Source organism: Streptomyces sp. CNP082, assembly GCF_059570535.1.
Genome location: NZ_JCANSZ010000021.1, coordinates 1 through 57,671 on the forward strand (window position 1 = coordinate 1; position 57,671 = coordinate 57,671).

Annotated in this window: 47 protein-coding genes and 2 pseudogenes (1 of these 49 running past the window's edge); 31 read left to right on the forward strand and 18 right to left on the reverse strand. The window is 71.8% G+C overall.

Features of this window, described 5'->3' with window-relative positions; genetic code table 11:
• Positions 1–236: 236 nt before the first annotated feature.
• Positions 237–440, forward strand: coding sequence for a DUF397 domain-containing protein (locus B124_RS18160; protein WP_496503916.1), 204 nt, complete (start codon positions 237–239; stop codon positions 438–440).
• Here the strand turns inward: B124_RS18160 and B124_RS18165 are convergent.
• Entirely contained in the window at positions 344–2,164 is a 1,821-nt protein-coding gene (locus B124_RS18165) for an ALF repeat-containing protein (protein WP_496503917.1), read from the reverse strand. The two genes, B124_RS18160 and B124_RS18165, sit on opposite strands and share 97 nt — an antisense overlap.
• 259 nt (positions 2,165–2,423) lie before the next feature.
• Here B124_RS18165 and B124_RS18170 point away from each other — a divergent pair, with 259 nt between their 5' ends.
• A complete protein-coding gene (locus tag B124_RS18170) occupies positions 2,424–2,792 on the forward strand; it encodes a DUF6247 family protein (RefSeq protein WP_496503918.1) in 369 nt (122 codons plus the stop codon).
• The gene (locus B124_RS18175) at positions 2,789–3,049 is read left to right on the forward strand and encodes a hypothetical protein (protein ID WP_496503919.1); all 261 of its coding nucleotides are present in this window, start codon (positions 2,789–2,791) and stop codon (positions 3,047–3,049) included. The genes B124_RS18170 and B124_RS18175 overlap by 4 nt, the downstream gene beginning before the upstream one ends.
• 199 nt (positions 3,050–3,248) lie before the next feature.
• On the opposite strand, the gene B124_RS18180 is transcribed toward B124_RS18175, so the two are convergent.
• Positions 3,249–4,040 carry an SDR family NAD(P)-dependent oxidoreductase gene (locus B124_RS18180; RefSeq protein ID WP_496503920.1) on the reverse strand — a complete coding sequence of 264 codons (792 nt, stop codon included), beginning with the start codon at positions 4,038–4,040 and terminating at the stop codon, positions 3,249–3,251.
• Positions 4,041–4,152: 112 nt separating this feature from the next.
• Positions 4,153–5,274 (reverse strand): SDR family NAD(P)-dependent oxidoreductase, encoded by a 1,122-nt coding sequence (locus B124_RS18185; RefSeq protein WP_496503921.1) that lies wholly within the window; start codon positions 5,272–5,274, stop codon positions 4,153–4,155.
• A 73-nt stretch (positions 5,275–5,347) separates the two neighbouring features.
• On the opposite strand from B124_RS18185, the gene B124_RS18190 reads away from it, so the two are divergent.
• The 3 genes from B124_RS18190 to pspAB are packed head-to-tail and all read left to right on the forward strand — an operon-like array spanning position 5,348 to position 8,129.
• Positions 5,348–6,619, forward strand: a complete 1,272-nt coding sequence (locus tag B124_RS18190) for a cupin domain-containing protein (RefSeq protein WP_496503922.1) — start codon at positions 5,348–5,350, stop codon at positions 6,617–6,619.
• Entirely contained in the window at positions 6,619–7,533 is a 915-nt protein-coding gene (htpX, locus tag B124_RS18195; RefSeq protein ID WP_496503923.1) for a zinc metalloprotease HtpX, read from the forward strand. Before B124_RS18190 ends, htpX begins: the two co-directional genes overlap by 1 nt.
• A gap of 17 nt (positions 7,534–7,550) precedes the next feature.
• Positions 7,551–8,129: a PspA-associated protein PspAB gene (gene pspAB / locus B124_RS18200; RefSeq protein WP_496503924.1), complete on the forward strand. Its 579-nt coding sequence runs from the start codon at positions 7,551–7,553 to the stop codon at positions 8,127–8,129.
• Positions 8,130–8,146: 17 nt separating this feature from the next.
• Here the strand turns inward: pspAB and B124_RS18205 are convergent, their stop codons facing one another.
• The 5 genes from B124_RS18205 to B124_RS18225 all read right to left on the reverse strand — a co-directional run bounded on the left by B124_RS18205 (position 8,147) and on the right by B124_RS18225 (position 15,159).
• Entirely contained in the window at positions 8,147–9,061 is a 915-nt protein-coding gene (locus tag B124_RS18205; protein WP_496503925.1) for an NAD-dependent epimerase/dehydratase family protein, read from the reverse strand.
• A 237-nt stretch (positions 9,062–9,298) separates the two neighbouring features.
• Positions 9,299–11,131, reverse strand: a complete 1,833-nt coding sequence (locus B124_RS18210) for a bifunctional metallophosphatase/5'-nucleotidase (protein ID WP_496503926.1) — start codon at positions 11,129–11,131, stop codon at positions 9,299–9,301.
• Between the two features lie 273 nt (positions 11,132–11,404).
• Positions 11,405–11,668, reverse strand: a complete 264-nt coding sequence (locus tag B124_RS18215) for a hypothetical protein (RefSeq protein WP_496503927.1) — start codon at positions 11,666–11,668, stop codon at positions 11,405–11,407.
• 60 nt (positions 11,669–11,728) lie between these two features.
• Positions 11,729–14,284 carry an AAA family ATPase gene (locus B124_RS18220; RefSeq protein WP_496503928.1) on the reverse strand — a complete coding sequence of 852 codons (2,556 nt, stop codon included), beginning with the start codon at positions 14,282–14,284 and terminating at the stop codon, positions 11,729–11,731.
• A gap of 137 nt (positions 14,285–14,421) precedes the next feature.
• Positions 14,422–15,159 carry a Crp/Fnr family transcriptional regulator gene (locus B124_RS18225; RefSeq protein WP_496503929.1) on the reverse strand — a complete coding sequence of 246 codons (738 nt, stop codon included), beginning with the start codon at positions 15,157–15,159 and terminating at the stop codon, positions 14,422–14,424.
• A gap of 188 nt (positions 15,160–15,347) precedes the next feature.
• Here B124_RS18225 and B124_RS18230 point away from each other — a divergent pair, with 188 nt between their 5' ends.
• Both B124_RS18230 and B124_RS18235 read left to right on the forward strand, forming a co-directional pair.
• Positions 15,348–16,109, forward strand: coding sequence for a hypothetical protein (locus B124_RS18230; protein ID WP_496503930.1), 762 nt, complete (start codon positions 15,348–15,350; stop codon positions 16,107–16,109).
• A gap of 10 nt (positions 16,110–16,119) precedes the next feature.
• Positions 16,120–16,587, forward strand: a complete 468-nt coding sequence (locus B124_RS18235) for a hypothetical protein (protein WP_496503931.1) — start codon at positions 16,120–16,122, stop codon at positions 16,585–16,587.
• Between the two features lie 72 nt (positions 16,588–16,659).
• Here B124_RS18235 and B124_RS18240 read toward each other — a convergent pair whose 3' ends face one another.
• Positions 16,660–18,093, reverse strand: a complete 1,434-nt coding sequence (locus B124_RS18240) for an endo-1,4-beta-xylanase (RefSeq protein WP_496503932.1) — start codon at positions 18,091–18,093, stop codon at positions 16,660–16,662.
• Positions 18,094–18,288: 195 nt separating this feature from the next.
• Here B124_RS18240 and B124_RS18245 point away from each other — a divergent pair, with 195 nt between their 5' ends.
• From B124_RS18245 to B124_RS18255, 3 genes are all read left to right on the forward strand, one after another.
• Positions 18,289–19,101: an SAM-dependent methyltransferase gene (locus B124_RS18245; protein ID WP_496503933.1), complete on the forward strand. Its 813-nt coding sequence runs from the start codon at positions 18,289–18,291 to the stop codon at positions 19,099–19,101.
• A gap of 154 nt (positions 19,102–19,255) precedes the next feature.
• Positions 19,256–19,933 (forward strand): response regulator transcription factor, encoded by a 678-nt coding sequence (locus B124_RS18250; protein ID WP_496503934.1) that lies wholly within the window; start codon positions 19,256–19,258, stop codon positions 19,931–19,933.
• Entirely contained in the window at positions 19,930–21,135 is a 1,206-nt protein-coding gene (locus tag B124_RS18255) for a sensor histidine kinase (RefSeq protein ID WP_496503935.1), read from the forward strand. Before B124_RS18250 ends, B124_RS18255 begins: the two co-directional genes overlap by 4 nt.
• Positions 21,136–21,234: 99 nt before the next feature.
• Here the strand turns inward: B124_RS18255 and B124_RS18260 are convergent, their stop codons facing one another.
• Positions 21,235–22,716, reverse strand: a complete 1,482-nt coding sequence (locus tag B124_RS18260; protein WP_496503936.1) for an HAL/PAL/TAL family ammonia-lyase — start codon at positions 22,714–22,716, stop codon at positions 21,235–21,237.
• 62 nt (positions 22,717–22,778) lie between these two features.
• Between B124_RS18260 and B124_RS18265 the strand changes: the two genes are divergently transcribed.
• From B124_RS18265 to B124_RS18280, 4 genes are read left to right on the forward strand one after another with little or no spacing between them, the layout of a single operon-like run.
• Positions 22,779–24,353 (forward strand): NAD(P)-binding domain-containing protein, encoded by a 1,575-nt coding sequence (locus B124_RS18265; protein WP_496503937.1) that lies wholly within the window; start codon positions 22,779–22,781, stop codon positions 24,351–24,353.
• Positions 24,350–25,408, forward strand: coding sequence for an alpha-hydroxy acid oxidase (locus B124_RS18270; RefSeq protein ID WP_496503938.1), 1,059 nt, complete (start codon positions 24,350–24,352; stop codon positions 25,406–25,408). The genes B124_RS18265 and B124_RS18270 overlap by 4 nt, the downstream gene beginning before the upstream one ends.
• Positions 25,405–26,799, forward strand: a complete 1,395-nt coding sequence (locus B124_RS18275) for a cytochrome P450 (RefSeq protein ID WP_496503939.1) — start codon at positions 25,405–25,407, stop codon at positions 26,797–26,799. Before B124_RS18270 ends, B124_RS18275 begins: the two co-directional genes overlap by 4 nt.
• Positions 26,796–28,412 (forward strand): MFS transporter, encoded by a 1,617-nt coding sequence (locus B124_RS18280; protein ID WP_496503940.1) that lies wholly within the window; start codon positions 26,796–26,798, stop codon positions 28,410–28,412. Before B124_RS18275 ends, B124_RS18280 begins: the two co-directional genes overlap by 4 nt.
• A gap of 36 nt (positions 28,413–28,448) precedes the next feature.
• Here the strand turns inward: B124_RS18280 and B124_RS18285 are convergent, their stop codons facing one another.
• Together B124_RS18285 and B124_RS18290 are read right to left on the reverse strand one after the other, a co-directional pair.
• Positions 28,449–29,894, reverse strand: coding sequence for a class I adenylate-forming enzyme family protein (locus B124_RS18285; RefSeq protein ID WP_496503941.1), 1,446 nt, complete (start codon positions 29,892–29,894; stop codon positions 28,449–28,451).
• Positions 29,887–31,431: an FAD-dependent oxidoreductase gene (locus tag B124_RS18290; RefSeq protein ID WP_496503942.1), complete on the reverse strand. Its 1,545-nt coding sequence runs from the start codon at positions 31,429–31,431 to the stop codon at positions 29,887–29,889. Before B124_RS18290 ends, B124_RS18285 begins: the two co-directional genes overlap by 8 nt.
• Before the next feature lie 175 nt (positions 31,432–31,606).
• Between B124_RS18290 and B124_RS18295 the strand changes: the two genes are divergently transcribed.
• The 9 genes from B124_RS18295 to B124_RS18335 all read left to right on the forward strand — a co-directional run bounded on the left by B124_RS18295 (position 31,607) and on the right by B124_RS18335 (position 44,065).
• Complete coding sequence (locus tag B124_RS18295; RefSeq protein ID WP_496503943.1) at positions 31,607–32,449, forward strand: alpha/beta fold hydrolase; 843 nt, start codon at positions 31,607–31,609, stop codon at positions 32,447–32,449.
• Positions 32,450–33,056: 607 nt separating this feature from the next.
• On the forward strand, positions 33,057–34,394 hold the full coding sequence (locus tag B124_RS18300) for an arylsulfotransferase family protein (RefSeq protein WP_496503944.1): 1,338 nt from the start codon (positions 33,057–33,059) through the stop codon (positions 34,392–34,394).
• A 227-nt stretch (positions 34,395–34,621) separates the two neighbouring features.
• Positions 34,622–36,073, forward strand: coding sequence for an arylsulfotransferase family protein (locus B124_RS18305; protein WP_496503945.1), 1,452 nt, complete (start codon positions 34,622–34,624; stop codon positions 36,071–36,073).
• Positions 36,074–36,075: 2 nt separating this feature from the next.
• Positions 36,076–37,128, forward strand: coding sequence for a type III polyketide synthase (locus B124_RS18310; RefSeq protein WP_496503946.1), 1,053 nt, complete (start codon positions 36,076–36,078; stop codon positions 37,126–37,128).
• Between the two features lie 45 nt (positions 37,129–37,173).
• Complete coding sequence (locus B124_RS18315) at positions 37,174–37,827, forward strand: sulfotransferase family protein (RefSeq protein ID WP_496503947.1); 654 nt, start codon at positions 37,174–37,176, stop codon at positions 37,825–37,827.
• A gap of 103 nt (positions 37,828–37,930) precedes the next feature.
• The gene (locus tag B124_RS18320; RefSeq protein ID WP_496503948.1) at positions 37,931–39,433 is read left to right on the forward strand and encodes an MFS transporter; all 1,503 of its coding nucleotides are present in this window, start codon (positions 37,931–37,933) and stop codon (positions 39,431–39,433) included.
• Positions 39,434–39,915: 482 nt separating this feature from the next.
• The gene (locus B124_RS18325) at positions 39,916–41,511 is read left to right on the forward strand and encodes an MFS transporter (RefSeq protein ID WP_496503949.1); all 1,596 of its coding nucleotides are present in this window, start codon (positions 39,916–39,918) and stop codon (positions 41,509–41,511) included.
• 195 nt (positions 41,512–41,706) lie between these two features.
• Positions 41,707–42,660 (forward strand): sigma-70 family RNA polymerase sigma factor, encoded by a 954-nt coding sequence (locus tag B124_RS18330; protein WP_496503950.1) that lies wholly within the window; start codon positions 41,707–41,709, stop codon positions 42,658–42,660.
• A gap of 178 nt (positions 42,661–42,838) precedes the next feature.
• The gene (locus tag B124_RS18335) at positions 42,839–44,065 is read left to right on the forward strand and encodes a sensor histidine kinase (RefSeq protein WP_496503951.1); all 1,227 of its coding nucleotides are present in this window, start codon (positions 42,839–42,841) and stop codon (positions 44,063–44,065) included.
• A gap of 27 nt (positions 44,066–44,092) precedes the next feature.
• Here the strand turns inward: B124_RS18335 and B124_RS18340 are convergent, their stop codons facing one another.
• Positions 44,093–44,767, reverse strand: a complete 675-nt coding sequence (locus B124_RS18340) for a response regulator (protein WP_496503952.1) — start codon at positions 44,765–44,767, stop codon at positions 44,093–44,095.
• Positions 44,768–45,142: 375 nt separating this feature from the next.
• On the opposite strand from B124_RS18340, the gene B124_RS18345 reads away from it, so the two are divergent.
• The 4 genes and pseudogenes from B124_RS18345 to B124_RS18360 all read left to right on the forward strand — a co-directional run.
• Entirely contained in the window at positions 45,143–47,371 is a 2,229-nt protein-coding gene (locus tag B124_RS18345) for an MMPL family transporter (RefSeq protein WP_496503953.1), read from the forward strand.
• A gap of 491 nt (positions 47,372–47,862) precedes the next feature.
• Positions 47,863–48,057: a hypothetical protein gene (locus tag B124_RS18350; protein WP_496504001.1), complete on the forward strand. Its 195-nt coding sequence runs from the start codon at positions 47,863–47,865 to the stop codon at positions 48,055–48,057.
• 140 nt (positions 48,058–48,197) lie between these two features.
• Positions 48,198–48,344: pseudogene (locus tag B124_RS18355) on the forward strand (DNA-binding response regulator); the annotation flags it as partial.
• A 63-nt stretch (positions 48,345–48,407) separates the two neighbouring features.
• A pseudogene (locus B124_RS18360) lies at positions 48,408–49,141 on the forward strand (IS630 family transposase); the annotation flags it as partial.
• Between the two features lie 84 nt (positions 49,142–49,225).
• Here B124_RS18360 and B124_RS18365 read toward each other — a convergent pair.
• Both B124_RS18365 and B124_RS18370 read right to left on the reverse strand, forming a co-directional pair.
• Positions 49,226–49,921 (reverse strand): type 1 glutamine amidotransferase domain-containing protein, encoded by a 696-nt coding sequence (locus B124_RS18365; protein WP_496503954.1) that lies wholly within the window; start codon positions 49,919–49,921, stop codon positions 49,226–49,228.
• A gap of 23 nt (positions 49,922–49,944) precedes the next feature.
• A complete protein-coding gene (locus B124_RS18370) occupies positions 49,945–50,628 on the reverse strand; it encodes a type 1 glutamine amidotransferase domain-containing protein (protein WP_496503955.1) in 684 nt (227 codons plus the stop codon).
• A gap of 183 nt (positions 50,629–50,811) precedes the next feature.
• On the opposite strand from B124_RS18370, the gene B124_RS18375 reads away from it, so the two are divergent.
• Positions 50,812–51,720 carry a LysR family transcriptional regulator gene (locus B124_RS18375; RefSeq protein WP_496503956.1) on the forward strand — a complete coding sequence of 303 codons (909 nt, stop codon included), beginning with the start codon at positions 50,812–50,814 and terminating at the stop codon, positions 51,718–51,720.
• Between the two features lie 392 nt (positions 51,721–52,112).
• On the opposite strand, the gene B124_RS18380 is transcribed toward B124_RS18375, so the two are convergent.
• Positions 52,113–52,730 carry a BPL-N domain-containing protein gene (locus B124_RS18380; RefSeq protein WP_496503957.1) on the reverse strand — a complete coding sequence of 206 codons (618 nt, stop codon included), beginning with the start codon at positions 52,728–52,730 and terminating at the stop codon, positions 52,113–52,115.
• A 732-nt stretch (positions 52,731–53,462) separates the two neighbouring features.
• Complete coding sequence (locus B124_RS18385) at positions 53,463–54,686, reverse strand: PP2C family protein-serine/threonine phosphatase (protein WP_496503958.1); 1,224 nt, start codon at positions 54,684–54,686, stop codon at positions 53,463–53,465.
• Positions 54,687–55,979: 1,293 nt separating this feature from the next.
• Here B124_RS18385 and B124_RS18390 point away from each other — a divergent pair.
• On the forward strand, positions 55,980–56,606 hold the full coding sequence (locus B124_RS18390; RefSeq protein WP_496503959.1) for a hypothetical protein: 627 nt from the start codon (positions 55,980–55,982) through the stop codon (positions 56,604–56,606).
• Positions 56,561–56,764: a hypothetical protein gene (locus B124_RS18395; RefSeq protein WP_496503960.1), complete on the forward strand. Its 204-nt coding sequence runs from the start codon at positions 56,561–56,563 to the stop codon at positions 56,762–56,764. The genes B124_RS18390 and B124_RS18395 overlap by 46 nt, the downstream gene beginning before the upstream one ends.
• A 187-nt stretch (positions 56,765–56,951) precedes the next feature.
• Here B124_RS18395 and B124_RS18400 read toward each other — a convergent pair whose 3' ends face one another.
• Positions 56,952–57,671 carry the 3' portion of a Dyp-type peroxidase gene (locus B124_RS18400; protein WP_496503961.1) on the reverse strand. The gene runs 687 nt beyond the window's last position, so 720 of the gene's 1,407 nt are visible here — the last part of the coding sequence; the start codon falls outside the window, past its right edge; it ends in the stop codon at positions 56,952–56,954.

A 57,671-nucleotide genomic window follows, 5' to 3' on the forward strand; every position in this document is an offset into this window, starting at 1 on the left:
ACCTCCGCCAGCTCGTCGCGCGTTCACAGCCCAGCAGACGACCTCGCCGACGTTGCCCTACGCAGCGATCGAGTCGCATCTCCCAATTGGCGGTCGAGTCGTCGCGGGGCTCCGGGCGGCCAAGCTCCTTAAGCCATCACGGGCGCAACCCATGCAGCCATACCCAGAGCCCCTGGGCCCACCGATCTTACGAATGACCAGTTCGAACCCACGACTTGAAAGGTAGGGCACAGACCATGACCCAGAACCGTCCCCCCGCCTCGGACCTCGCCGCAGCCGCATGGCACGTCAGCAGTCACAGCGGCGGGCAGGGTGAGTGCGTGGAGGTGGCCGACAACCTAGGTCACATAGTCGCGGTCCGCGACAGCAAGGACCGCGAGGGCCCGGTGCTCGTCTTCAGCCGCGCCGCATGGGCCGCCTTCCTCCACCACCTTCGCTGAGCCGGCCGAGCTGGACGCCCCAGCAGCGCCGCCTCCTCCTGCGCGAGCACCCCGGCCTCCTCGACACCGATCTGGGTGTCCTCGGCCAGCTTGGCCATGTCGGCGTCCCGGGCCGCCTGTTCCACCTCCCCGGCCTCTTTGACCGCGGCGGAGTCCGTGTCGGCCGCCAGCACCGCAGCCTTCGCGAACTCGGTGGACCGCTTGGCGTACTCGATCGCCTCGCCTGCGTGCTCCGCCGCCTCCTCGGCGGCAGCCGCCGCCTTCTCGGCGTGGTCCGCCGCGCTGTTGGCGGCGTCGCGTGCCACGCGTGCCGCGGCAGCCGCCCTGTTCGACAGCGCCTGGGAGGTGTTCGCGGCCCGGGTGGCCCGGGCAGCGGCGGCGTTGGCCTCGGCGGCGGCCCGGCGGGCCTCGGCCGCCTGCGCCTGGGCGGCGCCCGCGGACGTGGCGGCGGCAGCGGCGGCACACGCCGCCGCGGCGGCGTTCTGGGCCGCGCTCGCGGCGGCGGAGCCGGCGGACGAAGCCCTGGACGAGGCGATGGCGGCCTGGTCGGCCGCCGCCGCGGCGGTACGTGCCCGGCGCGCGGCGTCACGGGCACCCTCGGCGGCAGCGCGGGCGGCCGACGCCTGGGAGGCGTCCTTGGACGCGGCGATGGCGGACCGGTAGGCCCGCGCGGCGGCCCGGCCGGCCGCCGCGGCGGAGGCGGCGGCTGCCTGCGCCGCCCGCGCGGCCCGCTGGGAGGCGTTCTGCGCCTGCCGGGACGCGGCGATGGCCGTACGGGCGGCACTCGCGGCTCCCCGGGCGGCACTCGCGGCGTTGTTCGCGGCCCGCGCCGACCTGCGCACGTCCCCCTCGGCGGCGGCCGCCTCCTCGGCGGCCTCCAGAGCGGCGGCCTTGGCCTTCGCGGCGGCCTCCTTCGCCTTGTCGGAAGCGGCGACGGCCTGCTCCGTATTGAGCTTGGCCTTCTCGCCCTCCCGCGCCACGATCTCGACCAACTGCGCGATCTCCGCGGCCTCTTCGTCGCGGGCGCGGGCGATGTTCTGGCCGGAGACGAGGAACTGGTGCACCGCCTCGGGCGATCCGTCGTCCAGGGCGCGCTGTGCGTACTCCCGCACCCACGGCGTGGCCGTCGCGAGGAGGTAGACGACCTCCACCCGCTCGTCCTCGTTCCTGGCGGTGTACTGGATGTCGTCCAGGAAGTCCCGCAGGGCGGTCTCGGTGCCCGCGTCCAATGCCTCCGACGCCTTCTGCCGGACCGTGGTGCCGGAGTTGTTCATGATGACGGTGACCGCGACCCGCAGATCCTCCATCAGCGAGGGCTGGAAACCTCCCGCCAGATAGGCGGTGACCGCGTCGTCCCCGCCGGACAGAGCCGCGCCCGCCGACGCCTGCACGGCCCGGTCGGCGGAGGGGAGAGCGGCGACGACGGCGAAGCGGTTGTCCTCCGCCTGCAGCACGGGCAGTTCGGCGGTGAGGAATGCGGTGATCGCAGCAGAGTCGCCCGCCAGGGCGACGGCCGCGGCCTCCTGCACCCGGCGCCCGCCGGTCTTGTACGCCCAGACGGCTTGGCCCCGTTCGGTGTCCGGCAGACCGGTGTCCGTGCTGCTGGTGCCGACGGCGTGGGCCGTGGTGGCGGACCAGGCGGCGATGGCGGGCAGAGCGGGGGCCGCGGCTGCGCCGGCGAGGGTGGCGAGCACCCGGCGTCTGCTCCATAACCATTGAGACATGACGGGCATCCTTCCCGTGAGCAATCCATGGGGATTGAGGATGCGGTGTCCCAGCCACAGGGCGGGCCGTCGCGGTCGAGTACCGCGCCGCATCCTGTGGGGATGCGATTGACTGTACATGCCAAAGCCGGGGAGGTGGCAGATTGCGCGGCAGAGAGACCAGTGCCATGGCTCACTCAAAAGAGTGGTCTGTTACGGAATGCGACCGTCCTGTGCCTGGGCCGGGCGACGCTGGCGCTCACCTGCAAAGGAGGGCAGCATGACGGTTATGGCCGGACGACCCACTGAAGACCCCGGGACAGAACTGATCCCCCGCCCGGAGCGGACGCCGGACGCCCTCCGCACGGCTCTCGCACAGGTTGCCCCCCACCGCCTGGCCGAGATGGAGCAGCAAAAGAACGAGGCGATCGCCTTGTCGGTCAACTCGGGCTCGATCGCCCCGCTGCGCGGCTTCTTGATCACGTGGGCCACCCACATCGAGATCGCGCGGGACCTCGCCACCGCCCAGCAGTTGCGCGCCGCCGAACACGCTGCCCAGGCCCTGGAGCGCGACGATCCCGCGTGGAAGGTCGCCATGGACGACATCCGGGCGATCTTCGATGCGGCCCGCACGGCGGTGGGTGAATGACCTGGGCTTGGGAGTACGAGCCCAACGAACAGTTCGTCATCGGAGGAGAGAAGCCCGTTCCACCGGCCCTGGTTGTGCAGGTCGAGAAGAAGGCGGAGGAAATCGTACGTGCCGCCGAATCCTTGTACCTCCACGGCGCCGCCTACCAGGGAACCAGTGAGGGCACGAAGACGGCCACGGTCACCGACGGGTTCTTTCTCTACCTCGTCGTCCCGCGTCACGAGCGCCTTTACGTCCTTCAGGTCACCGCCCTCTGACAAGCGGAGCGCCGTCACCTCGACCGGCGCCACCGTCGGTCCATTGAGGCCCCCCGAACCGGCACCCGTTCGGCCGCCTCCCCGTCCCCGCGGGCCTGTGCGGTCGCCTCCTGTTCGGCCTGCTGCCAGTGCCGGCGCCGCTCCCGACGTCGCCGATGTCCGCCGGCTCTCGGGGAACCCCGGCCCAGGGCTGTTCATTTCAGGCGCCGGCGCCGCCGTCCACCGGCATGATCGCGCCGGTCACCCACGAGGCCCGGTCGCTGAGCAGCCACGCGGCCACCTCGGCGATCTCCCTGGGCTCGGCCATCCGGCCGAGTGGGGTGGAGGCGCTGATGCGCTCGACGACCCCGGGGGTCGCCTCCTCCCACGAGTCGATCATCTCCGTGGCGGTGCCGCCGGGCATGATGCCGTTCACCCGGATGCCCTCGCGGGCCCAGCTCACCGCGGCGGTCTCGGTGATGCTGTTGAGCGCACGCTTCATGGCGCCGTACGCGGGGAGGGCGGGGTTCGCGCGGCGGCTGCCGATGCTTGAGGTGTTGACGATCGCCCCGCCGCCGTTGCGGCGCATGACCTCGGCCTCGGCGGTCATGGCCGTCCAGTGCGCGCGGAAGTTCACCGCGAACTGCTCGTCGACGTCCTCGCCGCTCGTCGTGTCGAGCGGGCCGGGCCGCTGGATCGCCGCGCCGTTGTTGAAGGCGCCGTCGAGCCGGCCGTGCAGTTCCTCGACGCGGTCGACGGCGGCGCGGATGGTCGCGGAGTCGGCGAGGTCCATGGCGACGCTGTCGGCGACGCCTCCGTCGGCGCGGATACCGTCGACGATGCGGTCGAGGGCGCCGGTGCTGCGGGCGGCCAGTACGACGGCGGCGCCCTCGGCGGCGCAGAGCCTGGCCGCAGCCGCCCCGATGCCGCGGCTGGCGCCGGTGATGAACACGACCTTGCCGGTGAGCAGGCCGATGGGGGTGGTGTCAGGGTGGTGCGTGTCGTTCGTCATGGCATCAGTGTCAGGTCGCACCCGGACCGGATACAGGCACAGCCGGTACCAGGCTCACCGCGTGTCGGCGGGCCCGTTCACCGTATGAGCGGACAGGAACCCCGGGGTGCCTTCACCCCCGTCGGGAGCGGATCGGCCACAGGACGCCGGGCTGCCCGCCGGGCCGCGACGCCGGGCGCCGGGGCTTCGCCGCGACGCCCTGGCCGTGGAGCAGCCGCTCGCTCAGCTCCCAGAGCCGCTGCGCCGAGGCGGGGTCGACGGCGTGGGGCACGACGGTGGCCGGGGGGTGCTGTTCGGTGGCGAAGTCGATGGGCCTCGGGTGCTCGTCCAGGGGGGAGACGTCGTTGTCCTTGAGGTAGACGCCGCCGATCCCGGCGAGCAGGGGGCTGGCCGCCGCGAACACGCTGGTGCTGGCGCCCTGTTGCAGGGTCTTCTTCTCGCGGTCGGGGTCGATGACCGGCTGGCCGGAGCCGTCGATCAGCCCCATGGTCCGCAGTGCCTCGTCGCTCATCGAGGGTGGCTGCGCTTCGCCCTCGGCGTGCCAGGGCCCCAGGTTCGTACCGACGACGATGCCCGGGTGCACGGCGTAGCCGCGGATGCCCTCCGCGGCCCAGCGGCGGTCGAGTTCCACGGCGAACAGCACGTTGGCGGTCTTGGACTGGCCGTATCCCAGCATGCCCATGTCGTCGTAGCCGGTGGTGAAGTGCGGGTCGTCCCAGCGGATGCCGGACAGGCGGTGGCCGCCGGACGTCAGGTTGACGACCCGGGCGCCGTGGGCGGCGCGCAGTGCGGGCAGCAGGCCCAGGGTGAGCTGGAAGTGGCCCAGGTGGTTGGTCGCGAACTGCGATTCGTAGCCCCGCGCGTCCCGGACCAGCGGGCCGCCCATGAGGCCGGCGTTGTTGAGGAGGACGTGGAGGGGACGGCCGGAGTCGAGGTACCGGGCGGCGAAGGCGTCGACCGACTCCGGGTCGAGGAGGTCGAGCCGGCCGGTCTCCACGCGCGCGATCCCGGCGAGCTTCGCCGCGGCGCGGCCGGGGTTGCGCGACGCGACCGTGACGGACGCGCCGGCCCTGCTGAGTGCGCGGGTGGTCGCCAGGCCGAGGCCGTTGTGGCCGCCGGTGATGACGACGTTCGTACCCGAGAGGTCGAGGCCCGCCAGGACCTCGTCGGTCGTCGACGCGGCCGTGAAGCCGGATCCGATGGGGTGCTGCTTGTGTGCCGTCCGCTGCGTCATGCCTCCACTCTGTGCGCGATCGCCCGGACGATGAATACTTGCCGGTCCGCCTTTCTTGCGCGAGAGTACGAGGATGGCTGCTGATCACCTGTCCGAGGTGTTCGACCTCGTCGAGGTCCGCGGCGTGGTGTCGGGCGGATTCGCCGTACGGGGCCCCTGGGTGTCCCGCGCGGCGGTCGAAGGGCTGAAGTTCACCGCGATGGTGAGCGGCCGGGCCCGCCTGACCACCGACGGCGTCGAGGGTCCGGTCGAGCTCGAACCGGGAGACGTCGCCGTCCTGAACGACCGCTCGTGGCTGCGGATCGAGGGCGGCACCGGCGACGGGCCACGCCGCGAGGTCGTGCCCGAGGCGGAGTTCGCCTCCGCCCGCCTCATCGGCGTCGACCGCGGCACCGATGTCGTCGTCGGCGGCCATGTCGACCTCAACCCGGCCGGCCGGGCGCTGCTGCTGCAGGCCCTCCCGCCGCTGGCGCACGTCCGCGGGTCGGCCCCGGCCGCGGCCCACCTGCGCGGCAGCCTCCACCGGCTGTTCGCCGAGGTGACGGAGTACCGCGTGGGGTCCGCGTTCGCGATCCGCCAGCACGGTCAGCTCCTGCTGCTCGAGGTGCTGCGCGCGTACATCGACCAGGCCGAGCTGCCCCCGGGCTGGCTGCGGCTGCTGACCGAGGAGAGACTGCGGCCGGCGCTCGACCTCATCCACGCCGATCCCGGAAAGCCCCGGGGCCTGCGGGACCTGGCGCGCGCGGCGGCGATGTCGCCGTACGTCATTCGCGGAGCACTTCCGCACCGTGGCGGGCGTACCGCCGCTGACCTATCTCCACCGCTGGCGGATGCTGCTGGCGCAGCGGGCCCTGCGCGACAGCGACGTCTCGGTCGCCGCGCTGGCAGCCGAGCTGGGGTACGGCTCGGCGAGCGCTTTCAGCACCGCGTTCAAACGGGAGGTGGGCGAAGCACCGCTGCGCTACCGGCACCGGGTGCGGCACGGACTGTCCGCGCCACCCTGAGCGTTCGCGGTGCTCCCCGCTGTCACGAGCCGCGCTCCTCGCCGGTCGTGAGCACCATGCGGAAGCGGGCGTCGCCGGCCGTCATCTTCGCGTACGCCTCCCCCGCCCGCTCCAGCGGAACGGTCTCGACCATCGGGTGGATGCCGTGCGCGCGGGCGAGGTCCCTCTTCCCCTCTCCGCGGGCGATGGCGGCCACGCGGAAGCCCATGGCGCGGGCGCGGTCGGCAAAACAAGCCCGGGGCGGAGTGAAGATGCCGGACCGGCAGGGTGCGGGACAATGGAGATGCGGGGTGGTGACTCTACGTACACACGCAGCCGGGCGAGGGCAGGGTGAGGACTGATGCGCAGCCGTTTCGAACCCGACCGGCAACTGACCACGCGCATGGTGGTCACGATGTTCCTGCTCGGGCTGGTGTACGTGGTGTTCGTCGCCGCGCTTATCGTCCTGCTCAAGTCCGTCGTCCTGGTGCTCGTCATCGCCGCCGCGCTGCTGGGCGCGCAGTACTGGTACTCGGACCGGATCGCCCTGTACGCGATGCGCGGCAGATTCGTCACACCCGAGGAAGAACCCCGGTTGCACGGCATCGTCGACCGGCTGTGTGCCACCGCTGACCTGCCCAAACCCCGGGTTGCCGTCTCCGAGATGGACCTGCCGAACGCGTTCGCCACCGGCCGCAACGCCGACCACGCCGTCGTCTGCGTCACCACCGGGCTGGAGCGCCGCCTGACGACCGAGGAGCTCGAAGGCGTCCTCGCCCACGAGCTCTCCCACATCGCGCACCGTGACGTGGCGGTGATCACCATCGCCTCGTTCCTGGGCGTGATCGCGGGGCTCGTCGTCCGCTTCGCCTTCTACTCCCAGATATTCGGCGGGCGCCAGCGCGACCAGAACACCGTCGCCGTCCTCGCCGTGGTCATGGCGGTCTCCGCCCTCGTCTACGCGCTCAGCTTCGTGCTCATCCGCGCCCTCTCGCGCTACCGCGAGCTGGCCGCCGACCGCGCCGGGGCCATGCTGACCGCGAAGCCCTCCGCGCTGGCCTCGGCCCTCACCAAGATCAGCGGGGACATCGCCCGTATCCCCACCCGGGATCTGCGCACCGCCCAGGCGTTCAACGCGTTCTTCTTCACCCCCGCCCTCGGCCCAGGCACCGCGGTGGCCAAACTGTTCTCCACCCACCCCAGCCTGGAACGCCGCCTGGACGCCCTCGCAAAGCTCTCCGCCGAGCTGGGCGAACCGGGCAGCGGGACTCCCTGAGAAGGGGCTGAGACCTCGTGGGCTTCCTGGACTCCCTGTTCGGCCGGTCCAAGCCGGTCAGGCCCGACCTGGACCAGCTCTTCGGCCTCCCCTCCGCCGCGATCACGCTCCAGGCGGCCACCGGCTTCACCCCGACCGGCGCCGGCTCGGTGTGCTTCGCCTCGGTGGAGGGCGGGGCCTTCGCGCAAGTCCAGCAGGAGGTACGGGCCCTGCTGGACGCCGACTCCGAGCGGGCCGGCGTGCCGGTGGAGTTCAGCCGTGACGACTACGGATACTCCTGGCTGCTCTCCCGCCGCGCCCCCGGCGGCCTGCCCGCGCTGGTGGGCGACCTGCACGCGGTGAACACGGCGCTGCAGGACAGCGGCTTCGGGCCGCAGCTCCTGTGCTCGCTGGTCTCCTTCCGCGATGCCGAGCAGCGCCCCTTGGCGCTGGTCTACCTCTACAAGCGCGGCACCTTCTACCCCTTCGCCCCGCTGCCCGGCGAGAAACGCGACAACCCGCTGGAACTCCAGGTCAAGGCAGTGGTCAAGGACGACCTGCGCGTCGAGCAGGACCTGAGCCGCTGGTTCCCGCTGTGGGGCGCCCCCGGCCTGTGAACCGGCCGCCACAGCGCTCAGCCGGACGGGATCATCTCCTTGAGCACCTCGTCGAGCGGGGTGGGACGGAGATCGAAGGTCTCTTCCATGCGGGAGGAGTCCAAGACGAACGGCCCGCGGAACTGGTACTGCACCTCCGGCAGCTCCCGCACGAGAGGCGAGAACAGCCCGCCGGCCTTGAGCAGCCAGCCCGGCATGGCGCGCAGCCGCGGCTCGCGCACCCCGGCCAGCCGGGCCAGGCGGGCGGCCAGTTCCCGTACGGACAGCGGCGGCGGGGTGGGCGCGTGCCAGACCCGGCCCCAGGCCCGCTCGTCCTGCGCGACCGTCACCAGCGCCCGGGCGGCGTCGCGGGTCGCCGTCCAACTGTGCGCGGCGTCGAGGTCCGCGGGCACCAGCGCGGGCTTGCCGGCCAGCACCTTGGGCGCGACGGTGAGGGTGATGACGGAGTACGCGCCGGTGCCGATGAAGTCCGAGGCACGGACGGTGGCCAGGCGCACCCGCCCGGCCTCGTGCGCGGCGTCCGCCTGCCGCCAGACCTCGGCCCGTACGCGGCCCTTGACGCTGGACGGCGCCAGGGGCAGGTCCTCGGTCATTGCCCCCTCGACCGGCCCGTAGGCGTAGAGGTTGTCCAGCATGACGTAGTCGGCACCGGTGCGCTCCGCCGCGGTGAGCATCCCTGCGGCCAGCGGCGGGAGGGACTTGGCCCAGGCGTGGTACGGCGGAGCGGCGCAGTTGAACAGGGTGGCGGCGCCCTGGGCGACCTCCGAGAGGCGGTCGGCGTCGGCGGCGTCGGCGGCCACCCGCTCGATCGACGGGTGCTCGGGCCCGCCGCCGCTGCGGGTGACCAGGCGGACGCGGTGGCCGGCGTCGGCGAGCAGACGTGCGGTGGCCGCACCGGTGCCGCCGGCACCGACCACGACGGCAAGAGACATGCGCTCCTCCAGGGCTCCGGACGGCTCAATACCAGGGTGCGGCAACCCCCGTACACACACGCATTGCTGAGCACCTGGAGGTTCAGACTATGCCCACGGCGGATCAGGACGCGGTGAGCCGTCGGACTGTCAGGCCGTACGGAGGAGGAACCGCTGGTCGGCTCCGCCTGTGCACCGCTCGGCGCAGAGCCGTGCCGCGCGGGCTCCGGGCGGCGGGCGCCCGCGCGGCACGAGGGATTACGGCTTCACCTGGACCCGGTCGAGTGCCGGCGGGGTGAGCGGTGCCTGTGCGGAGAGGTAGCCGGCCAGTGCGTCGGGGCCGGAGTAGGCGGTCCGGTGCTGGGCGCCGGCACCGCGCAGGGTGGTGAACCCGGCAGCGCCGCCGCTGGCCGCGAACTCCTTGGACAGCGCCGCGACGCGGTACGTGGCGTGGGGCGTGAGCCGCTTGCCGTCGATACGGACGTCTGCGAGCTTGACGCGCTCGCCGACGGGCGCCGTCGGGTCGTAGCGGTAGCTGACGTTGTCCGAGACGCTGAGCGGCCGGAAGGTGACGCTGCCACCGGTGCCCTGCTGCCACTGGCTCTCCAGCAGCTCGTCGAACTCGCGGCCCGTCACCTCGCCGCTGGTGAGCGCCGCGCCGAAGCCCCCGGTCTCGTGGATCACCCCGGCCATGATCTCGTCGAAGAGGACGCGGCCCGGGGCGTCGGCGGGCCGGTTCGCCGCCGGCGCGTAGGCGAGGTCGCGCAGCAGGGTGCTCGGCAGCACGAGCCCGACGTCGGCACCGCCGTCCTTCCGCGCCGCCCACCGGAACGCGTCGGCGGCGGCGTTGCCCAGGGCCGACTCCTCCGCGTCCGCGGACGTACGGGAGAGGTCGCCCGCGATGTCGGCGACGGGTTCGTCGCGGCGCTCGGCGAGCCGGTCGCGCCAGTACTGCGCCATCCGGAGCACCTCGGGGTCCGGCGTCACGGTGCGGGTGTTGGCGTGGTTGACGGCCGCGGTGCGGTCGCGCAGGACGTCGCCGGTCTCAGGGTCCAACTGCAGGTTGATCTCGCTGATGAGGCGGCCGTGGTTGGCGGCCTCGACGACCGGGCGGGGGTTGCCTGCCGGGTCGGGCAGCATGCAGTTGGCGAGGGCGTGCCAGTGCCCGGTGACGATGGCGTCGACGGCGGGCGAGATCTGCTTGTTCATCTCGACCATCGGCCCGGAAGGGTTCGTGCAGTCGTTGTAGAAGTCGCCGGCCTGCGCGAATCCCTCGTGCGCCACCGCGACGACGGCCTCCACGCCCTGGGCCTGCAGCTCGGCCGCGTAGCGGTTGATCTCCTGCGCTTCCGGCAGCACCCGCAACTGGCCGGACGGCCAGTACGAGAGCCCCCCTTCGGGCGTGGTGGCCGTGGTGGTGTGGATGAAGCCCACGGGCAGCGTGCCGCCGTGGCCGTCGTCGACCTGCTCGACGTGGTACGGCTTCACGACCAGCTCGTCGGTCGCGCCGTTGACGACGTTGGCCGAGTAGTAGTCGAAGTCGGCGCCCTGGAACTTCTCCCCGGTGGAGTCGGTGAAGCACAGGTCGCCGTCGGGGCGGCCCTCGCAGGTGCCTTCCGTCATGTGGCGGAGGTAGTCGAGGTTGCGGTCCAGCTCGTGGTTCCCGACCGTCGAGAACTGCAGACCGATGTGGTTGAGGTACTCGATCGTCGGCTCGTTCCAGAAGAAGGCGGTCTCGAACGGCCAGCCGGAGAAGTCGTCCCCGGCGGAGAAGAGGATCGAGTTCTTCTCGGGCAGGGCGGCCTGGTCACGGAGACGGTCCAGGTGGGCTGCCAGGTAGGCGCCGCCGCCGACGGTCTGGGACGCCTCACCGGCGTGGGCGCCCGGCACCGTCGTGGTGTAGTCGCCGAAGTAGCCGTGGAGATCGGTGATCGACAGCAGTTGCACGGGGACGGGGTCGGCCGCTTCGCCGGCGGTGTCGTCCGCTGCGGCGGCGGCCGGCAGCGGCAGGGTCAGGGCGAGAGCTGCGGCGGTCGCGGTGGCCAGCCGGTGCCGCCGAGGGCGTCTGATCCGCAAGTGGGCGTCGGACATGGTGCGATGGCTCCTTGAGAAGGGTGAGTGGCCGCTGGGGACCCGCCATGCCCGCATCCAGGCAGCGTGACGACGAGGCAACGGCCGCGGTGAGTGTTCTGCCGGGACGCGAACGGTGGGTGACCTGGGAGTGCCGGGGGCCGGAACTTCTCTGCGGTCGTCTCCGGGACGCGGGGCTGCTGGGCGCGACACCCTCCGCCCGCGGGCCGCGGGCCGCGACCCGGCAAACGCCCCCGTCCGCCCGGGTCGCGGCCCGCTCCCTCTCCCCCCGGCTCAGCCTTCCCGCGTGGACTCGGACGGACCGCCGTCGTGGTGGATGTGCAGTTCGCCGTTCTGGACCGTGTAGAGAGACGCGTGGTCCTTCGCGACGTTCTCCTGGGCCGAGCCCGGTTCGTCGCCCGTCGGCGTCGGTACGGGTGCCGGGGGCTCGGACCGGGGCTGGTGGACCTCGACGTGGTTCTCGTGACCGGCGACGACCGCGCCGTTGGCGTCTCCGCCGATGCGGATCGTGAACCGGTCGCCCGACGACTTCGTCATGGCGGGCCTTCCCTTCTGCGGGTAGGGGGATCAGGGCGAGGCCGTGCGGGCCCCGAGCGGCTACTGGACGCGGGTCCAGGTCTCGGTCCCGCAGGTGAAGCATTCCCAGCTGCCGTCCGACTGCGCCGTCGACTCGACGTCCGCGGTCTTTCCGTCGGACGCCACGTTGATCGTGAGGTCCGCCTGCCCGAGGACCGTGCAGGAATCCTGATCTCGCACCGGCATCTCGCCGCTGTAACTGCCGTCGCTGCCGCTGACGTTCAGGGTGTCGACGCCGCCGCAGGGGGCTTGTACGGGCATGGTGTACGAGCCGGGACCCGACTCGGTGACCCTGGCGACTCCGCCCGCTTCGGTCCGCCACACTCCCGCGAACTCGTCCGTGGGCCCGCTGGGGGGTTCCGGGTCCTGGTTCTGCTGGATGCCGATGCCGACCGCGACCGCCACGGCTGCCGCGGCCAGCAGGCCCAGGCCCGCGCCCATGGCACTCAGTCCGCCGGCGGCGGCGCCCGCCGGGGCGGCTCCGCCCGCTGCGGCGCCACCGGCGCCGGTCGTGCCCGCGGACGCCGAACCGACGGACTGGCCGGTGGTCTGCGCTACCGGGTCCATCAGGTGCGCCGCGGTGTCGGGTGCGGGCGGGGCCGGCGAGTTGGCGAGGCCCGCCGGGTCCGTTCCCCAGTCGGGCCCGCCTCCCTGGGAAGCCCAGGCGTCCGGGGCGGGCGAGGTCCCGGCGGCGTCGGGCGTCGGCGCAGCCGGACCGGCGTCGGGTACGTCCGGCCACGTACCGGCGTCGGGGCTCTGGCCAGGACCGGCTCCCCAGGAACCGGCATCGGGAGCGTGTCCGGCGCCCGGGTCCGGGGTGCCCGTGCCGGAGCCCGGATCCGTAGCCACGGCGGAGCCCGGATCCGTGCCCGTGCCGGGGCCCGGGTCGGCGGCCACGGTGGAACCCGGGTCGGCACCCGTGGCGGGGCCCGGGTCGGTGCCCATGGTGGAGCCCGGGTCGTTGCCCGGGGCGGTCTGTACCGGTGTTTCCGGTGGCGCGTACTGCTGTGCGTTCAGCGCGGCTTCCGCACCGCGGCTGTCGCCCAGCTCCCGCCACAGCGCCACCGCCTCGGCCAGCAGGACCCCGGCCGTCACCCGCTGTCCGATCAGCAGGCAGCGGATGGCCCGCTCGTGGGTGAAGTACGCGCTGGCCGTGCCGTCGCCGGCCCGCTGGGCGGCGTCCTGCCCCTGGTCGAGCAGCCGGCCCCAGACCCCGAACCGCAGCGACCGCGCCAGCAGGGGCGACACCGCCCGGGCAAGCTGCACCGCGAGGTCCGGCCGTCCCTGCCGCTGGGCCAGTTCCGCGGACAGCTCCAACGCCCGCCCGTGCTCCGCGACCTGGGCGGCGGTGGCGGTCCCCGAAGCCGCCCAATGGGTGAAGTGGCCGCACAGCCGGTCGGCGGAGAACGGCCCGGGGGTCCGGCGCCGCACCTCCGTCACCGCGTCGGGCGCACACCGGTAGCCCCGCTCCGTGGCGAGCGCCAGCCCCAGCCCGGCCAGCTCCGCGCAGAGCGCGTCCGGGTCGTCCGCCTCGCACAGCGCGCCGATGTGGACCGGGGCCAACTCCGCGTCGTACAGGGTCGCGAGGAGGCGCAGCGCATCCATCGCCACCGCGTCGAGGCGCTGGAACAGCAGCGGGAGCAGGCCCTCGATCTCGGCGGGGCGGGGCAGCGTGACGTTGCTCGACGCGTCCAGCCCGGCGAGCCCCGCCGCCCGCAGCAGCAGCAGGGGGCGTCCGAGCGACAGCGTGCACAGCTCGTCCGCCGCGACGCGTTCGCTCTCGGGCAACGGCCCGCGCAGCTCCCTGGCCAGCAGTTCCAGGCTCGCCTCGGGGTGCAGCCCCTGGAGTTCCACCTGCGTACCCTCGCCGAGCAGCGACCGCTGGTGGCTGGCGAAGACGAACGTCGCGGCCGGGGCCGCGTCCGCGAGGGTGCGTAACTGCTCGGGGCTCAGGTCCGCGTCGTCCAGGTAGACGGTCACCGCCACGTTCGCCATGAGCCGGCGCAGCTCCGTCCTCGTCGGCGCGTATCCCGGTGCCTCGTAACACGCCTCGAAGATTTCCTGGGCGAGGTCCTCGATCTCCCGGTGGGCGGCGCTCAGGAAGAGCACCCCGTCCCGTCCGGGGGCCAGGCGGCGCGCCGCGTGCCGCAGGAGGGTGCTCTTGCCCACGCCCGGCGGCCCCCAGAGCTGTACCAGACCGCCCTCGCGGACGGCCGCGTCCAGAGCGCGTAACTCGTCGTCCCGCCCTACGGGTTCACGCTGTACGCGCGGCAGCAGCAGCGTGTGGTCCCGGCGCTCGGGTCTGGGGTGCTCCGGGGGCGGGATCACGTGCACGGTGGAGCCGTTGCCGTCGATCACGACGTTGTGGTGGCCGACGATCAACGTCCCCGACATGTCCCCGCCGACGGCCGCACGGTAGTCGTCGCCCGCTCGCCCGCCCTGCTCCTGCTGTGCCCCGCGTCCGTCTTCTCCGTGGTGCCCGTCTTCTCCGTGGTGTCCGTCTTCTCCGTGGTGTCCGTCCAGCGTGCCCCCGGCAGGTCCGGCCGGTTCCCGCTGGCCTGCGCCCGTGTCGTCCATCGCTACGTCTCATTCCCGGCCGCGCCGAGCGCGACCGCCCCTTGGTGGATCACCGCGACGTTCGGTACTGAGTGGGTCACACTAGTGAGCGCTTCGGCGCCGGATACCGTCGTATGACGGCATCTGAGCACTTTCTTTCACCTGTCAGGTTGGTCGTAACCGATGGCGTGCAGCCTGTCGAGGTCCTCGACCCGGAAAGCCCGGTAGCCCGTGGAGATGACGCCCGCTTCGCGGAGCCGGCGCAGCGCCTTCTGCACCGTGGGTTCCGCCGCACCTGACAGAGTCGCGAGCTCCGGCTGGGTGATCGGCCAGCGGATCGCGACGCCGCCGCCCGCGCGCTCGCCGTGGGTCAGCGCCACCTGGTGCAGCACGCGGGCCAGCCGGGTGGGGACATCGCAGCCGGTGAAGTCGATGCGGTGGGTGTTGGCGGCACGGAGCTTGGCGACGACCGAGGCGTTGACGGCGTGGGCGATCGCCGGATTCCGGTGCAGGCAGCCGAGGAACGCCTCGCGGCCGGCGACCCTCGCGATCACGGTGCCGCACGCGGTGACCGTCGCCGACCGGGGCTTTCCATCCGCCGCGGCGAGTTCGCCGACCAGTTCCCCGCCCATGCGGACGGCGAGCAGGGCGTCCCGGCCGTCGTGGGTGCGCCCCGTCGCCTTCACCACTCCGTCGATGAGGATCAGGACGTAGGCGGTCTCGTCCCCTTCGCGCATGACGATGCGGCCGGCCTCGTACGCCACCCGCGTACCGAGCGCGAGGAGACGTTCCCGGTCCGGCCGGGCGAGCGAGCCGAGCAGGCTCGCCGGTGGCCAGCCCCGCGCCTCGCCGCCCGGCTGATCGCCCGCGCCCCGGCCCGGCACCGTACCGCTCATGCGTTCCCCGCCTCCCGCCGACCCGGGGCCACCGTCGAAGAAGTGTGCAGACGGGCCCACTTCGGCCTCGTGGTCAACGAAGCACCTGCGACTCCCCGTCGATTCAGTATTCCGACGGGATCCGGGCCGCTCAAGCAGGGCACAGTGAGAACACACGGCGAGGTCTGTTCCGACGTCAGGAGGTACGCATGCAAGAAGAGGTGGAATACCGGGCCCTGTTCGCCGTGGACATCGAACGCTCGGCCGGACGCGGCGACGCAGCGCTCCTCCGGATCCGCGCCGCCCTCGGGGCCGCGCTCCGTGCGTCGTTCGAGCGCAGCGGGATCGACTGGGAGCAGTGCCTGTGTGCCGACCTCGGCGACGGCATGCAGGTGACGGCTCCGGCGGGGGTCGCGAAGACCAAGCTGATTCATCCGCTGATCCATGAACTCGAAGCCCGTTTGCAGGCTCACAACACGCTGGCCGGCGAGCTCACCCGGATCCGCCTCCGCGTCGCCCTGCACGCGGGCGATGTCCACGTCCAGGCGGACGGCCGGGTCACCGGCAGCCCGCTCGAAGTGCTCGCCAGGCTGCTGAACGCGTCACCCACCCGGAACGCCCTCGTCCAGGTTCCCGGCACGGCCGCGGCGCTCATCGTCTCGCAGCACTTCTACGAGGAGACGGTCTGCCACGGCCGTCCGGGGATCGACCCGGCAGCCTTCCGCAGCACCCCCGTCACGGAGAAGGAATACAGGGCGTCCGCGTGGCTCCACGTACCCGGCAACCGGGATGCCGCGCCCACCCCGGAAGCACCTCGGCAGGCCGGACCCGCCGAAGGCGCCCGGGACCGCGCGGGCGGCCGGCCCGGACCGCGCCGGAGCACGATGACCAACAAGGCGTCGGGACACGGGATCATCAACGCGACCCAGAACGGCACCCAGACCATCCACATCACCAGGGACGACACCTGAAGGAGTCCAGGTGGCAGCGGAGTTGAGCGCCCTGGCCCACGCGGGAGCCGCCGCGCTGGTCGCGGCCATGGCGACGGACCTGTGGCAGAGCACGCGGGACCGTGTGCTCGGCCTCTTCCGCCGGGCCGACCCGGGCGGCACCCCCGCGATCGAGGCCCGGCTCGATGACAACGCCGAGATGATGCGGCGGACCACGGACCTCCAGGACGTACGGCAGGCCCTGTCCGGGTACTGGGCCCTGGAACTGGAGTCGCTCCTGCGCCGGGACCCGTCGTGCAGCGGCCCCCTGTCCCAGTTGACCGCCGGCATCGCCGGTGCCCTCCCTGACCAGGGGAGGTCGTTCGTCCAGGAGCAGCACAACAGCGCCCGGGACTCGGGAACGGTCATGGCCGTCCAGTACGGCAACCTCCACACGCACCGCCCCGCAGGACCCGCTCCCGGCCCGGCCCCGCCGGGCGATCCTCCGCCAACGGGGTAAGGGAGCACGACCGGACAGACCGCCGCCGGCGGTGGAGGCGCCCTGCGCCTCCACCGCCTTGCCGCTGTCCCCTCAGGTGCGGGACCAGAGTTGGTTGCTGCCGTTCGAGCAGGTATAGAGCTGGATCAGGGTGCCGTTGCCGGTGCCGACGCCGACGGCGTCGAGGCAGCGGCCGGACTGGACGCCGACGATGGATCCGTCGGAGTTGATACGCCATTTCTGGTTCTCGCCGCCCCAGCAACTGTAGATCTGGACTCTGGCGCCGTCGCCGGTGCCGGCGGCGTCCAGGCACTTGTTGCCGTAGACCCTGAGCTCGCTGTCGGCGGTGTACGTCCACTGCTGGTTGGTGCCGCCGTTGCAGTCCCACAACTGGACCTGGGTGCCGTCGGCGGTACTGCCGTCGGGCACATCCAGGCAGCGGCCGGAACCGACGCCCTTGATCTGTCCGTCGGAATCCCCGGGAGGCGTGGAGGAGCCGCCGTTGAGCGCGTCGAGGACGGCGTTGTAGGCGGGCTTCTTGCTGCCGTCGCCGTTGAACAGCAGCGGCGTCTGCTCCGCCCGCCAGGAGTCGGTGTCGCGCACACCCCAGACGGTGATGCCGAGGCAGCGCGCGACGGCCAGGCAGTCGTTGGTCACGTTGGCGTACGTCGTGGGCGAGGCACCCTGGATGTCGAGTTCGGTGATGGCCACGTCCACGCCGAGGGCGGCGAAGCTCTCCAGGGTGGTGCGGAAGTTGGCGTTGTAGGGGCTGCCGCTGTTGAAGTGCGACTGGAAGCCGACGCAGTCGATCGGTACACCGCGCTGCTTGAAGTCCCGGACCATGTTGTACACGGCCTGGGTCTTGGCCCAGGTCCAGTTCTCGATGTTGTAGTCGTTGTAGCAGAGCTTGGCGGCCGGGTCGGCGGCGCGCGCGGTGCGGAAGGCGACCTCGATCCAGTCGTTGCCGGTGCGCTGCAGGTTGGAGTCGCGCCGCGCGCCCGAGTTGCCGTCGGCGAACGCCTCGTTCACGACGTCCCACTGGACGATCTTGCCCTTGTAGTGGGCCATCACGCCGTTGATGTGGTCGATCATCGCCTGGCGCAGCGTGCTGCCGCTGAGGCTCTGCATCCAGCCGGGCTGCTGGGAGTGCCAGGCCAGGGTGTGGCCGCGCACCTCTTTCCCGTTCTGCACCGCCCAGTTGTAGATGCGGTCGGCGTTGGTGAAGTTGAACTGGCCCCGCTGCGGCTCGGTGGCGTCGATCTTCATCTCGTTCTCGGCCGTCACCGAGTTGAACTCGCGGCTCGCGATCGACGTGTACGCCGAGTCGCCCAGCCTGCCCGAGGCGATGGCGGCGCCGAAGTAACGGCCGCTCTGCGCCGCGGCGGCGCCGAGCGTGCTCTCGGCGGCGTCCGCGGGCGGTGGCGCGGCCAACGTGGCGACCGCGCCGAGGACGCCGGCGACCAGCGCCAGCAGCAGCCCGCGGAGCTTCCGGCGGATACCGGGTCTGGGAAGGGCGTATGAGCCCATGACTGTGCCTCCAAGTTCGAAATCTCGTACCGCACACGGCCCCTCAGACATGGATGATTGAGGGATTGACGGTGGATCGTCAACACTTCCCGGCGGAAAAGTTTCCGTTCCCAGATCGAAAATTTCGAGATCCCGCGGCGGCGGCTTCGGCTCAGTGGGGCTACGTTGGCCGTTGACACTTTCCCCGATACCAGGATGGCCCTCGTGGAAGACCCCAGCGACGCTGTGACGGAGATCGATCCGACCGTGGCGCATTCGGCCCGGATGTGGAACTACTGGCTCGGCGGCAAGGACAACTACGAGGCGGACCGCATCGTCGGCGACCAGGTCCGCAAGGTCTACCCGGCGATCGTCGACGCGGCCCGGCACTCCCGGTTCTTCCTCGGCCGGGCCGTACGGCTACTCGTCCGGGAGGCCGGGATCCGCCAGTTCCTCGACATCGGCACGGGCCTGCCCACCGCCGACAACACCCACGAGGTCGCCCAGGGCATCGACCCGGCCTGCCGGATCGTCTACGTCGACAACGACCCCCTCGTCCTCACGCACGCCCGCGCCCTGCTCACCTCCACACCCGAGGGGGCATGCGCGTACGTCGACTGCGACGCCCGCGACCCGGAAGCGATCCTCGCCGCGGCCTCCCGCACACTGGACTTCACGCGCCCCGTCGGTCTGATGATGCTGGGCATCCTGGGCAGCATCTGGGACGACCAGGAGGCGTACGCCATCCGGGACCGGCTGGTCGAGGCGCTGCCGCCGGGCAGTTACCTGGTCTTCGAGGACGGCACCAACGCGATCAACCGCGAGGCCGCGGACGCCGCCGAGAAGACCCGCGCCGAAGGCGGCGACCCGTACCGGCTGCGCGACCGCGAGCAGATGACCCGTTTCCTCTCCGGCCTTGAGGTACTGGAACCCGGGCTCGTGTCGGTGTCGCGCTGGCGTCACGAGGAGAGCCGCTGGGGGCTGCCGGACGAGGTCAACGCCTTCTGCGCGGTCGCACGCAAGAACTGACGCCCCCGTCGGCCGGAGAAGGAGGCACACGCCCCGGCCCCCTCACGCACCGTCAGATCGGTCCGTCGGCTCATCAGCCGGCGGATCCGGGCTGAACGCCCGCCGTCGCGGGCACGTAAGTCCCGGTGGTGCGGGTGAGTAGGGAGCGCAGATTGTGGGCTTAGATGCCGGGGAGCCGTGGCGGCTGCTGCTGGTTGACGACGACCGTGACCTGGTCGAGCTGTTATCCAGCGCGTTACGTGACGAAGGGTACGCCGTCGACGTCGCACACGACGGGCAGCGCGGACTGCACCTCGGGCTGACGCGCGCCTACGACGTGCTGGTACTCGACCGGCGGCTGCCGGTCCTGGACGGGCTGGACCTGCTGGTCCGCCTGCGCGGCAAGGGAGTCCGGGCGCTGGCGCTGATGCTGACCGCCCTGGATTCGGTGTCGGACCGGGTCGACGGTCTGGACGCCGGGGCGGACGACTACCTCGGCAAGCCCTTCGATCTGGACGAGCTGAGCGCGCGGCTGCGCGCGCTGTGCCGGCGGACGCTCGAACTGGCCGACGTGGTGCGGATCGGGTCGGGGCGGTTGCACCTCGGGGCGCGCGAGGTCGAGCTGAGCGACGGGGACCGGGTGGCGCTCGCGGCCCGCGAGTTCGACCTGCTGCGGGTGCTGGCGTCCCGGCCGGAGGCGGTCCACTCGCGGGCGGAGCTGCGCCGGCAGGTGTTCGGCGAGGCGTCCGCGTCGTCCATAGTGGACACCTACGTCTACTACCTGCGGGGCAAGCTCGGCAGGCAGGTCGTGCGGACGGTGCACGGGCGCGGTTACCGGCTGGGGTCGCTGTGAGCGCCGATGCGGAGCGCGCCGTGGTGCGCAGGGCGCGGCTGCGGATCAGTGTGGTCGCCGCGGTGACCATCACGATGCTGGTCACCTTCGTCGGCGGCATCGCCTACGCGGTGCTGGTGCACGCCCAGAACGAGCAGGTCCGGCGGGAACTGCGGTACAGCACGCGCACCGGCTCACCGAACGCGCCCCCCGGGTGCACCTGGCTGTACGCGCCCGGCGAGCCGGCGCCGGCCGGCTCGCCGCCGGGTTTCCCGCTGCGTGCCGACTTCGACGGCGTACGCGCCTCCGGCCAGGCGATCGAGCGGAGGATCGAGCGGGACGGGACCGTCTACCTGGTGCGCACCCAGCCGCGTGACGGCGGGGTCGTCCAGGGCGTGTTCGACATGCGGTTCCAGCTGACTGACCGGGATCACCTGCTGGTCGCGCTCGCCATCGCCGAGCTGGTCGGCCTGTTCGCCGCCGCCGGGACCGGGTGGGTGCTCGGCCGGCGTGCGGTCGCGCCGCTCGCCGACGCGCTTGCCAGGCAGCGTCGGTTCGTCACCGACGCGAGCCACGAGCTGCGCACCCCCGTCACGCAGGCGTACACCCGCGCCCAGTTGCTGGCGCGGCGGGCGGTGGCCGACGGCCTGCCCGCGGCGCACCGGGAGGGTCTTGACCGGCTCACCGGCTCAGTGGGCAGGCTCGGCGAGATCATCGACGACCTGCTGCTGTCCGCCAGGATCGCCGGCGTCCGGCCGGTCGCGGCGGCGCAGTCGGTCGACCTGGCCGCCGTCGCGGAGCAGGCCGTCGCCGACCGGGGAGACCTGGTGCGCGAGCACGGGCTGAACGTGTCGGTCGACCGGCCGCCGGAGCCGCTGCTCGTGCACGGCGTCGAGTCGGCGTTGCGCCGCGCGGTGGGCGAGTTGCTGACGAACGCCGTACGCCACACGCCGGCCGGCGGCCGGATCGAACTGACCCTGGCGAGGGCCGGCCGCGACATCGAACTGGCCGTGTCCGACACCGGCGCGGGCTTCGAGCAGGCGGAGGCCGAGCGGATCTTTGACCGCTTCCACCGGAACACGCCAGGCGACGACGGTCACTACGGCCTCGGCCTCGCCCTGCTGCGCGAGGTGGTCAGCAGCCACGGCGGCACGGTCACCGCGACCGGCAGGCCGGGCCTGGGCGCCCGCTTCACCATCCGTATCGCCGCCGTCTCCTCGTGACGGGAACCCTGCCGCCGCCTCGGTCCCCGGCGGGTCCGGCGCGCGGCGCGGACGGCGGCACCGTGAGCGAGGGCACCGCGGCTCAGGGGACACCGCGGCTCAGGGGGTGAGGAGGGCGGCGGCGGTGCGGACGTCGGCGTCGAGGGGACGGTCCGGTTCGACGGGCGGTATGGCCTCGGCCAGGGCGTCCAGCAGCTCCGCGCAGGCGCCGGCGGTGGGGCGGCGCGCGCCGACGTGGCCGGCTTGGCGCAGGCCGACGGCGAGTGAGCCGCAGAGCAGCCGGAGCAGCTCGGCCATGTCGTAGGCGCGCAGCGCGGCGTGGGTGCCGAACGGGACGACGTCCTGGTTGTGCAGGTTGGTCGGCAGGCTCTGCATCGACGCCGGCGTCGCGGCCCGGCGCATCTCCGCGACGAACGCGGTGGTGGCCAACTGGACGCCCTGCAGCCCGTGCTGCTGGCCGGGCTCGGCGGCCAGCATCGGCGGCAGGCCGCCGTTGCGGGCCGGGTCGACGAGCAGGTCGAGCTGGCGCTCGGCCAGGTTGCCCAACTGCGCGGTCACCGACGCCAGCAGGTCGGCGGCGAACGCGGCCGGCTGGCCGAAGAAGTTGCCGCCGTGCACCACCGTGCCGGCGTCGGGGAAGAACAGCGGGTTGTCGCTGACGCCCGCCAGGTCGGCCGCGACCACCCCGTCGACGTAGCGCAGCGCGTCCTCGGCCGCACCGAGCAACTGCGGCGCGCAGCGGATCGAGTACGGCTCCTGCAACGGCCGCGCCCCGGACGGCGCCACCCCCTTCAGCACCGCACGCATGCCGGCGGCGACCGAGACGGCGCCGGGATGGCCGTAGGCGCGCAGCAGGTTCTCGTCGAGGAAGCCGGGGTCGCAGCCGAGCAGGTCCACCAGCAGACAGGTCAGCCGGGCCAGCGCGCGGTGCGCGCCGCGGACGGCGTCGTGGGCCAGCGCGAGCGCCGCGGTGGTGACCGAGGTGCCGTTGACCAGCGCGAGGGCGTCGCGGCCGTCGAGGGTGAGCGGAGCGAGTCCGGTGGCCTCCAGCGCGGCCGTCGCCGGCATGCGCCGACCGTCCACGTACGCCTGTCCACGGCCGCGCAGGGCCTGGGTCGCGTACGCGAGCGGGATCAGGTCTCCGCTCGCGCCGACGGATCCGTATCGCGGCACGGCCGGCGTGAACGTGGTGGCGAACATCGCGGCGAGCCCGTCGACGACGTGCGGCGACACCCCGGACACACCCTGGGCGAGCGACCACGTCCGCACGAGCAGCGCCGCGCGGACCACCTCGTTCGGCAGGTCCGGTCCCTGGCCGGCGCCGAGATGGGCCAGGGTGTTGTCGCACTGGTCGGCGGCCTCGTCCCGGCCGGCGAACCCGACGAGCGCTCCGAACCCCGTGGTGGCGCCGTACACCTGGCGGTCTTCGCCGGCGAGCACGGAGCGGAGGAACTCCCGCCCCCGCCGCACGCCGGCGCGGACCTCGTCGGCCACGGCAACGGTGATCGGGCCGGCCGCGCGGCGCAGGTCGGCCGGGTCGAGCCGGCCATCGAGTGAAACGGTCCCGGTGGTGGTGAGCACGAGCAGCAAGTTACCGACGGAATCTCAGAGCACTCTGAAATCCGGTGGGTAGCTTGCCGCTCATGGCGCACGACTACCTGATCATCGGGGCCGGGCCGGCAGGGCTGCAGCTCGCCGCCATGCTGGAACGGGCCGGTCGAGACTATGCCGTTCTGGAACGGGGCAGCGGTCCTGGAACGTTCTTCACCCGATTCCCGAGACACCGCCAGCTCATCTCCATCAACAAGGTGCACACCGGGTACGACGACCCGGAACTGCGGCTGCGGATGGACTGGAACTCGCTGCTCTCCGACGAACCGGAGCTGCTGTTCACGAAATACAGCAGGCGGTACTTCCCGCACGCCGACGACCTCGTGCGCTACCTAGCCGACTTCGCCGCGAAGACCGGGGTACGGATCTCGTACGACACCGAGGTGACCCGGATCGCCAAAGACGCCGACGGCTTCGCCGTGACCGACGCCGGCGGACGGACCCGGGCCGGCAGGCGGCTGGTCGTCGCCACCGGCCTGGCCAAGCCGTACGTTCCCGACCTCCCGGGAATCGAGCACGCCGAGCTGTACAGCGAATTCGACACCGACCCGGAGTCCTTCACCGACCAGCGAGTGCTGATCATCGGGCGGGGGAACTCCGCGTTCGAGACGGCGGAGAGCCTGATGGAGACCGCGTCGGTCATCCACGTCATCGGCTCCGGGTCCCTGCAGATGGCGTGGCGGACGCACTTCGTCGGTCATCTGCGCGCGGTGAACAACAACTTCCTCGACAGCTACCAGCTCAAGTCGCAGAATGCGCTGCTGGACGGCCGCGTCGTATCGATCGGAAAAGACGCGGACGGCTACCGCGTGCCCGTCGCGTTCGAACGAGTCGACGAGATCGTCAAGGAGATCCCTTACGACCGGGTGATCGTGGCCACCGGATTCCGTTTCGACGCCGGCGTTTTCGATGACAGCGCGCGGCCGGAGCTGACCCACGGCGACCGGTTTCCCGCGCTGAGCCCGGTCGGTGAATCGGTGAATGTGCCGGACATGTTCTTCGCCGGCACGCTCACCCAGTCCCGTGACTTCAAGGTGTCCACCAACGGCTTCATCCACGGCTTCCGCTACGGCGTGCGCGCGCTGCACCGCCACCTCGGCCAGCGCTATCACGACACCCCGTGGCCGACGGCCGCCCTCGGCGCGGACCCGGAGCGCGCGGTCGACGCGATCGTCACCAGGGTCAACCGGTCCTCCGCGCTGTGGCAGCAGTTCGGCGTGCTCGGCGACGTGCTGCTGGTCGCACCGGACGGCGCCATGCGCTACGCCGAGGAACTGCCGGTCGACCACGTGGGGCAGGCCGTCGCCGCCGGCGAGTTCGGCGACGTCGGCGCGTACGCGGTGATCACGCTTGAGTACGGCGAGAACCACCACCTGGTCGACCCGTTCGACGTCACCGCCGGCCGCAAGTCCCAGCAGGACGTCGCCGGGCTCGACGGCCGCTACCTGCATCCGGTGGTGCGCTGGTTCCGCGCCGACGGGCAGGCCGGCGAACACCACATGACCGAGAACCTTGAGAACGAGTGGGACAGCGAGCGCTACCACCGCGCGCCGCTGCGCGAGTTCCTCGCCGCACAGCGGAATCTGCCGGCGCCGGTGCTGCCATGACGCTGCGCGCGCTCCACGACCGGGCACGCGAGGCGCTCGACCCCGTGCACTACGACTACGTGGCCGGCGGCGCCGGGCAGGAGCGGGCGCTCGCCGACAACGAGCGGGGGTTCGACCGGCTCGCGCTGCTGCCCAGGGTGCTGCGCGGCGCCGCGGCCCGGGAGACCGCCGTGGACCTGCCCGGTGCGCCCGGCGTCGCGCCGGTCTTCGTCGCGCCGACCGCGTTCCACCGGCTCGCGCACCCAGAAGGCGAGCTGGCCACCGCCCGCGCAGCCGCGGCAGAACGGGCCCTGCTGGTCACCGGGATGGCCTCGACGACGGCCGTCGCCGACGTGGTCGCGGCGGCCCGCGCGGTCCGCGCGGACGCCGCCGTCTGGTTCCAGCTCTATCTCCAGCCCGACGAGAAGGTGACCGAGGCGCTGGTCGCCCGCGCGACCGACGCGGGCTGCACGGCGCTGGTGGTCACCGTCGACTCCCCGGTGTTCGGCCGGCGCACCCGCGACCGGCGCAACGGCTTCACCGACCTGCCGGCCGGCTGCGCGGCGGAGAACATGCGCGGCCTGCCGGGCGCGGCTGCGGACGGGACGCTGGACATCGCCATGTCGCCGGCGCTGTCCTGGGCCGACCTGGACAGGATGCGCGCCATGGCCGCGCTTCCGGTGCTGCTCAAGGGAGTTCTGCACCCGGCGGACGCGCGGCTCGCGGTCGAGCACGGCGCCGCCGGGATCATCGTGTCCAACCACGGTGGCCGCCAGCTCGATACCGCACCGGCGACGGTGAACGCGCTGCCGGCGGTCGTCGACGCGGTCGCCGGCGCCGTCCCGGTGCTGCTCGACGGCGGCGTGCGGCGCGGCGGCGACGTCGCGCTGGCGGTCGCCCTCGGCGCCGCCGCCGTCGGCGTCGGCCGGCCCGTCGTGTGGGGGCTGGCCGCGGACGGGGCGGCCGGCGTGCGGCGGGTGCTCGCCACCCTGCGCGACGAGTACGACCACACGCTCGCGCTCTGCGGGGCCCGCGGCGGCGCCGACCTGGCGCCGGACATGGTGGTGCGCCGGTGAGGGCCGTATCGGTGCTCGCGCTCGCCGCCGCGATCACCGCGCCGCGCTGGCTGCCGCAGCGGGTGACCGCCCTGCGCGGCACGATATTCGAGAAGGTCAACGGGGACGACGCGATCACCCTGCCCAACGCGACGCACGGCCCCGAGGTGTTCGAACGCGTCTACGCCGACCCGGCCGCCGACGGCCGCAGCGCGGGGGCCGGGCTGTCCGACCTGTTCTGGTACTGGCTCGCGCCCGGCCCCGAGATCCACCAGGAGCACCTCGAACCCGGCGCGCGCTACGACGACGTCGCCGCGACCACCCGGCGCTTCCTCGCCGGCCGCTCCGCCGATCTCGCCGACGCCGCCGGCCGCGCGGTCGGCCGCGCGCTGGACGCCCTGCCGGACGACAGGATCAGCCTGGTGCGGCTGCGCGACCTGCTGATGCCGGCGTGGGCGGAGTTCAGCTACGAGCTGGTGTTCCACGAGCCGTGCCCGCGGCATGCGCGGGACCTGATCGTCGGCAACGCCGACGACGTGATCACCGCGCTGAAGTGCACCGGGCTGCGCCACCCGCGCCGCCGCGCCCGGCTCACCGCGTACCTGCGCGGCCGGCTCCCCGACGTCGCGCACCGGCTGCCCGCGTCGCTCTCGCCGGACGAGCAGGTGTACTACCTGCAGGGCACGTTCTTCAACACGGCCGTCGTGCAGTTGTCCGAGGCGAGCGCCCACCTGCTGCTGGCCCTCGCGCAGCACCGGGACGTGCAGGCCAGGCTGGTCGCCGACCCGGCGGACGACCGTTACCTGGACAACGTGCTCGACGAGACCATGCGGATCTACCCCCTCTTCGGCATCGCGCACCGCATCACCACCGGCGAGATCGCGCTGGACGCCGGCACCGTGCTGCCCACCGGCTCGGTGGTGTGCTTCAGCTACCCCGACTACCACGCGACCGGCTACGACCGGCCGGACGAGTTCGACCCGGACCGGTGGAACTCCCTGTCCCGCAGGGAAGCCCACCACATCCCCTTCGGCATGCCGGCCAACCGGCCGTGCCCTGCCTGGCGCATCTCGCCGCTGGTGATGCGGGCCGCCACCCGCGAGGTACTGCGCCGGTTCCGGCTGGACTCCACCGTCTCGCACACCCGCTCCATCCCGCACCGGGCACCCTGCCTGCTCATCCCGCGCTCGCGGGCGGCCCGTCCGCTGCCGCTCCCGGTGCTGCGGCTGTTCGTCCGCGGGCGCGACCGTGTCGAGGACGTCACCCGCAGCGTCACGCAGTTGGTGCTCGGCACCGCGATGGTGCTGCACGCGAGACGGCTCCGGCTCGCCGGCAACCACTTCGACCAGCCCGCGGCAGCGCCGGCCCGGGGGTGCCCGCTGCACCGCACCGGCCCGGAGGCGCACGAGTGAACCGGGACGGGCCGGGGCCCGCACGCGCGGGTACGGGCCGGCCGGCCGGCGCCGTATCCGGGGATGCCGGCCCCGAGGACGAGGACCGCATCGGCCGGCTGCGGCCGTGGTGTGCCGGGGCGGGAGCGGTGGTCGTCGTCGCCGGCGTGCTGCTGCACCTGCCGGAGCTGCGGATGCTCGGCGAACCCGGCGGCATGCCGATGGACATGAGCTGGACACCGGCCATGGTGACCGGCATGGCCGCGGTCGCCGCGGGGGTCCTGCTCGTGGTGGTCAGCCTGTTCGCCGGCCGTCCCCGGCTGCGGACCCCGGCGCCGATCGCGGCCGACATCGAGCACGGCCGGCCCCGCCCCGTCTACTGGGTCACCTGCGGCGTGCTGATCATCGCCCTGGTCATCGACACCATGAAGCCGCTCACGATCGCCTTCGTCCTGCCCGGCATGGCCGACGAGTACGGCATGTCGATCGCCTCGGTGTCGGTGCTGCCGGTGGTGGCGCTGAGCGGAACGACCGTCGGCTCCGTGATCTGGGGGGTGCTCGGCGACCGGTACGGCCGCCGGCCGGCGCTCGTGCTGGCCACCGTGCTGTTCATCGCGACATCGGTGTGCGGCGCCATGCCGTCGTTCGCCTGGAACCTGGTCATGTGCTTCATCATGGGCGTGTCCGCCGGCGGGATGCTGCCCCTGGTGTTCACGCTGCTCGCCGAGGTGGCACCCCGCCGGCACCGGGGCTGGATGGCGGTGGCCATCGGAGCGGTGGGCGGGCTGGCCGGCTATCTCGCCGCGAGCGTCGCGGCCAGTCAACTGGAGCCGCGGTTCACCTGGCGGGCGCTGTGGCTCATCGGGCTGCCGACCGGCCTGCTGCTGCTCGCCTTGCTGCCGCTGATCCCCGAGTCGCCGCTGTTCCTGCTCCGCCGCGGCCGGCGAGCAGCGGCCGAACGCATCCTCAGCCGCTTCGGCGCCCGCCTGACCGTCCGGCCGTACGCCACTGACGTCGCGTCCCCCAGCCTGCGGGAACTGCTGCGCAGCCGGACGGCCGTCGCCGCCGCGATCGGGCTGGTCGGGCTGAGCTGGGGGCTGGTGAACTTCGGCTTCCTCGGCCTGCTCCCGGCGCAACTGAGCGAGGCGGGCATCTCCAGCACGTCGGCCAGCGCCCTGGTCGCCCGCGCCGCCGTCTACTCCGCGCCCGCGCTGCTGCTGGTCGTCGTCCTCTACGCGATCTGGAGCAGCCGGGGCAGCCTGATCCTCTTCGTCACGATCACCGCCGTCGCACTGACCGGCGTCGTCGCCTGGAGCATCGCCGACACGGGCGAGGCCCTGCTGCTGGGCTCCGTGGGCCTGCTGGTGCTCACCCTGGCGGCGGTGAACGCCGTTCTCGTGCCGTACAGCACCGAGATCTACCCGACCGAATTCCGCGCCCGCGGTGCCAGTCTCGCCGCCGCGTCGACCAAGTTCGGCGGCGTGCTCGGCCCGATCGTCATGCTCGGCTTCCTCCATGCCAGCACGCCGGGCCGGCCCACTCTCACGGTCAGCGCCATCGTCTTCGGCGGGCTCAGCCTGCTCGCCGCGGCCCTCATGCTCCGCTACGGCCGCACACCCCTGCCCACCCGCTGAGCACTGCCCGCTGAGCGGCCCGCCCGGCACGGCGGGTCACTCGGCGGCGCGTTCGCGCAGGCGGGTCCTGTCGGGCTTGCCGGCGGGGGTGAGGGGGACCTCGTCGAGCACCGTCAGCCGGGTGGGGGCGCACGGTTCGCCGAGGCCGGCGGCGACCAGGGCGCGCAGGACGGCCAGTTCGGGGGTGTGGCCGGCGGCCGGGACGACGAAGGCGTGCGCGCTCTCGCCGGTGTCGGCGTCCGGCGCGGCGACGACGTGGGCCTCCGCCACTGACGGGTGGGTGGCCAGCACCCGCTCGATGGGGCCGGTGTAGTAGAGGTTGGCGTTGACGATCACCACGTCGCGGGCCCTGCCGGTCAGCCAGAGCATGCCCTCGGCGTCGAGGTGGCCGATGTCGCGGGTGCGCACCCAGCCGTCGGTGAAGACCTCGTCGCTGCGGACCGGGTCAGCCCAGTAGGCGGCGCCCTGCGCCGGCGTACGCGCGTACAACTCGCCGTCCACGCCGGGGGGCACGACCGCGCCGGCCGGGTCGCGGACCTCAAGGCCGACCGGTGGCCGGCCGACCGAGCCGGGCGGGTCCTGCGGGGTGGCCATCGCGATGGTGCCGGTCTCGGTCTGGCCGTACCCGTGGAAGACGACCGGGCCGAGCACGTCGAGCGCCTCCCGCACCCGCGCCGGCGCCAGCGGCGAGCCGGACACCATGAGCGCGCGCAGGCCGGACAGGTCCGCCGGCTCGGCGCGCTGACGCGCGACGAGCTTTCCCAGGCGTGCCACGGTGATCACGCTCGCCGTCGCGCGGTGCCGGACGAGCGCGTCGGGGAACGCCGGCGCGTCCGCGACGACCAGGGTGCCGCCGGCGGCGAGCGTGAGCAGTCCGTACTCCATCATCACCTGGCTCGCCAGCGAACCGAACACCAGGAACCGGTCCAGTGCGGACGCCAGCGCCGCGATGGCCGGCGGCCAGGCGGCCGGCCGGAGCGTCCACGCGGAGCCGAGCGCGGCGTAGGTCTGCGCGACCGCCTTGGGCACGCCGGTCGAGCCGCTGGTGTGGAGCAGTCTGGCGACGTCGTGCGGCCGGCCGGCCGGCGTGACCGGAGCGTCCGCGGCGGAGAGCAGCGTGTCGAGCGGCATCGTACGGCCGGGGCCCGGTGCGCCGTCCGAGACGGTGACGGCGACGTCCTTCAGCACGTGTGCGAGCTGGTGGGCAGGCAGTCCGGGACGCGCGCCGACGACCCGCGCCCCGGCCGCATGGCAGGCGATGATCGCGGCGAACGCCTCCGGCGTGACGCCGAGAAGCACGCCGACGCCGTCGCCGGGCCCGATGCCGTCGTGCCGCAGCCCGTTCGCGACCCGCCGGACCATGCCGAGCAGCGCGCCACCGGACACGACGCGGTCACCGTGTTCGAACACCGCGCGGTCGCCGGCCGCGCCGAGCAGGTCGAGCACCGGGCCGGGGAACGGCTCGGCCGGGTGCTCAGCCAAGGCACTCCTTGACGAAGACCGCGAGCGGCTGCTGGTGCACCGTCGGCAGGTCCCAGTTGTTCTCCAGGTTCTCCGCCATGTGATGCGTGCCGCCCGGCGCGCCGTCGCGGTAGTAGCGGACTACGGGGTGCAGGTAGCTCGCGTCGTGCGCGTTGTCCGCGTCGTTCTCCGCGACCCGCGGGACCGTCACGTCGAACGGGTCGCCGTGGTCGTGGTCGGCGCCGTACTCCAGGTCGACGGTGAACCGGTGCCGAGCGCCGCCGAGGCCCCCGTCCAGCACGTAGCCGAGGGGGACCTCTTCCTGGTACCGGGCGCTCTCCGCCTCGACGGTCACCACGTCGCCGAGCACGCCGAACTGCTGCCACAGCGCGGAGGACCGGTTGACCCGCGCGATGATCGCGTCGGCGATGGCGTCCTGCGTCGGCTCGACCGGCGTGGCGGGCCACGCCTGGTCGTGGTGGCGCGCGCGCAGGATGTTGCGCAGGGCACGCGCGCCGTAGCGGAAGCCGTGGATGAACCCGCTGGTGGAGGTCTTGAAGTCGCGCTGCTGGGTCAGGGTGCCGGCGAAGTACAGGCCGGGCACGTTGACCGACTCGTACGCCGGCGTCTGCTCGGGGAACCGGTCGTCGATGACCAGAGCCGGCCGGCAGCCGTCGGCGAAAACGCTCGCGTCGAACCGGAATCCGGTGCACGCGATGATCCGGTCGTAGTGCAGCTCGCGCAGCTTCTCCACCGTACGGGCGTAGCGGAACAGCACGCGGAACCTGCCGTCGTCGCCGCGCTCGACGGACTCGACGGTGCCGTCCAGCACGGTGTTCTGCGACTTCAACTGGTAGGTGTCCAGGAAGTTGTTGTTCACCGCGCGCAGATGCCCCACGAAGTGCGTCTGCCAGGCCATCCTGACCGAGTGCGGACCGGCGACGTGGATCACCGCGGCCTTCTCCACCAGCGCGTCTGCCGTCTCGAAGCCGGAGTTCCCCTTGCCGATGACCAGCACCCGCTGGCCGGTGAAGGACTGCGGGTCCGGGTCGAACGTGTCGTAGCGCTCGGCGTGCTCGATACCGGGGATATCCGGGATGTTGGGTTTCGACACTCCGGTGGCGACGACGAGCCGCTTGCCCGTCCACGTCCGTCCTCTGCGGTCGGTGACCGTGAAACCTCCGCCGTCCCTGGCGATCCTGCTGACCTCGGTGCCGTACTCGACCCGCACCCCGGTCTTCGCCGCGAAGTCGGCGAGATAGCGGAGCAGGTCGTCCGCGTGGGGGAAGTAGCGCTCGCTGTAGCGGGTGAACAGCAGGTCGGGGTCGTCGGACAGGAGGGAGTTCCAGTCCATCCGCATGCGCAGTTCCGGGTCGTCGTACCCGGTGTGCACCTTGTTGATCGAGATCAGCTTCCGGTGTCGGGGGAACGTGGTGAAGAACGTCCCCGGCCCAGACCCCCGCTCCAGAACGACGTAGTCGTGGCCGTCCCGCTCCAGCAGCGCGGCGAGTTGCAGCCCGGCCGGACCAGCCCCGACGATCAGGTAGTCGTGTGCCATGCGTCGCAAACTACCCACCGGATCTCAGAACGCTCTGAGATCCGCCCGCTACGGGTACGCCCCCCGCGAAGCGGAGTGCGCGGGCGGGTCCGACGGCAGGCCGAGTACGCTGTGGCCCCCGGCCACCACGATCTTCCGTCTTCCACACAGCCCTGCGACCTCTTCCGGTGATCCGATGACGACTGTCAACGCCAATGAGATCGACCTGGGCATCGAGTCGTTCGGTGACGACGGCGCGCCACTGATCCTGCTCGTGGGCGGGACGACGATGCTCTCCTGGCCCGACGCGCTGTGCGAGCGCCTCGCCGCCGGCGGGCGCCGTGTGGTGCGCTACGACCTGCGCGACAGCGGGGAGTCGACGACGGCGGATCCGGAGGCGCCCGCCTACACCCTGCGCGACCTCGCCGCCGACGCGGCGGCCCTTGCTGACGTGCTCGGCGGGGGGCCCGCGCACCTCGCGGGGATCGGCGTCGGCGGGATGGTCGCCCAGACGGCCGTGCTCGACCATCCGGGCGCGTTCTCGGCGCTCACCCTCGTCGGCACCCGCGCGGTTGCCCCTGGTCCGCCCGACGATGACCTCCCCGACCACGACCAGGCGGCGATGAGCCGGCTGTTCGCGCGGCCCATGCCCGACTGGGCCGACCGCGAGGCGGTTGCGGAGTTCGCCGCCGCCGGCGCGGAGATCCTCGGCAACGACCCCGTCGCCGCGCGCGCAGTCGCCGCGCGGATCTGGGACCGCACGCCCGGCACCGCACCCCCGCTTCAGCTGGCAAACCAGCTGGGCATGGTGTTCTCCAGGCTCGACTGCACACCCCGCTGGCGCGAGCGCCTGCCTGAGATCGAGGTCCCCGCGCTCGTCGTCCACGGCCGCCGCGACCGGTTCTTCCCCGTCGGCAACGGCGAGGCGATCGCCCGCGAGATCCCCGGGGCACGGCTCCTCATCCTTGAGGAGGCCGCCACTGCGATCCCCGAGGCGGCGGTCGCCGAGGTCACCGAGGCGATGCTCACCCTCGGTTAGAGGACGGCGGGTGCCGCGTGCAGGAACCGGGTGCGGCGCCGGGGCGTTGAAGCAGCATGATGAGCCTGGTGGGACCGCTGACGACGACGGTGACTCGCCGGGTGAGCGCGGCCCTGGTCCAGCGCCCGGAGAGTAAAACATTTCTAAAAATGGCCGGAAGTTTCGGCATATGGGATGTTAGCGGCGTTCGATAAGTCAAGCTTCGCCCCTTTTCGCCCCGTTACGGCAAGCGCCGCGCCCGTCGACCCGGAGCAAGATCAGCCAACCTCCGGCGACCCGCATCGCATGTGTTGTCATGCTCAGAACCCGTTCCTAGCCTTGAGAGCGTCCCCACGACTTGGTTCCCGTCCCGCGGCACAAGCGCCACTGCCCCACCCCGACCTGGCCGCCGCCCGTACGGAGGGAGACCGCGGGACCGCGGTGGCCGTCGCGAGGCGTCTTGGATGGAGATCCGAGCCCAGTTCTCACCACCAGGGAGATTCCCGTGCGCATTCTGAGGGGCAGGGCCACCCACAGGCTCTGTATCACGGCGTTAGCCGGGGCGAGCCTGCTCGCCCCTCTCACCTCGGCGGCCCACGCCGCCGACCGCCCACCATCCCCGGCAGTCGTGCCGCTCCCGGCGCCGGCGGCCGGCGAGTCCGTCACCGGACCCCGGCAAGCACCCGGTCTGACCACGACGACAACGGGGCAGGAGGCCCCGGGGCTGCTGCTGACGACCCCGATCAACTTCGGCACCGATACCGGGGCGGCGGCCATCTACGACAACAACGGCCAGCTTGTCTGGGAGCGGGCCGGCGCCTACTTCACCCTGGCCACCAACAAGTACCGGGGCCGGCCTGCCCTGACGTTCTACGACGTGAGCCGCAGCGCGTACCTGGTACTGGACCGGTCGTACCACGAGATCGCCGCTATCACGATGCGGAACCAGCCGACCGACAACCACGAGCTCGAGTTCAGCCCCAACGGCTCCCGTGTCCTGATCCAGGGCTATGTCCCGACCACCTACGACCTCAGCCCGTGGGGCGGCCCCGCCAACGCGACCGTCGTCGACACGGTGATCCAGGAGCAGGTCGTGCGGACCGGGAAAGTCACCTTCGAGTGGAGCGCGCTTGACCACATCTCGCCCGACGAGACCACGGAGCCGATGACCGGTTCCGGAGACGTCGACCTCTACCACTCGAACTCGCTGGACTACGACGCGGACGGCAACATCATCACCAGCTTCCGCAACACCAGCACCGTTTACAAGATCGACATCAGCACCGGCGAGGTCGTATGGCGCTTCGGGGGCGAGCAGAACGACTTCACCTTCGACGGCGGTGCGGCCGACATGCCCAGCTACCAGCACGACGCACGGCGGCTGCCGAACGGGCAGCTCACGGTGTTCGACAACGGCAACACCCACAACCCCCAGGTGTCGCGAGGGCTGACGTACACCCTCGACGAGTCCGCCATGACCGCCACGGTCGCGGAGGACCTCAGGGACAACCCGCCCTCCTATACGGAGATCACCGGCAACAACCGGCAGATGAGCAACGGCAACCAGCTCGTCTCCTACGGCACCCCCGGGCGCATGGTCGAGTTCAGCGACGGCCGGCCGGTCTTCACCGGCACCTTCCCCGCCGGTTGGTTCACCTACCGCACGGAGCGCGCCGACAACTGGACCGGCACCCCCGACACCCCGCCCGACGTGGTCGTCGGCGACCCCGCCGAGGACGGCAGCCGCACGGTGCACGTGAGCTGGAACGGCGCCACGGAGGTGGACACCTGGCGCATCGAGGCGGGGCCCAGCAAGCACAAGCTCACCACGCTCGGGGTCACGCCCAAGACCGGTTTCGAAACGGCGGCCGAGTTCTTCGCGTCCGAGGACGCCGACGTGTTCCGCATCACGGCCCTCGACGACTCCGGGAAGAGACTCGACAGCCGTACCGTCTCCGGCTCCTGACCCGCGACCGCCCGGCGGGCCGGGCCGCCGCGATCCGCGGCCGGGGTCGCGCGTGCCGGCATCGCGCCCGGCTCGCGCGACCCCCACGCCCGTTCGCAGGCGCGAAAGACGCGTAAGAGCCCGGCCGCAACGAATCCTGCAATCGACGGCAGTACATCGACAGCAGTACCACGCAGAGGGGAAAGAGCATGACGTTTTTATCCCGACGGTCCGCGTTAGGCGGTCTCGTGGCGATCGGCGCCGGGGCCTTACTCCCCGGCACCGCGCAGGCCAGCGGTACCGGCCGCCGCCACGCCACACCGCAGGCGGCCTTGCAGCAGGAGGGCCCCCCGCAGCTCGACATCCGCACCCTGCTCCCCGGCACCGCGCCGGGGCTCCTCTTCCTCACCCCCCAGGGGTTCGCGGCGCCGACGACGCCCCGCGGCCCGCAGATCGTCGACAACAAGGGCCGGATGCTCTGGTTCCGCCAGATCCCCAACGGCACGTTCGCCGCCGACTTCCGCGTCCAGACCTACCGGGGCCGGCCGGTGCTGACCTGGTGGGAAGGCACCGCCGGGGCGGGCGGGATCGGCGACGGGGTCTGCCACATCGCCGACCCGGCCTACGACATCGTCGCGACCGTCCGGACGCCCACTCCCGACGGCAGGCTCGACCTCCACGAGTTCCTCCTCACCCCGGAGGACACGGCGCTGATCCTCACGTACCGGGAGGTCCCCCACGACCTCACCCCCGTCGGCGGGCCCGCTGACGGCACGGTCTGGGACTGCATCGTGCAGGAGATCGACGTCGCGTCCGGGGCGGCGGTCCGCGAATGGCACTCCGTCGACCACGTCGCAGTCGAGGAGTCGGAGTCGCAGTTCCGGCCGGGCACCGGCGCGTTCGACTACTTCCACGCCAACGCCGTCTCCCTGGACGTGGACGGCAACCTGCTCATCTCGGGCCGCCTCACCAGCACCGTCTACAAGGTCGACCGGGTGACGGGCGACGTCATCTGGCGCCTCGGCGGCCGGAACAGCGACTTCCAGCTCGGCGCCGGCACGCGCTTCACCGGGCACCACGACGCGGAGACCGAGGGCGGGAACGTGTACCGCGTCTTCGACAACGCGACGCTCGGGGCCGGCCCGGGGGGCAAGTCCCGTATCGTGCGGCTCCGGGCAGACCCGGACCTGGGCACGGCCACGCTCCTCGACGAACTCACCCACCCCGACGTGCTGACGGTCGCGGCGGAGGGCGGCACCCAACGGCTGCCCAACGGCAACATGATGGTGAGCTGGGGCCACGCCAGCCGCGTCTCGGAGTTCTCGCCCGGCGGGAAGCTGCTGTTCGACGGCACGTACGAGCCGGGCATCAGCAGCTACCGGGCCTACCGCTTCACGTGGCGGGGCCGGCCGGCCGACCCGCCCCGGGTCACCGCGGACCGTACCTCCGGTGACGTGCACGCGATCTGGAACGGCGCCACCGGCGTCGCCGCGTGGCGCGTACTCGGCGGCGACGCACACGCCCGCTTCGGTGCGGTGGCGCGGGTGCCCTGGAACGGGCTCGACACCGCCGTGCCGCTGCCTGACTCGGTCCGGCGGGACATCGGCCACGTCCAGGTCCAGGCTCTGGACGAGCGGGGCAAGGTGATCGGCACGTCACCAGTCACGGCCTGGGACGACGCCATCGCCGGGGCGGGCTGACGATGGCCGCCACGCCGTACGCGCGTCTCACACACCTCGCCTTCCACACACCGCCCCTGGTCAAGATGGCGGACGTCGCCGCCCTCACCGGGGCCGACGACGGCGGCGACGCGGTCGCACAGGTCATCGGCAACTCCGCCATCGACACCAAGGGCATGGCCGTGGACCCGCAGGCGGAGGACCCCCGGCGGTGGCCGACCCGGCAGCGGATGGCCCGCGGCCTCGTCGAAGCCCGCAAGCTGGGCAGGGAGACCATCTCCCGGGCCCTTGCCGGGGCCGGGCTGCGCCCCGAGGACGTCGGCCTGCTGGCCACCACCACGACCACGACCCACTCCGCCCCCGGACTCGACGCACTCGCCGCAGAACTGGGCATGCGCCCCGACGTCCAGATCCTCTCGCTCGGCCCCATGGGCTGCTACGCCGCCCTGCCCGCCCTGTCCGTCTGCGCGGACTGGGTGGCGGTCCACCAGCGGACGGCCGTCCTGCTCGCCGTCGACCTCTTCTCTCCGCATGTCCAGCCGCCCCCGTACGACAAGGAAGCGGCCGTCGTCCTGACCCTGTTCGGCGACGGCGCCGCGGCGGCCGTGCTGAGCCCGGGCACGCCGGGGCTGCCCGGGGTGGACGTCATCGACCGCGAGCAGCTCACCGACCCCGCCCACGCCGACGATCTCCAGGTGCACCTCGGCGACGACCTGGGCCTGCACATCAGGCTGAAGCCGTCCATGCCGGACGTCGTCGCCGCCTCCGTCGCCCTGCCGGCCAAGGCGCTGCTCGAACGCCACGGGCTGGGCTGGCACGACGTCAGATGGTGGGCGGTCCACCCGGGCGGGCGCCGCATCCTCGACCGGGTCGAGGAGGCGCTCGAACTCCCGGAGACCTCGATAGCCGTCTCCCGCGCCACGATGCGTGAGTACGGGAACACCGCCGCACCCGCCGTACTCGGCGTGCTGGAGCGGCTCCAGTCCACCAGACCACTCGCGCCCGGGCAGCACGGAGTCGCCCTCGCCTTCGGCCCCGGCGCCACGATCTGGGCGACGCTGCTGCGCGGTGCGTGAGCAGCGTTCACCCCCCACCACTCCTCCGGAAGGAAACACCCCGACATGCTCGACGTCTTCGGCACCGGTGCCGGGCGCACCGGCACGATGTCCCTCAAACTCGCCCTCGAAAAGCTCGGCTTCGGCCCGTGCCACCACATGCTGGCCATGCTCGACAAGCCCGATGAGATCCCCCACTGGGAGAAAGCGGCCGAAGGCCGGGCCATGGACTGGTCCCTGGTCTACGACGGCTACCGGTCGAGCGTGGACTGGCCCGGGGCCCGGTACTGGCGGGAGATCGCCGCCGCCTTCCCGAAGGCGAAGGTGATCCTCACCGTGCGCGACCCGGAGAGCTGGTACGAGAGCGTCAACTCCAGCATCTACGCGGCGGCCATAGCGCCGCCCCCGCCGGACGCGTCGCCGGTGTACGAGCAGGTGCGGCTGATGTCGCTGCGGACCGTCTGGGACGGCGTCTTCGACGGCCGGTTCGCCGACAAGGACCACGCACTGAGGGTCTTCAACGAGCACAACGACGCCGTCGTGCGGGAGATCGACGACGGCCGCCTCCTCGTCTTCGAGGTGAGCCAGGGCTGGGGGCCGCTGTGTGCGTTCCTCGACGTCCCCGTACCCGAAGAGCCCTTCCCGCACAGCAACGACAGGGCGCAGTTCGCCTCCATGGTCAAGGAGCACACGGAGCACACCCCGCCCGACCCCTCCTGACCCCGGCGCCGGACGCGAGCGGCATGCGGGCCGGGCCCGTATGCCGCACCGTCCTCGTACGCCGTCCCCAAAGACCGGGAGAGACCGGGAGAGAGGTGCCTCCATGCCGTCAACAGCCCCGGGCACGGCGTCCGGTGCGGTCCAGCCCGACCCCGCCCGCTGGCGGGCGCTCTGGTTCATCTGCCTGGGCCAGCTGATGGTCGTGCTCAACGTCACCATCGTGAACATCGCGCTGCCTTCCGCCCAGGCCGACCTGGACATCTCGGACGGCAACCGGCACTGGGCCATCACCGCCTACACCCTCGTGTTCGGCGGGCTGCTGCTCCTGGGCGGCCGGCTCGCGGACCAGTGGGGCCGCAAGCGCACCCTCGTCATCGGCCTGGCCGGCTTCGGCCTCGCTCCCCTCCTCGGCGGCGCCGCCCAGAACGAGTTCATGCTCTACTCCTCCCGCGTCCTGCAAGGGCTGTTCGGGGCGCTGCTGCTGCCGTCCGCCCTCTCCCTCGTCGCCGTCACGTTCACCGAGCCGAAGGAGCGGGCGCGGGCGTTCGGCATCTACGGCGCCGTCGCCGGCGGCGGGAGCGGGATCGGCCTGCTGGCGGGCGGTGCCCTGACCGAGTACCTCAACTGGCGCTGGACCTTCTTCTTCAACGTCTTCGTCGCCGCGGTCGCCGTCCTGGGCACGCACCGCTTCGTCCGCGAGCCCGCCACGGCACGCAACCGCTCCCCGCTCGACCTCCCGAGCCTGGTGCTGGCCACGACCGGGGTGGCGTCGCTGGTGTACGGCTTCACCCGGGCCGAGTCCGACGGCTGGACCGACGCCGTGCCCCTGACGGTGTTCGCCGCCTCCGCCGTATGCCTGACCGCCTTCGTCCTCCTCGAATCGAGAGTGCGCGCCCCGCTGCTGCCGCTGCAGGTGCTGACCGACCGCACCCGGGGTGGCGTCTACCTCACGCTGGCCCTGGGATTCCTCACCCTGTTCGGCACCTTCCTGTGCCTGACCTACTACTTCCAGGTCGTCAGGGACTACTCGCCGATCGTCACCGGCCTCGCCTTCCTGCCGATGACGGCGGGCATGATCATCGGTTCCACCCAGATCGCCCCCCGGCTGCTGGCCCGCCTCCCCGCCCGCCTGGTACTGGGCCCGGCCTACCTGTGCGGTGGCGCGGGGATGCTGATGCTGACCCGGCTGGAGACCGGCTCCTCCTTCGCCGGCCTGGTACTGCCGGCGGAGACACTGATCGGCCTGGGCCTGGGCATGACGTTCATGCCCTCGATGAGCCTGGCCACCTACCGGGTGCACCCCCGCAACGCGGGCATCGCCTCCGCCACCGCCAACACCGCCCAGCAGATGGGCGCCGCTATCGGCACGGCCCTGCTCAACACGATCGCCGCCCGCGCCACCACCACCCACGCCGCCGACCACGGCACCGGGAAAACCGGCCGGCCGCCCGAGCAGTTGCGGCTGGAGAGCCTGGTTCACGGCTACACCACCGCCCTGTGGTGGGCCGCCGGCCTGATGGCGCTGGCCTCCCTCCTGGCCTTCACGGTCATCAACGCCGGCCGCCAGGGCGGGCCCGTTCCCCGGCAACCGGCGGAATCCGGGTAGCCGACGCCGACCGCTCAGCGGGAAGGCAACCAGCTCAGCCGGCGACAGCCCGTTTCCTCGTTGTCAGCGCTCCCGTCGCTCCGTGACCCATGCCACACGCGCTTCCTGTCAGCAATCGGCGCGCTGTTCCGCTCAACCCACCGAGAGCGAGGAACCGACAGGAGCAATGCATGGAGCACCGCATCGCCGCCCCGCGCGCCGGCGGCACGTTCGCGTCCCGACGCATCCTCACGGTCACCATCCAGACGCAGAGGGGGCGTCGCTTCACCTCCGGCACAGCCCGGCACCGGCGAGATGCCGTACGTGTGGGTGGCCGACGACGCGACCGTCCTGACCGCGCAGTCCGGCGCGTCCACGTGCCCGCGGAGGGCACCACCACTGCCTGACGCCCGGGCCCTCATCCCGCCTTCCACGCCTTCCACGCCTTCGGCAACCGGTCCTGCTCCAACGGCGCTTCTGGATGCCCTTCCTTAAGAGGAACTATGAGTACGAATCCCGCACAGACGGCACCCGCTGACGGGAGCCGCGGAGGCACGCCGGATGCGCGTCAGCTACGCGTGATCCTGATCGCGGTCTCCATGGCGCTGATGGCCGTCATAGCGTCGGTGTCCGGGCTGAACGTCGCCCAGACGCAGATGGCAGTCGACTTCGGCACCTCGCAGGACACCGTCCTGTGGATCATCAACATCTACACCCTCGCGCTGTCCGCGCTGCTGCTGCCGCTGGGCGCGATCGGNGACCGCCTGGGCCGCAAGCCCACGCTGATCGCCGGGCTGGGCCTGTTCGGCGTGGCGAGCGTGGTGGCGGCCCTGGCGCCGAGTGCCGAGGTGATGCTCGCCGCGCGGGTGGCCAGCGGCATCGGCGCGGCCACGATCATGCCCATCACCCTGGCCGTGATCACCTCCACCTTCCCCGAAGAGCAGCGCGGCAAGGCGATCGGCGTGTGGACCGGCGTCGCCGGAGGCGGCGGCATCCTGGGCATGTTCCTCTCCGCCTTCCTCGTCGACGTCGCCGACTGGCGCTGGCTGTTCGCCCTGCCCATCGCCCTGATCGTCATGGCCCTGGCCATGACGATGACGTCGGTGCCCAACTCCCACGAGCGCTCCGGCCACCGCTTCGACACCGTCGGCGCACTGATATCCGTCGTCGCCGTGGCCGCCCTCATCTTCTGCCTGCAGGAGGGACCGGAGCGCGGCTGGAGCGCAACCACGACCCTGGTCAGCCTCACCGTCGGCCTCCTCGCCACGGCCGGTTTCGTGTCCCGGGAGCTGCGCCGCCGGGACGCCGCGCTGCTGGACGTACGCCTGTTCCGTGAGCGCGGCCTGGCGGGCGGCTCGATCACGCTGCTCGTGGTCTTCGGTGTCCAGTCGGGTACGTTCGTGGTCCTCTTCCCGTTCCTCCAAGCCGTGGTCGGCTGGTCGGCACTGCTGTCCGCGGCGGCGCTCATGCCCATGGCCGTCGCGATGATGACGGCCTCCGGCCTGGCGCCCAAGCTGGCCGTGCAGGTCCGACCCCGCTTGACCATGGCCGCAGGCATCGCGCTGACCGGCGTCGGCCTGGCGCTCATGGCCCTGTTCGTCTCCGTCGATGACGGCTACCTGTCGATCCTGCCCGGCATCATCGTCATGGGCTTCGGCATGGGCCTGGCCATGGTGCCCTCCACCGAGGCCATCACCCTGACCCTGCCGCGCGAGAAACAAGGCGTCGCCTCCGCCCTCAACGACGTCACCCGGGAATTCGGCACCGCACTCGGCATCGCCATGCTCGGCGCCATCCTGACGGCGGGCTACCGCAGCGCCATCGACGACCGGCTGGACGATGTCCCCGAGAAGACCGCGGGCCCCGCGTGGGATGGCATCGCCACCGCCATCGAGGCATCGCACGGCGCGGGCCCGCACGCGCAGCACCTGGCCGACGCCGCACGGCAGTCCTACGTCGACGGTTGGCAGCAGGCCATGTGGGCGGGGGTCGCCGTCATGGCCGTGCTGTTCGTCTACATCGCTCTACGCGGCCCGGAGCGGCCCGCCCCCGCCGCCGGGTCGGGCAAGGCAGCGGACACCGAGACCGCCGCCGCCTGATGACCGCACGGCCGGCTGTTGCCGTTCCGAGCCCGGAGGCAGCGTTCCCACCGGCATGCCGTCCCGCCGCTCCCCCGCCCACAGCCGGGCAAGAACAGCAGGAGCGGGCGATCGCCTGCAGGGAAGCAGGCACGGTCCTGGCTCCGGGCGCCGGCAACATCGCTGATGAGGAGCCCAGCCCCTAGGGTGATCCACGTGGACGGCACCGCCACTGACGGCTTCGACACCAGCCTGTTCGAGGCCAGCCGGAACCGGCTGGCCTCGCTGGCGTACCGGCTGCTGGGCTCCGCCACCGACGCCGAAGACGTCGTGCAGGATGCGTTCCTGCACTGGCAGGCAACCGACCGGCAGCGGATCAAGGTACCGGAAGCATGGCTGACCAAGGTCGTCACCAACCTGTGCCTCGACCGGCTCCGCTCGGCGCGAGTCCGCCGCGAACGCACCGTCGGCCCCTGGCTGCCCGAACCGCTCCTCGACGGCGACCCGATGCTCGGCCCCGCCGACACCTACGAGCAGCGCGAATCGGTCTCCCTGGCCGTGCTGACCCTCATGGAACGCCTGTCACCCCGCGAGCGGGCGGTCTACGTCCTGCGCGAGGCGTTCTCGTACAGCCACGCCGAAATCGCCGAGATCCTCCGCATCACCGAGTCCGCGAGCCAGCAGCACCTCCACCGGGCCCGCAGCCGCGTCACCGCCGAGCGCCGCGGCGTCGGCGAAGTCGACCCGGCAGCCGCCCGCAGGATCGTCGCGGAATTCCTCGCCGCCGCCGCCTCGGGCCGCACCGAACGGCTGGTGGCGCTCCTCACCGACGATGCAATCGCGATCTCCGACGGCGCCGGCCTGACCAAGAGGCTGCTGCGCTACGACACCCCGCAGCACCTCGCCGCTGTCGCACGGACCGGCTTCAACCCCGCATCCGTACAACGACGATTCGCCGACGGCACACCCGCCGCCCACCACGTGCTCCTCAACGGCGGTCCCGCCCTCCTCTTCGCGGCCGGCGACCAGATCGTCGGCATCGTGACGTTCGACATCACGGGCGGCAAGATCGCAACAATGCTCGGCATCGCCGCCCCCACCCGCCTCGTCCGCCTCACCAAAGCCTGGCGGCAGCACGCCCAGGACACGCCGCTCCTCACCCAGTGGTGAACAGAGGTGATGCAGTGTTGATCCAGACGGCGTCGAACACTCGCGGCGGCTCGGGGCCGGCGAACACGACTGTGACCCGACGAACCGGCCCCCTCCCCATGAGTAGCCTGATGGTGTGTCCGGCACCGCTCCAGCACGGCAGGTTCCGCGGTTTCCCACCAAATCACCGCAGCCCCTGGTGCTCCTTGACTTCGCGCTCGCCGCCCTGCTGTGCGTCGGTCTGCTCTGGGCCGACGCCCGCAGCGGCGCCCACCGCGCCGCCGACGGCGAGGCCGCGCTGCGGACCGCGGGCATCGTCTTCGCCGCTCTCGCCGTTACTGCCCGCCGGTGCTGTCCGTGCTTGTCGTTCGCCGTGGCGTCGCTCTGTGCCTTCGTGGTCGCCGCGCTCGGCGGCGCACCGCAGGTGTCAGTCTGCGTCGCCGTCACCGCCTACACCACCGCGAAGACGGCGGAATACGCGTTCTGGTGGGTTCCCCCCGGTGTCGCCAGCCTGCTGATGGCCGCCGGGGTCGGCATCGGGCGTGTCACCCCGAGCTGGCTGGCCGTGCTCGTCGCCAACGTCGCGATCATCTGCGTCGGCTGGTTCGCCGGCCTTGTCGCCCAGGAGCGCCGGAACCGGATCACCGCCGCTGCCGAGCAAGAAGCCGAACGTGAACGTCAGCACGCCGCCAGGATCCGCCAGGCCGCCATCGACGAACGTCTGGTCATCGCCCGCGAACTGCACGACATCGTCGCGCACTCAATGAGCCTCATCGCGGTACGCGCCGGGGTCGCGCGCATGGTCATGGACAGCGATCCGGCCCAGGTGGCGGAGACCCTCGGCATCGTCGAGACCACCACCCGCCAGGCCCTCCACGAGATGCGGCTGCTCGTCGAGGTACTGCGCCACGAGCACGCCGTCGACCCCGCGCTCACTCCCACCCCCGGGCTGGCCGACACGGCCGCGCTGGCCGACCAGATCCGCCTTGCCGGCGTCGACCTGCGCCTCGACATCCGCGGTACGGCCCGCCCGCTCCCCGCCGCAGTGGACCTGTCGGCGTATCGCATCGCACAGGAGGCCCTCACCAACGTCGTACGCCACGCCGGGCCGACCCAGGCCGCCCTCCGCATCGAGTACCGCACCGAGGAGGTGGTCATCGAAGTCACCGACAGCGGCCCCTCCGAGCCACACCGCCGGAAGAGCCCCGGATTCCGCTCCACCACCGCGCCTGCCACCACGGCCGGTCACGGGCTGATCGGCATGCGCGAACGAGCGGCCCTGTTCGACGGCTACCTGAACGCCGGCCCGCATGGCGAGGGTTTCCGGGTCCAGGCGCTGCTGCGTACCGGGGGATCAAGCCCCACCACTACCGCCACCACGCCGGATGAGCCCGCGGCACCCGCGCCCTCAGCCACGAGCCCGTGACCGACCTGCACCGACACCCGCCCCGGCCTAGCGCCGCCGGGCCCGCTCGACGAGGCCGGTCTCGTAGGCGATCACGACGAGCTGGGCGCGGTCGTGCGCTTGCAGCTTGCTGAACAGGCGGCTGACGTGGGTCTTGACGGTGGCAACGCTGATGTTGAGCTGTGCGCTGATGTCGGCGTTCGAGTGCCCGGCGGCCACGTGGACGAGGACCTCTCTCTCGCGCTCCGTGAGCGGGTCGAGCAGGGTGGGCGAGACGCCGGAGTCGAGGGCGGGGCGGTTGACGAAGTCACGAATGAGACGCCGGGTCACGCTCGGCGCGAGGAGAGCGTCGCCGGCGGCGACGGTGCGGATTCCCGCGAGCAGTTGCTCGGGCGGGGTGTCCTTGAGGAGGAAGCCGCTGGCGCCGGCCTTGAGGGCGGCGAACACGTACTCGTCAAGGTCGAAGGTGGTGAGGATGACGATCCGGATCGCCTCGGTAGCCGGGTCGCCGAGTAGCTGACGGGTGGCCTCGATGCCGTCCATGTCCGGCATCCGCACGTCCATCAGGATGATGTCGGGCAGGTGCCGGCGGCCGGCTGCCACGGTGTCGCGGCCGGTGCTGGTCTCGGCCACGACCTCCATCCCGGCCGCGGCGTTCACGAGCACGCTGAAACCGGCCCGTACGAGGATGTGGTCGTCGGCTACGACCACCCGAATCGTCATCGCCGGCCTCCGAGTGCGGACGTCGGTACAGGTACCGCGGCTAGCCACCGTACAAGCCGGTACGCCCGGCCGTGCCCGCCGGCTCGTGCGGCTGCCGCGTTGCGGCGAGTGGCCGTCGGGTCACGGTCGCATCCGCGCGTACATCCAGGACTGTATGCCGACGGCCGGTACCCCCCTGGCCGGACGCCGGTACCAGCCCCCTGCCTGACGACGCCGGGGCCCACGCGGAGGCAGGCTTTGAGCTGCGGGAAGGTCCGTGGGACAAGGATGCGCGGACCGTGCGGCGCGGCAAGGCGCTGAGCCCGACCTACGTCACGAAGGCAGAGCTGTGCTCCATTTCGACAACCATCAGGCCGGGCTCCCGGGCGGAAGCCGATGAGCGGCATCGCGCGGTGGTGTTTCCGGCGCCGGTTCATCGTCATCGGCGGGTGGTTGCTGCTCCTCGCAATCCTGGTGGGCGGCGTGCGCGCCGCGGGCGGCGCCTCCTTCTCGGAGGCGTTCACCCTGCCCGGCACCGAATCGACCAAGGCCACAGAGCTGCTGAAAACACAGTTCAAGCGCACCTCCGGCGACACGAGCACCATCGTGCTGCACGCCACCAGGGGCAAGGTGACCGACCCGGCCGTCAAGGCCGACGTGAACAGGATGCTGGACCAGGTGGCCGAGGTGCCCGAGGTCGGCGCGGTGGCCGGCCCCTTCGCGCCAACAGGGGCGGCGCAGATCAGCCGCGACGGCGAGACCGCCTACGCAAAGGTCACCTTCACCGAGCAGAGCCAGAGCCTGGACACCGAGGCCATCCAGCAGGTCGTAGACCTGGGCTCGGAGCTGCGCAGCGACGCCCTGGAGGTGGAGTTCGGAGGGGCGGCGATGGGGGAGCTGGACAAACCCTCGACATCGAGCGCCGAACTGATCGGCATCCTGGCCGCGGCCATCGTCATGCTGTTCGCCTTCGGGTCCTTGGTGGCGATGGCCATCCCGCTCATCGCCGCAATCCTCGCGCTGGGCGGCGCGATCTTCTCGATCGACCTCCTCAGCCAGGTGATGAGCGTCCCCAGCACCGCCCCGATCATCGCAGCGTTCATCGGTCTCGGCGTCGGCATCGACTATGCGCTGTTCATCGTCGCCCGCTACCGCACCGGAATCCGGGGCGGGCTCAGCCCGCAGGAAGCGACCGTGGCGGCGATGAACACCTCCGGCCGGGCGGTCATCTTCGCCGGCGGTACGGTCGCGGTCGCGATGCTCGGCTTGCTCATGCTCGGGTTCAGCATCCTGTCCGGGATCGGACTGTCGGCTGCGATCATGGTGGCGTTCGCCGTCGCGGTCGCCGTGACCCTGCTCCCGGCCTTGTTCGGGGTGTTCGGCACGCGGGTGCTCAGCCGCCGCCAACGCGCCCGGCTCACGCGTGAAGGACCGAGTGAGACCCGGGCCTCGAACCGGTGGGCCCGATGGGCTGGATTCGTACAGAAGCGGCCGGTGCCCCTGACGATCACCGCGACCGTGGTCATGGTGGTGCTGACGATCCCGTTCTTCTCGATGCGACTGGGGTCCTCCGACGCCGGCAACAACCCGGCCGACACCACCACACGTCAGGCATACGACCTGCTCGCTGGGGGCTTCGGCCCCGGACACAACGGCCCGCTGCAACTCGTGGCGAAGGTCCCGTCCCCGCAGGCCGCGACCGATTTCACCCGGCTGGGACAGCAGATCGAGACCGTTCCGGGGGTGGCGTCCGTACAGACCCCTCCGGCCACGCCCGGCGCGACGGTGCACACCATGCAGGTCATCCCCACCGCATCCCCGCAGTCGGAACAGACGTCGAACCTCATCGACACCCTGCGCGACCGCGTCATCCCCGCTCACGAGGAGGACGGGCTCACCGTCTACGTCGGCGGGCAGACCGCCGTGCACAAGGACTTCGCGTCCGAACTGAGCGGCAAGATGCCGCTCTTCGTCACCATCGTCGTCGTCCTGGGGTGCCTGCTGCTGATGCTCGCGTTCCGCAGCGTGCTCATCCCGCTCACCGCGGCGGTGATGAACCTGCTCTCTGCCGGCGCCGGGTTCGGCGTCGTGGTCGCGGTCTTCCAGTGGGGCTGGGGCTCGTCCGCCCTGGGCGTGGGCCCGGCCGGGCCAGTGGAGTCGTTCCTGCCGCCGATGATGCTGGCCGTCCTGTTCGGGCTGTCCATGGACTACGAGGTGTTCCTGGTCAGCCGCATCCACGAGGAATGGCTCCACACCGGCGACAACAACACCGCCGTCCGGCGCGGCCAGGCCGCCACCGGGCAGATCATCACGGCTGTCGCGATCATCATGATCTGCGTGTTCACAGCCTTCGTCTTCGCCGGCCTGCGCATCATCGCCGAGTTCGGGCTCGGCGTGGCCGCGGCCATTCTGCTCGATGCCCTGGTGGTGCGCACGATCCTCGTGCCGGCCGCCATGCAGTTGTTCGGGAAGGGGAACTGGTATCTGCCCAACGCGATCGACCGGATCCTGCCCCACGTCTCCGTCGAGGGACCCGCCGAAGCGCCGACCGGCGGCGAACGGGTTCAGGCCTCGCCCCCGGCCGACGGCCCCAGTCCGGTCCTCGCCGACAAGCGCGGTGGCTGACGCCGATGCTCTCACCGTTGCGCCTCCGATTACGGGCCTGCGCCGCCGGGCTGGACGTCACCGTGCACGTCGCCGTCGAGCAGCCAGGCGAGCAGGCAGCGCTGCCCGGCCGACTGACATCGATGCCGGCCTCCGAACTGGACCTGTCCTTCACACTGATCCAGAACCACACGATGATCGTGCCGCACAGGCTGTGCGGCTCACCGACGTACTGTCCAGCGTGCTGGTCCCCGCCGCCAGCCGTCGCCGCCGACGCGGCCAGGCTGATCACCGCCTGGGCCCGGTCTTCCATACCGCCGCGCCCGGTCATGGCGGACGCCGCTGTACGCCGGCTCGAGGAACCGCTGACGGATGGTCTCGTCACGGTTACGGGGGTCAGCGCAGTCGCGTTCGCCGTTCTCGGCGCGGCCGACGTCATTCGGATACGCCACCAGGGCACGCAGACGGTGGGTGCCTGGGCGGCGAAAAGAAAACCTAGGGGTGATGAGGGCATGGCGATCTCACTGTCCGTGGTGCTGTTCATGGGGATCCTCCTGGTCGTGCTGATGCGCAACGGCTCAGTCAAGACGGGGCCTGCGATCATCGCAGTGCTCTTCGGCTTCCTGCTGGCGTCCACGGGCTCGGGACCGGAAATACAGGACTTCCTCGACGAGATGGCCGAGAGCATCAGCGCGCTCGGCACCTGACGGCCGACGTGGTAAGCCCGCCGCGCGGCTCGATCCTCAGGCGCCGTGCGAGCACGCATAGATCCCTGAGTAACGCTTCTCAGCGATCTCACAGAGATCACACGGCCGCTCTCGCAGAGCCGGCGAGGAAGGCTGGGGCCATGGAGCAGTCACCGGTACGGATCCTGGTGGTCGACGACGCGTCCTACCTGGCCGACATCGTCACCGCGGCCCTGCGCTACGAGGGATTCGAGACCACGGTGGCCGCGACCGCAGCCGCCGCACGGGCCGAGGTGAAGCGCTTCCGGCCCGATCTGATCGTGCTGGATGTGATGCTGCCGGACGCCTCGGGTATCGAGACCTGCCGGCTGTCGGTGGCCACGGTCTGGCGGCTGCTGAAACGGCACGGCTGGTCCTGGCAGGCACCCGCCCGCCGGGCACTCGAACGTGACGAGCACGCCGTCGAGCTGTGGAAGAAGGAGGTCTGGCCCCGGGTAAGAGGCTCGCGGCGGCGTCCGGGGCCTGGATCGTCTTCGAGGACGAGGCCGGCTTCTAGATGACTCCGCCGGTCGCCCGCACCTGGGGCCGACGCGGACACACCCCCGTCATCCGCGTCCGCGGCCGCTCGCGCCGCCGGACCTCCATCGCCGCCGTGTGCTGTTACAAACCCGGCGAGAAGAGCCGCCTCATTCACCGGCCCCGCGCTCATCTCCGCCTCAAGGGAGCGCGCAAGAGTTTCTCCTGGCAGGACTACCGCGACCTCCTGGTCCGCGCGCACATCCAGCTCGGCGGGCCGATCGTGGTGATCTGGGACAATCTCAATACTCATCTGGCCGCCGGGCTGAAGCGGTACGAGGCCGAGCACGACTGGCTCACCACTGTCCGGCTCCCGCCCTATGCACCCGATCTCAACCCCGTCGAGGCTATCTGGTCACTCGTCCGCAGGGCGATGGCCAACACCGCCTTCGAAACTCCCGAGAACCTCGACCGCACACTTCGCGGAGAGTTACGCAGGATCCAGCTCCGACCCCACCTGATCGACGGCTGTCTCACCGCCACCGGCCTGCCCTTCGCGCCGCTGACCCCACCCTGGAAACCTCAGTAAGCCGAGGAAAACCCCTCAGAGACCCTCGCCTGTTCGGCGCGCCACCTCAGGACGCGCCGGGGATGGTCACTCCGAAGCCCTGAGTCAGGCCAGCTTCTTGAGCATTTCGGCTGCGGCGGGTCCGGCAGAGGCGGGGTTCTGACCGGTGACCAGGTTGCGGTCGACGACCACGTTTGGGGCCCACGGCTCGCCCTCCTGGTAGTCGGCGCCGATCTCGACGAGGCGGTCCTGGAGCAGCCACTTGGCGCCCGCCGCAAGACCACTCTGGATCTCTTCGGCGTTGCTGAAGCCGGTGAGCCGGTAGCCGGCGAAGGCGTTGCCGCCGTCGGCCTCGGTGGCGGCCAGCAGCGCGGCCGGGGCGTGGCAGACCACGCCGAGCGGCTTGCCCGAGGCGAGGGCGTCGATGAGGAGCTTGCCCGAGGTGGCGTCGACGGCCAGGTCCTCCATCGGGCCGTGGCCACCGGGGTAGAAGACGGCGGCGTAGTCGTCGAGGTCGACGTCCTCCAGCCTGACGGGGTGCTGGAGCTCGCTGATCGAGGCGAGGGCGTCCGCCATCTTCTTCGCGCCCTCCTCGCCGCCGTTGAACTGCGGCGCCAGGCTTCCCTGGTCCAGGGGCGGCACGACGCCGCCCGGCGTGGCGACGACGATCTCGTGGCCGGCGGCCGTGAACGCCTGGTAGGGGGTCACGGCCTCCTCGGCCCAGAAGCCGGTCGGGTGCTTGGTGCCGTCGGCCAGCGTCCAGTGGTCGGCGCCGGTCACCACGAAAAGGATCTCCGGCATGGTGTGGTCTCCTGGGGACGGGGTCAGCTGGGTCGTTGTTCGGTGCCGGCCAAGGCAGCGAGGATCAAGTCGCTGACGGCCTTGGTGGACACCGGGTTCTGCCCTGTGATCAGGCGGCCGTCGCGCACGGCGTGCGGCGTCATCGGGACAGTGCCGCGCACATACTTGGCGCCTTTCGCGCGCAGTTCGTCCTCCAGGAGGAACGGCACCCTGCTCTTCACGCCGGCCAGTCGTTCCTCGACCGTCGCGAAGCCGGTGACGGTGCGGTTCCGTACCAGGGGGTTTCCGTCGGTGTCGCGGAGGTTGATGAGGGCGCAGGCGCCGTGGCACACCGAGGAGACGATGCCGCCGTCGGCGTAGATGGCCTGGGCCGTTCGCTGCAGGCCGGCGCTGTCGGGGAAGTCCCACATGGTGCCGTGACCACCCGTGAAGAAGATCGTGGAGTAGTCGTCCGGATCTGTGCCGGCAACGGAAGGGGTCGCTTTCAGAGCGTCCATGAAGGCTTGGTCGTCGAGATACCCGCGAACCGTCCGGTCAACGAACAAGCGACCGAGACTACGGGGGTCGAGCGGCACCTCGCCGCCCGCCGGGCTCACCACGTCCACCGTGTGACCGGCCTTCACTGCCTTGTCGTAGAAATGGACGAGCTCGCCCAGCCACAGTCCGGTCCGGTGCTCGCTCGCCCCATAGGTGGCCTGATTGGTCACGACCGCAAGAATCTTTTTCCGTCTCACTTTTCCCTCGTCTCCTGGGCGGCGCCTGGTTTCGAAGCTAAAGCTGTCCACGTGTCGGCGCCAATGGAGAGCCCGATACCTGGTATCGAAGAACCGATGCCTGGCCCGGGGTCATACGGCACCTGGCCGGCATGCCTGCCTCGTAGGCTTGAAGCCGTGAGCGATCACGACATTCATGGGTCCGGTCCGCTGGACCTGAACCTGCTGCGCACCTTCCTCGCGGTGCACCGCCTGGGTTCCTTCACCGCCGCGGCGCGCCAGCTGAGCCTGTCGCAGTCCACTGTCACCACGCACATCCGGGCACTGGAGAGACGCCTGGGCCGCGAGCTGTTCGAACGCCGGGCGCAAGGCGTCACTCCGCTGCCCCATGCGGATGAACTCGCCGCCCGGCTGTCGGCGCCCCTCGACCAGTTGGCCGTCATCAGCGGTGAGGAGCCGAGCAGTACCGTGGTGCCGGTCCATCTGGCGGGACCCGCGGAGTTCCTGGGCACGCTCGGCCTCACGGTGCTGGCCCAGCTGGTCGCGCAGGGCGTCCGGCTGCGGGTGGCCACCGGGCTGACCGAATCACTGCTCGAAGAACTGCGGGCCGGGCGCCACGACCTGGTCGTCGCCACCCGGCGGCCCCGTGGCCGGACGCTGCACGCCGAACTCCTCGGCGACGAGGAGTTCGTCCTGATCGCTGCACCGGGATGGGCAGAACGGCTCAAGGGGCAGGAGCTGCCCACTGCCCTGGAGGACCTCCCGCTGATCGCCTACGCCGAGGATCTGCCCATCGCCCGCCGCTACTGGCGCCACGTCTTCGACCGCCGTCTGCATGCCCAGGCCGCGATCACCGTCCCCGACCTGCGCAGCGTCCTCACCGCCGTCACTGTCGGCGCCGGCTGGAGCGTCCTGCCCAGCTATCTGTGCCGCACCGAACTCGCCTCCGGCGTCCTCCGTCTGCTGCACCAGCCGGAGGACCCGCCGATCAACACCTCCTACCTCGTCCAGCGCCCGGGCAGCTCCACCAACCCGCACGTGACACTCGTCCGCGAGCACCTGCTGGCCGCCGCGAAAACCTGGTGAGCCGGCCCAGCGGTGCCGGGGCCTGCCTCGATGCCGATGTGCGATGCCGATCTGCCCGCACGGGATCCGTGTTTTCGCAGCGGCATACCGCGAGGATCATGAACCGTCACCACCCGACGCCAACCCGAAAACCTCAGTAAGCAACCAGCCCCCGTAAACGGGTCCGCCGGCGTGGCACGACGTCAAACTTGAGGTCGTCAAGGCCAGCGACTGGGGCTCCTCAACGCGGCCGAGGTCCATGCCCGGAGGCTCCCCTCGTCCCCCTGCGGGCATCCTCCAGATCCAGCAGAATCCCAGCCGTGGGGAAACTCCGACCGGATTCGACCACGGCCGTGCGTCGGGTGTCAGAGGCGAGAGGGGCGGGCGGGCGCCGGCCAGCCCTGCCGCCCGGTTCAGGAACGGGTGCCGGCCATGGCCGCTTCGACCAGGTCATGGCCCAGGTCGAGGCGGATCCCGTCCGGGTTGGTCAGGTCGTAGTCGGCGTACCAGCCGGCTTCGGCCTCCGGGTGGGGGCCGACGACGGCGACGCGCCCGTCGCCGTACGGGGTGAGGACCGCGGCCGGCAGGGTGTTGTCGTACGTGGCGATCACGGTGGCGGTGGCGGGCTCGTCGGCCAGCTTGAAGTAGGGCCCGTCCTGGAAGTACATGTGCCGCCGCCGGCCGCGCCAGCGGACGGGGATGACGGTGTCCGCAGCCGTGTGCACCGACGCGCCCGGGGAGGCGATGTACGCGTCGGTGTCACCGGGCAGGAGACCGAAGCCGGGGCTGCGGCCGGCCAGGTAGGCGCCCATGCAGAAGCCGAGATAGCGGCCTCCGTCGCGCACCCAGCGGCGGAGCGGACCGGCGAAGGCACGCATCTCCCGCCAGGCGGCCGTCAGGTCGTCACCGCCGCCCGGCTGGGCGTAGATATCCGCCTCTGCCAGTGCCGACGCCGTCAGCGGCACGTCTTCGCCGGGGCCGCAGTACCGCACCCGCGGGGCCGACGGCGCGCTCCGCAGCAGCGCGGCCACCGCCTCCGCGCAGCCCCCGCACGCCGCCGGACCCCGGTAGACCAGAGCACGCAGCCGCCGCGACCGCCGTTCGGGAGACTCCCCGGAGGACCGCCGCCGCCCGCACCCGGTCTGAACGCCCGCCAACACAGCCGCCGGAACGGCAAGCGAGAGCAGCCGACGCCTGTCCATGCGGAGAACGTGGACGGTGAGCCCTCCGGTTGTCAAGTCAACCGCGGGCGCCGTCCAGACTGCTGGCGGCGGGGGTGTGTCGAACGGTCAGCCGTCGGCAGCTTGTGGAACAGCTCGATATCAGGGCCCCCTCCCGCAGCAGTGCGAAATCTTGGGCTGACATCGTCGGCGGCTGTGGAGGATGTCGAGTGAGCCGGAGTTGGGCGTTCTTCAGGCGCAGGTCGCGCACCCACTTGGTGCGCACGCACCCCGGAGCGCAAGGGCTTCCACGGACCTCGCCCGACCGCCGCTCGACGAGCCGACCCCGTCGATCCCGGCCGGGTCGAGGCCCTGTCGCGCGGCAGCTTGACGCCGACGAGCGCGGCTACGTCGAGTTGCTGCGCGGCTGCGCCAGGCTCCGGCTGGGTGGCCGCACCTCCCTCGCCGCGGCGAGGGAGCACGACATCGCGGCACGGCCCACGCCGGCGGACGCGCGGCTCTCGCCGCCGGGCGCCGCATGGAGACCGGGCCGCTGGCCGCGTGGGGCGCGCTGGCCGGCGCGGATTCGGTTGAATCGAAGCCTCAGTCAAGGATCGCGAGGTGCTCGGCGGCGCCGCCATGCCATTCGATCATGAAGAGGGTGGCGTCGTCGCTGGTGAGCCCGCCGCGTTCCCTCTTCAGAGTGTGGGAGAGTTGGCGCAGATCCGCCCGGAGCCCCTGTGACGGCTCCTGTCCAAGGCGGTTGATGCAGCGTGCGAGGCGCTCCTCACCGAACGACTCCCCGCCATCGATGCGTTCTTCGATGATGCCATCGGTGTAGCACAGCACCCGGTCGCCCGGCTGGAGCAGGTGTTGTCTGGTCCGGGGTGCCTCACCGCCGATGCCGACGGGCAGCGTGGTCGCGCTTTCCAACTGCCCCACGACCCGGCGCTCGCGGATCAGCAGCGGCGCGGGGTGCCCCGCGTTGACCAGTTCCAGCTCACCGGTGGCGACGTTGACATGCATCAGCTGCGCCGTGACGAAGTGGTCGGAACCGAACTGCCGCGCGATGGCTTCGTCCATGAACGCGTACTTCTCGGCCAGGCTGACGAATACGCGCCGGGCATGCCGGTAAGCGCCGATGGCGATCGTTGCCATCGTGGCGGCGTCCAGGCTGTGGCCCATCGCGTCGATCACGGCAATGTGCAGGATGCTGTCGTTGAGGGCGTAGTCGAAGCTGTCGCCGGCGACGCGGTAGGCGGGCTCCAGCACGCCGGCCACCGAGACCTGCGGAATGGACATCGTCAGCGGTGGCAGCAGGCTCCACTGGATCTCCGCGGATACGCTCATCGGCTCCCGGCGGCGGGCCAGGAAGAACTGGTCGGTGTAGGCGTTCTTGGTGACCAGCATGTCGGCGACCAGGCCGGCGAGCCTGCCCAGCAGACGACGGTCGTCGTCGCCGACGGCGTCCAGGGTCAGGGCCATCACTCCCACCTGGTCGCTGCCGTCCAGCAGCGGCAAGAACATCCGCACGCCATGGGCCTGCGGCACCTCGACGACCTCCGCGCGCAGAAAGGCCCGGCCAGCAGGGGAATCACCAACCGCCTGGGGCTGGCTGACGTGCAGCTTGCTGCCCGGCAGCGGCACCAGCAGCTCCTGAGCGTAGTCCTGGAGCAGGATGGAAACGTCACGCCCACCGATCCCGGCCACCTCTTCCGCGATCAGCGGGGCAATCAGTTGCGGCGGCATCAGCCGCGCCCGATCCAGCAGCAGCCCCAGCAGCCGCTCGCCGAAACCCTCCGACCGGTCCACGCTCTCCTCGGCCATGGCCTGTCCTGCCACCTCCGCCGCCCACGCCGCTCACCGCCTCCACACAAGATGACCTGGAAAGCCGCCCGAGCGGGCCATTACGCCATATACGGCATGTCGGCACACGCTGCCCACACGAATGGATCAGGCCGCCCGGGGCAGCGAAGACTGAAGTGCCCCGGGATCTTTGGAGGCTCCAGGTTCTGGCTGTGGCCTGCAGGTTCTGTGCGCCCTGGCAGCAGGTGTTCCCCGTCAGCCGCATGCACGAGGAATGGGTCCACACCCGCGACGACCGGCGCGTCATCACCGCGGAATCATGTTCGCCCTGTTCATCGCCTTCTCCTTTGGCGGCGAACGGATCGTCGCCGAGTTCGGATCGGCCTGGCCGCCGCCGCATGCGGCCATCGACACGTTCATCCTGCGGACGGTCCTCGTCCCGGCCGTGATGTACCTGTTCGGCAAGGCCAGTCGGCGGCTTCCCCGCTGGCTCGACAGGCGCCTTCCGCGCCTGTCCGTCGAAGGCCCCGCGGAGGCGGCCGAGGAGAGCCGGCAGCCCGAACCCGTCACCCACTGGACCTGTGCGAACGCCAGAGAGATCTCTTGCGTCGTGGGGCCGCCGCCCCCGGTCGTGGCCAGGCATGGGGCCAGCCGCGACCGCCCAGGCGAATGCCCGCAGCGTGGCGCAGCAGCCGCCTCAACGCACAGCCCGGATCACCGCGTCGCAGCCCGGTCAGCCCCAGATGGCTCCGGCGATGACGGCCTGAGGCTGTCCCGCGGTGCGGTCGAGGCGGCTGGGGCCGGGTGCCGCATTCGGTGCGCGGCACGCGGCCACCGTGCCCTCGACGGCCGCGGCGCCACCGTCTCCGGGAACGGGAATCCGGCCGGAGGGACGTCTCTCCGGCCGGGCTTCGTGGCCCGTAGCTCCGTCACGGCGGGGGTGGGGCAGCGGCGGCAGTCATACCCCGAGCACCGGCGGGACGCCGCAGACGCCTCCGCTGCGGTGGTCGCCAGACCTGCTCCGGCGGTGGCGACGATGACGGTCGCGCTTGCCCATAGACGCTTCACTGAGGATCCCCCTGTCAGAAGGTGTCGGCGAGGACTCGCCGCATTCCACTCCGCCTTCTTCGGCTGCCGCCGAAGCACCGGACCGGTCGCGCGCATGACGTACGCCCCGGGACGCTGCGGCGCCGGCGGGGGGACACCCGGGCAGAGTGAACCCGGGTGCCACCCCTGCCTTCCCCCGCTGGCAGCCGGTCGAGGTCGAGGACGTCCGCGCGGCGGTGGGCTCGCAAGGAAAATCAGCGTTCGCGTTTGTTCGGCAACTGCGCTGGTGCGGACACTCTGCCGGCCATTACGATCGCGATCACGCTCGCCCGCGCCGCCCTGCCGCGCGAACGGTTCGTCGACGACTTCGCGCGCGCCTGCGGCCTCGGTGAGGAGGAGCTACGTCAGTGGCTCCTGGCCCACCGCCGCATCGCCGTCGGCGAGTCGGCACCCGGCCGCGGCGAGGACGCCGGCGAGGGTGAGGGCGCCGGCGGACGTGGTGGTGCGGTCGCCGACGGCACGGCTTCCCCGGGGCACGCCCCGCGGTGGTGGCGCCGGGTGGTCGCGCTGGTCGGCGCCGCGGGTATCGGAGCCGCCGGCGCACTCGGGGTCGCCGCTCTGGTGGACGACTCGTCGACACCGGTCGACCCGCCCTCGATGCCGGTGAGCGGACTACGCATGCTTGCCGTGGGCAGTCGGGCACGCATCCACCCCGCGCGCGCACCCGAGTTGTGCGTGACCGAGGGCAGAGATCGTACCGGTCGCTACGAGACCGCCGTGGCCGCCCAACGCCCCTGCGGCCCGGCCCTTCCGCCGCAGGTGTTTCTCGAACCGGTGGGCCGGGACACGTGCAGATCCAGTGGCACCACCCGAAGCACGGCATCGGCTGTCTGACCGTCCTGGAGAGGGGCCAGGGCCGGGACCTGCCGGAGCCCCGCGACGACTGCGCCGACACCAACCGGGCCCAGCAGTTCCGCATCGAGCCCTTCGGCGCCTCCGTCACCCCCCGCTTCCGCATCCGCCCGGCCAGCACCGGCCTGGCACCCGCGTAGTTCATCGACCACCGAGGGTGCTCCTCGGTGGGACGCGTGTACCGGCTCAGCCGGGAACTTGCGCTGTGGGTACGTCACGCCGTAGATCCGCCGCGGCGTCTGGAAGGCGGTGGTCGGCTCACACGCGTCGGCGCCGTACCCGTGGCGCACAGCACTCCGGGTCAGCGGCCCGGGGGCGCGCTCCCGGTCAGCGTCGGCGGAACAGGGCGGACGCGAGGTGCTGTCCGGGTCTGATACCTGGCGGGATGGCGAAGACGGCGCTGCCGGTGTGCTGGATGAAGGCGTTCAGCCGGTCGGATGCGGCGAGCCTGGTCTGGGCCCGGACGAACTCGTCGGGATCGCTGAGGTAGGCGCAGAAGAGCAACCCGCTGTCGAAGTCGTCGTGGCCGCTCCCGGTGTGGTCGTGGACGTGCCCGCCGTGACTGTGTCCCGCCCCGCCGTCGGCGGGGCCTTCGGCGCCCGCGCCCGCTCCGGGCGTTGCGTGGAAGCCGTAGTCATAGTTGTACGAACGCCGCAGCATCGGGGCGTCGCGGAGCAGCGCCACGTGGGAGTCGGCCGGGATGGCGGGGCTGCCGTCCGGCGCCTTCTTGGCGAAGTCCAGCGCGGTGAACTCCTCGCCGCCGCTGAGCGGGGAGCCGTCGTCCCGGCGGCGGCCGATGGTGAGGTCCTGCTCCCGAGCGGTGACCGTGTCCCACTTCGGCAGATCTGCACGGATCTTGCGGAAGACGAGATAGGTGCCTCCGGAGAACCAGTCAGGCTCGTCGCGTGCGTCGGCCCAGACGGCGTTCGCGAACTCCCCCGTCCCCGGGCGGGGGTTAGTGGTGCCGTCCCTCTGGCCGAGGATGTTCCGCGGGGTGGAGCCGTCGAACCGGCCCAGGAACCCCTGCTGGGTCCAGCGCAGCCGGGC

Excerpts from the sequence above, each read along its gene's own strand:
- B124_RS18225 (WP_496503929.1), bottom strand. The coding sequence starts at position 15,159 with ATGAGCGGTACGGTGCCGGGCCGGGGCGCGGGCGATCAGCCGGGCGGC.
- B124_RS18215 (WP_496503927.1), bottom strand. The coding sequence starts at position 11,668 with ATGACGAAGTCGTCGGGCGACCGGTTCACGATCCGCATCGGCGGAGAC.
- B124_RS18315 (WP_496503947.1), top strand. The coding sequence starts at position 37,174 with ATGCTCGACGTCTTCGGCACCGGTGCCGGGCGCACCGGCACGATGTCC.
- B124_RS18270 (WP_496503938.1), top strand. The coding sequence starts at position 24,350 with ATGACGCTGCGCGCGCTCCACGACCGGGCACGCGAGGCGCTCGACCCC.
- B124_RS18240 (WP_496503932.1), bottom strand. The coding sequence starts at position 18,093 with ATGGGCTCATACGCCCTTCCCAGACCCGGTATCCGCCGGAAGCTCCGC.
- B124_RS18170 (WP_496503918.1), top strand. The coding sequence starts at position 2,424 with ATGACGGTTATGGCCGGACGACCCACTGAAGACCCCGGGACAGAACTG.
- B124_RS18245 (WP_496503933.1), top strand. The coding sequence starts at position 18,289 with ATGGCCCTCGTGGAAGACCCCAGCGACGCTGTGACGGAGATCGATCCG.
- htpX (WP_496503923.1), top strand. The coding sequence starts at position 6,619 with ATGCGCAGCCGTTTCGAACCCGACCGGCAACTGACCACGCGCATGGTG.
- B124_RS18385 (WP_496503958.1), bottom strand. The coding sequence starts at position 54,686 with ATGGCCGAGGAGAGCGTGGACCGGTCGGAGGGTTTCGGCGAGCGGCTG.
- B124_RS18210 (WP_496503926.1), bottom strand. The coding sequence starts at position 11,131 with ATGTCCGACGCCCACTTGCGGATCAGACGCCCTCGGCGGCACCGGCTG.
- B124_RS18160 (WP_496503916.1), top strand. The coding sequence starts at position 237 with ATGACCCAGAACCGTCCCCCCGCCTCGGACCTCGCCGCAGCCGCATGG.
- B124_RS18185 (WP_496503921.1), bottom strand. The coding sequence starts at position 5,274 with ATGACGCAGCGGACGGCACACAAGCAGCACCCCATCGGATCCGGCTTC.
- B124_RS18345 (WP_496503953.1), top strand. The coding sequence starts at position 45,143 with ATGAGCGGCATCGCGCGGTGGTGTTTCCGGCGCCGGTTCATCGTCATC.
- B124_RS18190 (WP_496503922.1), top strand. The coding sequence starts at position 5,348 with ATGGCTGCTGATCACCTGTCCGAGGTGTTCGACCTCGTCGAGGTCCGC.
- B124_RS18365 (WP_496503954.1), bottom strand. The coding sequence starts at position 49,921 with ATGCCGGAGATCCTTTTCGTGGTGACCGGCGCCGACCACTGGACGCTG.
- B124_RS18295 (WP_496503943.1), top strand. The coding sequence starts at position 31,607 with ATGACGACTGTCAACGCCAATGAGATCGACCTGGGCATCGAGTCGTTC.
- B124_RS18180 (WP_496503920.1), bottom strand. The coding sequence starts at position 4,040 with ATGACGAACGACACGCACCACCCTGACACCACCCCCATCGGCCTGCTC.
- B124_RS18310 (WP_496503946.1), top strand. The coding sequence starts at position 36,076 with ATGGCCGCCACGCCGTACGCGCGTCTCACACACCTCGCCTTCCACACA.
- B124_RS18175 (WP_496503919.1), top strand. The coding sequence starts at position 2,789 with ATGACCTGGGCTTGGGAGTACGAGCCCAACGAACAGTTCGTCATCGGA.
- B124_RS18350 (WP_496504001.1), top strand. The coding sequence starts at position 47,863 with ATGGCGATCTCACTGTCCGTGGTGCTGTTCATGGGGATCCTCCTGGTC.
- B124_RS18230 (WP_496503930.1), top strand. The coding sequence starts at position 15,348 with ATGCAAGAAGAGGTGGAATACCGGGCCCTGTTCGCCGTGGACATCGAA.
- B124_RS18320 (WP_496503948.1), top strand. The coding sequence starts at position 37,931 with ATGCCGTCAACAGCCCCGGGCACGGCGTCCGGTGCGGTCCAGCCCGAC.
- B124_RS18265 (WP_496503937.1), top strand. The coding sequence starts at position 22,779 with ATGGCGCACGACTACCTGATCATCGGGGCCGGGCCGGCAGGGCTGCAG.
- B124_RS18340 (WP_496503952.1), bottom strand. The coding sequence starts at position 44,767 with ATGACGATTCGGGTGGTCGTAGCCGACGACCACATCCTCGTACGGGCC.
- B124_RS18205 (WP_496503925.1), bottom strand. The coding sequence starts at position 9,061 with ATGTCTCTTGCCGTCGTGGTCGGTGCCGGCGGCACCGGTGCGGCCACC.
- B124_RS18290 (WP_496503942.1), bottom strand. The coding sequence starts at position 31,431 with ATGGCACACGACTACCTGATCGTCGGGGCTGGTCCGGCCGGGCTGCAA.
- B124_RS18220 (WP_496503928.1), bottom strand. The coding sequence starts at position 14,284 with ATGGACGACACGGGCGCAGGCCAGCGGGAACCGGCCGGACCTGCCGGG.
- B124_RS18165 (WP_496503917.1), bottom strand. The coding sequence starts at position 2,164 with ATGTCTCAATGGTTATGGAGCAGACGCCGGGTGCTCGCCACCCTCGCC.